The sequence below is a fragment of the Stenotrophomonas maltophilia group sp. RY12688 genome (assembly GCF_052149045.1).
GTDB classification, from domain to species: Bacteria; Pseudomonadota; Gammaproteobacteria; order Xanthomonadales; family Xanthomonadaceae; genus Stenotrophomonas; species Stenotrophomonas sepilia.
The window spans coordinates 3,950,665-4,005,287 of sequence record NZ_CP197389.1; the positions used below are offsets into that span (position 1 = coordinate 3,950,665).

The 54,623-nt window shown below is 66.1% G+C and carries 54 protein-coding genes and 1 pseudogene (2 of these 55 only partly in view); 30 read left to right on the forward strand and 25 right to left on the reverse strand.

The genetic code is table 11. From position 1 onward, the window contains the following. The 8 genes from ACS0OT_RS18315 to ACS0OT_RS18350 form a co-directional block, all read left to right on the forward strand. Positions 1 to 218, forward strand: partial view of a phosphoribosylaminoimidazolesuccinocarboxamide synthase gene (locus tag ACS0OT_RS18315; RefSeq protein WP_032954595.1) — the final stretch only. 709 nt of this gene lie to the left of the window's left edge; the window shows 218 of its 927 coding nt (coding positions 710-927); its start codon lies off the left edge, out of view; the stop codon is at positions 216 to 218. A gap of 135 nt (positions 219 to 353) precedes the next feature. Then, on the forward strand, positions 354 to 839 hold the full coding sequence (locus tag ACS0OT_RS18320) for an Mpo1 family 2-hydroxy fatty acid dioxygenase (RefSeq protein WP_329953635.1): 486 nt from the start codon (positions 354 to 356) through the stop codon (positions 837 to 839). 332 nt (positions 840 to 1,171) lie between these two features. Further along, a complete protein-coding gene (locus tag ACS0OT_RS18325; RefSeq protein WP_005419861.1) occupies positions 1,172 to 4,000 on the forward strand; it encodes a monovalent cation/H+ antiporter subunit A in 2,829 nt (942 codons plus the stop codon). Then, entirely contained in the window at positions 4,000 to 4,392 is a 393-nt protein-coding gene (locus ACS0OT_RS18330; RefSeq protein ID WP_111188333.1) for a Na+/H+ antiporter subunit C, read from the forward strand. The genes ACS0OT_RS18325 and ACS0OT_RS18330 overlap by 1 nt, the downstream gene beginning before the upstream one ends. Beyond that, on the forward strand, positions 4,389 to 5,924 hold the full coding sequence (locus ACS0OT_RS18335; protein ID WP_065178873.1) for a monovalent cation/H+ antiporter subunit D: 1,536 nt from the start codon (positions 4,389 to 4,391) through the stop codon (positions 5,922 to 5,924). The genes ACS0OT_RS18330 and ACS0OT_RS18335 overlap by 4 nt, the downstream gene beginning before the upstream one ends. Next, on the forward strand, positions 5,921 to 6,427 hold the full coding sequence (locus tag ACS0OT_RS18340; protein WP_005419867.1) for a Na+/H+ antiporter subunit E: 507 nt from the start codon (positions 5,921 to 5,923) through the stop codon (positions 6,425 to 6,427). Before ACS0OT_RS18335 ends, ACS0OT_RS18340 begins: the two co-directional genes overlap by 4 nt. Then, positions 6,424 to 6,708: a K+/H+ antiporter subunit F gene (locus ACS0OT_RS18345; RefSeq protein ID WP_005411334.1), complete on the forward strand. Its 285-nt coding sequence runs from the start codon at positions 6,424 to 6,426 to the stop codon at positions 6,706 to 6,708. The genes ACS0OT_RS18340 and ACS0OT_RS18345 overlap by 4 nt, the downstream gene beginning before the upstream one ends. Next, positions 6,705 to 7,094, forward strand: coding sequence for a Na+/H+ antiporter subunit G (locus tag ACS0OT_RS18350; protein WP_005419868.1), 390 nt, complete (start codon positions 6,705 to 6,707; stop codon positions 7,092 to 7,094). Before ACS0OT_RS18345 ends, ACS0OT_RS18350 begins: the two co-directional genes overlap by 4 nt. Positions 7,095 to 7,181: 87 nt before the next feature. On the opposite strand, the gene ACS0OT_RS18355 is transcribed toward ACS0OT_RS18350, so the two are convergent. Together ACS0OT_RS18355 and ACS0OT_RS18360 are read right to left on the reverse strand one after the other, a co-directional pair. Next, on the reverse strand, positions 7,182 to 8,147 hold the full coding sequence (locus ACS0OT_RS18355) for a sodium:calcium antiporter (RefSeq protein ID WP_442255926.1): 966 nt from the start codon (positions 8,145 to 8,147) through the stop codon (positions 7,182 to 7,184). A 72-nt stretch (positions 8,148 to 8,219) separates the two neighbouring features. Continuing rightward, a complete protein-coding gene (locus tag ACS0OT_RS18360) occupies positions 8,220 to 8,876 on the reverse strand; it encodes a hypothetical protein (protein WP_005419872.1) in 657 nt (218 codons plus the stop codon). A gap of 125 nt (positions 8,877 to 9,001) precedes the next feature. Here ACS0OT_RS18360 and ACS0OT_RS18365 point away from each other — a divergent pair, with 125 nt between their 5' ends. Then, the gene (locus tag ACS0OT_RS18365; RefSeq protein WP_069138716.1) at positions 9,002 to 9,535 is read left to right on the forward strand and encodes a hypothetical protein; all 534 of its coding nucleotides are present in this window, start codon (positions 9,002 to 9,004) and stop codon (positions 9,533 to 9,535) included. 84 nt (positions 9,536 to 9,619) lie between these two features. Here the strand turns inward: ACS0OT_RS18365 and hmgA are convergent, their stop codons facing one another. Together hmgA and hppD are read right to left on the reverse strand one after the other, a co-directional pair. After that, a complete protein-coding gene (hmgA, locus tag ACS0OT_RS18370; protein WP_065186524.1) occupies positions 9,620 to 10,918 on the reverse strand; it encodes a homogentisate 1,2-dioxygenase in 1,299 nt (432 codons plus the stop codon). An 85-nt stretch (positions 10,919 to 11,003) separates the two neighbouring features. After that, positions 11,004 to 12,116, reverse strand: a complete 1,113-nt coding sequence (hppD, locus tag ACS0OT_RS18375) for a 4-hydroxyphenylpyruvate dioxygenase (protein ID WP_175421884.1) — start codon at positions 12,114 to 12,116, stop codon at positions 11,004 to 11,006. A 129-nt stretch (positions 12,117 to 12,245) separates the two neighbouring features. Between hppD and ACS0OT_RS18380 the strand changes: the two genes are divergently transcribed. After that, positions 12,246 to 12,737: a MarR family winged helix-turn-helix transcriptional regulator gene (locus tag ACS0OT_RS18380; RefSeq protein ID WP_005419884.1), complete on the forward strand. Its 492-nt coding sequence runs from the start codon at positions 12,246 to 12,248 to the stop codon at positions 12,735 to 12,737. 81 nt (positions 12,738 to 12,818) lie between these two features. Here ACS0OT_RS18380 and ACS0OT_RS18385 read toward each other — a convergent pair whose 3' ends face one another. The 4 genes from ACS0OT_RS18385 to ACS0OT_RS18400 all read right to left on the reverse strand — a co-directional run bounded on the left by ACS0OT_RS18385 (position 12,819) and on the right by ACS0OT_RS18400 (position 17,372). Continuing rightward, positions 12,819 to 13,958 carry a hypothetical protein gene (locus ACS0OT_RS18385; protein ID WP_065197055.1) on the reverse strand — a complete coding sequence of 380 codons (1,140 nt, stop codon included), beginning with the start codon at positions 13,956 to 13,958 and terminating at the stop codon, positions 12,819 to 12,821. Positions 13,959 to 14,190: 232 nt separating this feature from the next. Beyond that, positions 14,191 to 14,796 (reverse strand): thioredoxin family protein, encoded by a 606-nt coding sequence (locus ACS0OT_RS18390; RefSeq protein WP_069138720.1) that lies wholly within the window; start codon positions 14,794 to 14,796, stop codon positions 14,191 to 14,193. A 19-nt stretch (positions 14,797 to 14,815) separates the two neighbouring features. After that, a complete protein-coding gene (locus ACS0OT_RS18395) occupies positions 14,816 to 16,315 on the reverse strand; it encodes a peptide MFS transporter (protein ID WP_139727869.1) in 1,500 nt (499 codons plus the stop codon). 181 nt (positions 16,316 to 16,496) lie between these two features. Continuing rightward, positions 16,497 to 17,372, reverse strand: coding sequence for a tryptophan 2,3-dioxygenase (locus ACS0OT_RS18400; protein WP_005419892.1), 876 nt, complete (start codon positions 17,370 to 17,372; stop codon positions 16,497 to 16,499). Positions 17,373 to 17,707: 335 nt separating this feature from the next. On the opposite strand from ACS0OT_RS18400, the gene pdhA reads away from it, so the two are divergent. From pdhA to ACS0OT_RS18420, 4 genes are read left to right on the forward strand one after another with little or no spacing between them, the layout of a single operon-like run. Then, complete coding sequence (gene pdhA, locus ACS0OT_RS18405; protein ID WP_065186527.1) at positions 17,708 to 18,790, forward strand: pyruvate dehydrogenase (acetyl-transferring) E1 component subunit alpha; 1,083 nt, start codon at positions 17,708 to 17,710, stop codon at positions 18,788 to 18,790. After that, entirely contained in the window at positions 18,783 to 19,850 is a 1,068-nt protein-coding gene (locus ACS0OT_RS18410) for an alpha-ketoacid dehydrogenase subunit beta (RefSeq protein WP_005419896.1), read from the forward strand. Before pdhA ends, ACS0OT_RS18410 begins: the two co-directional genes overlap by 8 nt. Before the next feature lies 1 nt (position 19,851). After that, on the forward strand, positions 19,852 to 20,205 hold the full coding sequence (locus tag ACS0OT_RS18415; protein ID WP_005411349.1) for an SH3 domain-containing protein: 354 nt from the start codon (positions 19,852 to 19,854) through the stop codon (positions 20,203 to 20,205). Continuing rightward, positions 20,202 to 21,596, forward strand: a complete 1,395-nt coding sequence (locus ACS0OT_RS18420; protein WP_164093398.1) for a dihydrolipoamide acetyltransferase family protein — start codon at positions 20,202 to 20,204, stop codon at positions 21,594 to 21,596. Before ACS0OT_RS18415 ends, ACS0OT_RS18420 begins: the two co-directional genes overlap by 4 nt. A gap of 169 nt (positions 21,597 to 21,765) precedes the next feature. Here ACS0OT_RS18420 and ACS0OT_RS18425 read toward each other — a convergent pair whose 3' ends face one another. The 3 genes from ACS0OT_RS18425 to ACS0OT_RS18435 form a co-directional block, all read right to left on the reverse strand. Further along, positions 21,766 to 22,152: a VOC family protein gene (locus ACS0OT_RS18425; protein WP_065197052.1), complete on the reverse strand. Its 387-nt coding sequence runs from the start codon at positions 22,150 to 22,152 to the stop codon at positions 21,766 to 21,768. A gap of 188 nt (positions 22,153 to 22,340) precedes the next feature. Continuing rightward, positions 22,341 to 23,048, reverse strand: a complete 708-nt coding sequence (locus ACS0OT_RS18430) for a helix-turn-helix transcriptional regulator (RefSeq protein WP_065186530.1) — start codon at positions 23,046 to 23,048, stop codon at positions 22,341 to 22,343. Next, positions 23,048 to 23,683: an NAD-dependent dehydratase gene (locus ACS0OT_RS18435; RefSeq protein WP_139727873.1), complete on the reverse strand. Its 636-nt coding sequence runs from the start codon at positions 23,681 to 23,683 to the stop codon at positions 23,048 to 23,050. The genes ACS0OT_RS18430 and ACS0OT_RS18435 overlap by 1 nt, the downstream gene beginning before the upstream one ends. A 105-nt stretch (positions 23,684 to 23,788) precedes the next feature. On the opposite strand from ACS0OT_RS18435, the gene ACS0OT_RS18440 reads away from it, so the two are divergent. Then, positions 23,789 to 25,327, forward strand: coding sequence for a GGDEF domain-containing protein (locus ACS0OT_RS18440; RefSeq protein WP_005419936.1), 1,539 nt, complete (start codon positions 23,789 to 23,791; stop codon positions 25,325 to 25,327). A 65-nt stretch (positions 25,328 to 25,392) separates the two neighbouring features. Here the strand turns inward: ACS0OT_RS18440 and ACS0OT_RS18445 are convergent, their stop codons facing one another. After that, positions 25,393 to 26,319, reverse strand: coding sequence for a DUF808 domain-containing protein (locus tag ACS0OT_RS18445; protein WP_065186531.1), 927 nt, complete (start codon positions 26,317 to 26,319; stop codon positions 25,393 to 25,395). 207 nt (positions 26,320 to 26,526) lie between these two features. On the opposite strand from ACS0OT_RS18445, the pseudogene ACS0OT_RS18450 reads away from it, so the two are divergent. Together ACS0OT_RS18450 and ACS0OT_RS18455 are read left to right on the forward strand one after the other, a co-directional pair. Next, positions 26,527 to 28,173: pseudogene (locus tag ACS0OT_RS18450) on the forward strand (ABC1 kinase family protein); the annotation flags it as partial. A gap of 245 nt (positions 28,174 to 28,418) precedes the next feature. Then, positions 28,419 to 30,524 (forward strand): phosphoglycerol transferase I, encoded by a 2,106-nt coding sequence (locus tag ACS0OT_RS18455; RefSeq protein ID WP_111129211.1) that lies wholly within the window; start codon positions 28,419 to 28,421, stop codon positions 30,522 to 30,524. Positions 30,525 to 31,122: 598 nt separating this feature from the next. Here the strand turns inward: ACS0OT_RS18455 and ACS0OT_RS18460 are convergent. Next, entirely contained in the window at positions 31,123 to 33,543 is a 2,421-nt protein-coding gene (locus ACS0OT_RS18460) for a DUF3772 domain-containing protein (protein ID WP_065186534.1), read from the reverse strand. Positions 33,544 to 33,631: 88 nt separating this feature from the next. Next, positions 33,632 to 33,880: a hypothetical protein gene (locus ACS0OT_RS18465; RefSeq protein WP_005419952.1), complete on the reverse strand. Its 249-nt coding sequence runs from the start codon at positions 33,878 to 33,880 to the stop codon at positions 33,632 to 33,634. A 182-nt stretch (positions 33,881 to 34,062) separates the two neighbouring features. Here ACS0OT_RS18465 and ACS0OT_RS18470 point away from each other — a divergent pair, with 182 nt between their 5' ends. The 3 genes from ACS0OT_RS18470 (at position 34,063) to ACS0OT_RS18480 (ending at position 36,386) form a co-directional block, all read left to right on the forward strand. After that, on the forward strand, positions 34,063 to 34,557 hold the full coding sequence (locus ACS0OT_RS18470; protein ID WP_005419954.1) for a lipocalin family protein: 495 nt from the start codon (positions 34,063 to 34,065) through the stop codon (positions 34,555 to 34,557). A gap of 12 nt (positions 34,558 to 34,569) precedes the next feature. Next, complete coding sequence (locus ACS0OT_RS18475) at positions 34,570 to 35,778, forward strand: NAD(P)/FAD-dependent oxidoreductase (RefSeq protein WP_139727875.1); 1,209 nt, start codon at positions 34,570 to 34,572, stop codon at positions 35,776 to 35,778. A 125-nt stretch (positions 35,779 to 35,903) separates the two neighbouring features. After that, complete coding sequence (locus tag ACS0OT_RS18480; RefSeq protein WP_019661543.1) at positions 35,904 to 36,386, forward strand: hypothetical protein; 483 nt, start codon at positions 35,904 to 35,906, stop codon at positions 36,384 to 36,386. A gap of 204 nt (positions 36,387 to 36,590) precedes the next feature. On the opposite strand, the gene ACS0OT_RS18485 is transcribed toward ACS0OT_RS18480, so the two are convergent. Beyond that, on the reverse strand, positions 36,591 to 37,025 hold the full coding sequence (locus ACS0OT_RS18485) for a PepSY domain-containing protein (protein WP_072167930.1): 435 nt from the start codon (positions 37,023 to 37,025) through the stop codon (positions 36,591 to 36,593). A 151-nt stretch (positions 37,026 to 37,176) separates the two neighbouring features. On the opposite strand from ACS0OT_RS18485, the gene ACS0OT_RS18490 reads away from it, so the two are divergent. Genes ACS0OT_RS18490 through ACS0OT_RS18500 form a run of 3 tightly spaced genes read left to right on the forward strand, consistent with a single transcriptional unit; the run spans position 37,177 to position 39,442 of the window. Beyond that, positions 37,177 to 37,467: a PepSY domain-containing protein gene (locus tag ACS0OT_RS18490; protein ID WP_049403791.1), complete on the forward strand. Its 291-nt coding sequence runs from the start codon at positions 37,177 to 37,179 to the stop codon at positions 37,465 to 37,467. Next, the gene (locus tag ACS0OT_RS18495; RefSeq protein WP_005419968.1) at positions 37,467 to 38,126 is read left to right on the forward strand and encodes a response regulator transcription factor; all 660 of its coding nucleotides are present in this window, start codon (positions 37,467 to 37,469) and stop codon (positions 38,124 to 38,126) included. The genes ACS0OT_RS18490 and ACS0OT_RS18495 overlap by 1 nt, the downstream gene beginning before the upstream one ends. Then, positions 38,123 to 39,442, forward strand: a complete 1,320-nt coding sequence (locus ACS0OT_RS18500) for a sensor histidine kinase (protein WP_262220329.1) — start codon at positions 38,123 to 38,125, stop codon at positions 39,440 to 39,442. Before ACS0OT_RS18495 ends, ACS0OT_RS18500 begins: the two co-directional genes overlap by 4 nt. A gap of 132 nt (positions 39,443 to 39,574) precedes the next feature. Here ACS0OT_RS18500 and ACS0OT_RS18505 read toward each other — a convergent pair whose 3' ends face one another. Further along, positions 39,575 to 39,895 (reverse strand): DUF6122 family protein, encoded by a 321-nt coding sequence (locus ACS0OT_RS18505; RefSeq protein ID WP_005411369.1) that lies wholly within the window; start codon positions 39,893 to 39,895, stop codon positions 39,575 to 39,577. A gap of 44 nt (positions 39,896 to 39,939) precedes the next feature. Beyond that, positions 39,940 to 41,829 (reverse strand): arginine decarboxylase, encoded by a 1,890-nt coding sequence (speA, locus tag ACS0OT_RS18510; protein ID WP_061480252.1) that lies wholly within the window; start codon positions 41,827 to 41,829, stop codon positions 39,940 to 39,942. A gap of 191 nt (positions 41,830 to 42,020) precedes the next feature. Between speA and speE the strand changes: the two genes are divergently transcribed. Further along, positions 42,021 to 42,872 carry a polyamine aminopropyltransferase gene (gene speE, locus ACS0OT_RS18515; protein WP_005419974.1) on the forward strand — a complete coding sequence of 284 codons (852 nt, stop codon included), beginning with the start codon at positions 42,021 to 42,023 and terminating at the stop codon, positions 42,870 to 42,872. A 118-nt stretch (positions 42,873 to 42,990) separates the two neighbouring features. Here the strand turns inward: speE and ACS0OT_RS18520 are convergent, their stop codons facing one another. Beyond that, positions 42,991 to 43,896 (reverse strand): aspartyl/asparaginyl beta-hydroxylase domain-containing protein, encoded by a 906-nt coding sequence (locus tag ACS0OT_RS18520; protein ID WP_032954620.1) that lies wholly within the window; start codon positions 43,894 to 43,896, stop codon positions 42,991 to 42,993. A 436-nt stretch (positions 43,897 to 44,332) separates the two neighbouring features. Between ACS0OT_RS18520 and ACS0OT_RS18525 the strand changes: the two genes are divergently transcribed. Continuing rightward, the gene (locus ACS0OT_RS18525; protein WP_164093447.1) at positions 44,333 to 44,992 is read left to right on the forward strand and encodes an RIO1 family regulatory kinase/ATPase domain-containing protein; all 660 of its coding nucleotides are present in this window, start codon (positions 44,333 to 44,335) and stop codon (positions 44,990 to 44,992) included. Between the two features lie 117 nt (positions 44,993 to 45,109). Continuing rightward, on the forward strand, positions 45,110 to 45,757 hold the full coding sequence (locus tag ACS0OT_RS18530) for a hypothetical protein (RefSeq protein WP_242441370.1): 648 nt from the start codon (positions 45,110 to 45,112) through the stop codon (positions 45,755 to 45,757). A 170-nt stretch (positions 45,758 to 45,927) separates the two neighbouring features. Here the strand turns inward: ACS0OT_RS18530 and ACS0OT_RS18535 are convergent, their stop codons facing one another. Beyond that, positions 45,928 to 46,266 carry a P-II family nitrogen regulator gene (locus ACS0OT_RS18535; protein ID WP_005411374.1) on the reverse strand — a complete coding sequence of 113 codons (339 nt, stop codon included), beginning with the start codon at positions 46,264 to 46,266 and terminating at the stop codon, positions 45,928 to 45,930. A gap of 154 nt (positions 46,267 to 46,420) precedes the next feature. Here ACS0OT_RS18535 and ubiK point away from each other — a divergent pair, with 154 nt between their 5' ends. Both ubiK and arr read left to right on the forward strand, forming a co-directional pair. Continuing rightward, positions 46,421 to 46,672 carry a ubiquinone biosynthesis accessory factor UbiK gene (gene ubiK / locus ACS0OT_RS18540; protein WP_005419983.1) on the forward strand — a complete coding sequence of 84 codons (252 nt, stop codon included), beginning with the start codon at positions 46,421 to 46,423 and terminating at the stop codon, positions 46,670 to 46,672. Positions 46,673 to 46,797: 125 nt separating this feature from the next. Beyond that, positions 46,798 to 47,232: an NAD(+)--rifampin ADP-ribosyltransferase gene (gene arr / locus ACS0OT_RS18545; RefSeq protein WP_171956176.1), complete on the forward strand. Its 435-nt coding sequence runs from the start codon at positions 46,798 to 46,800 to the stop codon at positions 47,230 to 47,232. A 7-nt stretch (positions 47,233 to 47,239) separates the two neighbouring features. Here the strand turns inward: arr and ACS0OT_RS18550 are convergent, their stop codons facing one another. The 5 genes from ACS0OT_RS18550 to ACS0OT_RS18570 form a co-directional block, all read right to left on the reverse strand. After that, complete coding sequence (locus tag ACS0OT_RS18550; RefSeq protein ID WP_171956177.1) at positions 47,240 to 47,671, reverse strand: DUF4279 domain-containing protein; 432 nt, start codon at positions 47,669 to 47,671, stop codon at positions 47,240 to 47,242. 268 nt (positions 47,672 to 47,939) lie between these two features. Continuing rightward, positions 47,940 to 48,404: a hypothetical protein gene (locus tag ACS0OT_RS18555; RefSeq protein WP_171956178.1), complete on the reverse strand. Its 465-nt coding sequence runs from the start codon at positions 48,402 to 48,404 to the stop codon at positions 47,940 to 47,942. Positions 48,405 to 49,681: 1,277 nt separating this feature from the next. Further along, the gene (locus ACS0OT_RS18560) at positions 49,682 to 50,968 is read right to left on the reverse strand and encodes a hypothetical protein (RefSeq protein ID WP_171956179.1); all 1,287 of its coding nucleotides are present in this window, start codon (positions 50,966 to 50,968) and stop codon (positions 49,682 to 49,684) included. Positions 50,969 to 51,545: 577 nt separating this feature from the next. After that, complete coding sequence (locus ACS0OT_RS18565; protein WP_171956180.1) at positions 51,546 to 51,911, reverse strand: hypothetical protein; 366 nt, start codon at positions 51,909 to 51,911, stop codon at positions 51,546 to 51,548. 54 nt (positions 51,912 to 51,965) lie between these two features. Further along, the gene (locus tag ACS0OT_RS18570; RefSeq protein ID WP_171956181.1) at positions 51,966 to 52,568 is read right to left on the reverse strand and encodes a DUF998 domain-containing protein; all 603 of its coding nucleotides are present in this window, start codon (positions 52,566 to 52,568) and stop codon (positions 51,966 to 51,968) included. 630 nt (positions 52,569 to 53,198) lie between these two features. On the opposite strand from ACS0OT_RS18570, the gene ACS0OT_RS18575 reads away from it, so the two are divergent. Together ACS0OT_RS18575 and ACS0OT_RS18580 are read left to right on the forward strand one after the other, a co-directional pair. Next, positions 53,199 to 53,555, forward strand: a complete 357-nt coding sequence (locus ACS0OT_RS18575; protein WP_021201939.1) for a hypothetical protein — start codon at positions 53,199 to 53,201, stop codon at positions 53,553 to 53,555. 45 nt (positions 53,556 to 53,600) lie between these two features. Continuing rightward, positions 53,601 to 54,131: a cold-shock protein gene (locus ACS0OT_RS18580; protein ID WP_329953580.1), complete on the forward strand. Its 531-nt coding sequence runs from the start codon at positions 53,601 to 53,603 to the stop codon at positions 54,129 to 54,131. Between the two features lie 76 nt (positions 54,132 to 54,207). Here the strand turns inward: ACS0OT_RS18580 and ACS0OT_RS18585 are convergent, their stop codons facing one another. Further along, positions 54,208 to 54,623 carry the 3' portion of a hypothetical protein gene (locus tag ACS0OT_RS18585; protein ID WP_329953579.1) on the reverse strand. Its footprint extends 103 nt past the window's final position, so only the last 416 of its 519 coding nucleotides appear in the window; its start codon lies off the right edge, out of view — the gene reads right to left on this strand; it ends in the stop codon at positions 54,208 to 54,210.

Below are 54,623 nucleotides of genomic sequence, written 5' to 3' on the forward strand. Positions count from 1 at the left end.
TGCTGACGCCGGATTCCTCGCGTTACTGGCCGGCCGACGAGTACGAAGTGGGCACCAGCCCGCCGAGCTACGACAAGCAGTTCGTGCGCGATTACCTGGAGACGCTGGACTGGGGCAAGACCGCCCCGGGTCCGAACATCCCGGCCGACATCATCGAGCGCACCCGCGCCAAGTACGCTGAGGCGCTGCAGCGCCTGGCCGGGATCAGCGTCGACTGACCCGCCTGCGCCCCCGGCCGGAAAGGCGGGGGGCGCGTTCGGTAGTGCCGGCCGCTGGCCGGCAACGTCGACGAACACCTGCAGCCAGGCATGGCCTGGCTCTACTGACGGGCCCGGCGGGAGTATGCTGGCCGCATGCAGACATCCACCGAGCTTGCGCGGCCGATCGACCGCTATTTCGCCAGCTACTCCGACGACCACCGCAACGTGATCAACCAGCGCATCCACGTGGTGGCGGTGCCGGCGATCCTGTGGTCGGTGGTGGCCCTGCTGTGGTGCCTGCCGCCGCTGATCCCCTGGTTCCAGTACGGCATCTGGTCGGCGTTCGCGATGTTCAGCGCCTGGTGCTTCTACAACAAGCTGTCGCGCCCCCTGGGCATCGGCATGCTCGTCCAGTTCTTCGTATTTGGCTGCCTGTGCCGCCTGCTGGAGGCCGAGATCGGCCTGCATGCGCTGCGCTGGCTGGCGGTGGGCGTGTTCGTGGCGGCCTGGATCGCGCAGTTCATCGGCCACACGTTCGAGGGTCGCAAGCCCAGCTTCCTGACCGACCTGACCTACCTGCTGATCGGCCCGGCCTGGGTGATGGCCAAGTTCTATCGCAAGCTCGACTGGCGCTACTGATCGCGGGCGGTCGACAGCGGCCGTCGTTTCCTGAACGGGCGAATTCCATCACCCACACTCCACGGCGGCCCTGCCAGCCTGCGCCGGTGACTCGCTCCCCGCTTCCCGTCCGTTGACGGCAGCCCCTGTGCGACAGGGCCTGCGGTCTCCCTGCGTGGGCGTAGGGTGTCCCCCAAGAGCAACCCGGGAGGGACCGCAGGAACGTGATGTTGCGCCGCAGAAAAAATGAATCAGCGAACGTTACATGCAATTGATCGCTGTTCGATGGGTTTCGGCGACATTTCGCAGCCTGTTATTCTCCCTGACCTGCTCGTGAATCATGGATTCCCTGCATGCTCCCCAGCCTGCCCCTGCTGCTGGCCCTGCCGTTCCTGATGGCAGCGGCTGTTGCGGCCTTCCCCCGTAGTTCGCGCTCGACTGCTGCCTGGCTGGCGGCACTGGCGCCGTTGGGCGGGCTGGCCATCCTCGGCTGGCTGACCCCGGCAGTACTCGATGGCCAGGTGGTCCGCACCCTGGTCCCCTGGCTTCCACAGATCGGGCTGGACTTCACCCTGCGCCTGGACGGGCTGGCCTGGATGTTCGCCGGGCTGGTGCTCGGCATCGGCGCCCTGGTGGTGCTGTATGCGCGCTACTACCTGAACCAGCAGGACAACGCGCACCGCTTCTACTGCTACCTGCTGCTGTTCATGGGCGCCATGCTGGGGATGGTGCTGTCGGGCAACCTGCTGTTGCTGATGATCTTCTGGGAGATGACCAGCATCAGCTCGTTCCTGCTGATCGGCTTCTGGTCGCACCGCCAGGACGCACGCGAAGGCGCGCGCATGGCGTTGGTGATCACCGGCGGCGGCGGCCTGGCCCTGCTCGGTGGCGTGCTGCTGATCGGCCGCATCGTCGGCAGCTTCGACCTGGATGTGGTGCTGGCCGCCGGCGAGCAGATCCGCGCCAGCACGCTGTACCCGTACGCCCTGTTCCTGGTGCTGGCCGGCATCTTCACCAAGAGCGCGCAGTTCCCGTTCCACTTCTGGCTGCCGCACGCGATGGCAGCGCCGACCCCGGTCTCGGCCTACCTGCACTCGGCCACCATGGTGAAGGCCGGCGTGTTCCTGCTGGCGCGGCTGCATCCGGCGCTGGCCGGCAGCGACCTGTTCTTCTATACGGTCAGCGGCATCGGCGCGCTGACCCTGCTGATCGGTGCCTGGAACGCGATCTTCCAGCACGACCTGAAAGGCCTGCTGGCGTACTCGACCATTTCCCACCTGGGCCTGATCACCCTGCTGTTCGGCCTGTCCACGCCGATGGCGGTGGTCGCCGGCGTGTTCCACATCCTCAACCACGCCACCTTCAAGGCCTCGCTGTTCATGGCCGCCGGCATCATCGATCACGAAACCGGCACCCGCGACATGCGCAAGCTGGGGGGGCTGCGCAGGCTGATGCCGTTCACCAGCGCGCTGGCGATCATCGCCTCGCTGGCGATGGCCGGGATCCCGCTGCTCAACGGCTTCCTGTCCAAGGAAATGCTGTTCGCCGAAGCGATTACGGCCGGCGGCCCGGGCATCATGCGCACGGCGGTGTCGATCGCGGCGTTGCTGGCAGGCGTGTTCGGCGTGGCGTACAGCCTGCGCTTCGTGCACGACACCTTCTTTGGCGCTGGCCCGCACGACCTGGACCGCGTGCCCCACGAGCCGCCGCGCTGGATGAAGGTGCCGGTGGAGCTGCTGGTGGTGATCTGTGTGGCGGTGGGCGTGGCACCGGCACTGACCGTCGCGCCGGTGCTGCACGCCGCTGCGGCCTCGATCCTCGGCACCGCCATGCCCGAATACAGCCTGGCGGTGTGGCACGGCTTCAACCTGCCGCTGGCGATGAGCGCGATCGGCGTGGTCGGTGGCGTGGCGCTGTACTTCGGCCTGCGCAGGCTGATCAACCTGCATGCCGTGACCAATGTCAGCACGGGCCGCAATGTGTTCCACGCCCAGCTGGACGCCGTGTCCGCGCTGGCGATGCGCCTGACCAATGGCATCGCCAATGGCAGCCTGCAGCGCATGCTGCTGGGCCTGGTGCTGGTGGCGATCGTGGTTGCCGCTGCGCCGTTCGTGGCCAACCCAGCCTCGCCGAACTGGACCGCGCCGCAGCCGATTCCGCTGCTGGGCTGGGCCCTGTGGCTGGTGATGATGGCCTGCGCGGTCGCCACCCTGCGCATCTACAAGCAGCGCCTGCTGGCGGTGCTGCTGGTCGGCGGCGTCGGCCTGATGGTGGCGCTGACCTTCGTGTTCCTGTCCGCACCCGACCTGGCCCTCACCCAGCTGCTGGTGGAGATGGTGACGCTGGTGCTGATGCTGCTGGGCATGAATTACCTGCCCGCGCAGTCCGGGCCTGAGCGGCCGCGCTGGCGCAAGCGCCGCGACGCGGTGATCGCGATCATCGCCGGTGCCGGGCTTGGCGCGCTGGCCTATTCGGCGATGACCCTGCCGCCGAACACCATGGCCGGCGAGCTGCTCGCCCGCGCGTTGCCCGAGGCCTACGGCCAGAACGTGGTCAACGTGATCCTGGTCGACTTCCGCGGCTTCGATACCTTCGGCGAGATCACCGTGTTCGGCATCGCCGCGCTGGTGGTGCATGCGCTGCTGCGGCGTACGCGGATGGCACCGGAGCAGATCATGCCCGGCCCGCCGATCAAGCTGCCGGTGCCGGCCGACCTGGCCCAGATCATGTTCCCGCTGACCCTGACCGTGTCGATTTTCCTGTTCCTGCGCGGGCACAACGCACCGGGTGGCGGCTTCATCGCCGGCCTGGTGTTGGCAGTGCCGCTGCTGATCCAGTATGTGATCCAGGGCACTGCATCGGTGGAGTCGCGCTTCGGCTTCGACTACATCCGCTGCATCGGCATGGGCCTGCTGATCGCCCTGCTCAGCGGCAGCGCCTCGATGCTGTTCGGCGTGCCGTTCCTGACCAGCGGCCATCTCGACCTGCACCTGCCGCTGATCGGCGACGTACCGCTGGCCAGCGCAATCGGCTTCGACATCGGCGTCTATCTGGTGGTGTTCGGCGGCGCCATGCTGATGCTGTCGATGATGGGCACGATCAAGCCGTCGCGAACCCGCACCGCCCGCAAGGGTGAGATCGACCTGCAACGCCGCTCGGCACGCACCGGGGAGATGCACTGATGGAACTGGCCCTGGCTACCGCGATCGGCATGCTGACCGCCATCGGCATCTACCTGCTGCTGCGTGCGCGCAGCTTCGATGTGATCCTCGGTATGACCTTCCTGTCCTACGCCACCAACCTGCTGATCTTCGCCGGCGGCCGCGTGGTGCTGGGCAAGGCGCCGGTGCTGCAGGAAGGCGTGGACAGCCACCTGGGCAACTACACCGACCCGCTGCCACAGGCGCTGGTGCTGACCGCGATCGTGATCGCCTTTGCGATGACCGCGGTGAGCATTGTGCTGGCCATGCGCAGCCGCAGCGACAACCACAGCGACCACGTGGATGCCCACGAGCCGGATGACGACCTGCAGGACGAGCGCGTGCCACCGCGCCAGGGCGAGGACCGCGCATGAACCACCTGGTGATCCTGCCGATCCTGATTCCGCTGCTGGGTGCGGCGCTGTCGCTGTTCGTCGAACACCGCCGCTATGGCCCCAGGGTGCAGCGGGCGGTGGCCTGGACCGCGCAGTCGGCGCTGGCACTGGCGGTCGGGTTGCTGTTTGCCACCACGGCCAGTGGTGAAATCAACGTCTACCTGCTTGGCGACTGGCCGTCGCGGCTGGGCATCGCGCTGGTGGCCGACCGGCTGTCGGCGTGGATGCTGCTGACCACCCTGCTGCTGGCCATTCCCTGCCTGCTGCACGCCTGCTCGGGCTGGGACCGCCGCGCGCCGCACTTCCATGCGCTGTTCCAGTTCCAGCTGGTCGGCCTCAACGGTGCGTTCCTGACTGGCGACATCTTCAACCTGTTCGTGTTCTTCGAAGTGATGCTGATCGCCTCCTACGGCCTGCTGCTCAGTGGTGGCCGCGGCCTCCGCATGCGCATCGGCCTGCATTACGTGGTGTTCAACGTCACCGCCTCGACCCTGTTCCTGGTCGCGCTGGGCCTGCTGTATGCCTCGCTGGGCTCATTGAACATGGCCGAGCTGTCGCAGCGCATCGCCGAGGTACCGCCGGCACAGCTGACCCTGGTGAAGGCGACGATGGGCCTGTTGCTGCTGGTGTTCTGCGCCAAGGCCGCGTTGATGCCGCTGTACCTGTGGCTGCCGGAAGCCTATTCGCGCGCGCCGGCCGCCGTGGCCGCACTGTTCGCGATCATGACCAAGGTCGGCCTGTACTCGGTGCTGCGCATCCAGATGCTGTGGTTCGGCGACGATGCCGGCGCGATGGCCGGCTACGGCCGCGACTGGTTGCTGTGGGCCGGCGTCGCGACGCTGGTGCTGGGCGGCCTCGGCGCGCTGGCCGCGACCCGCCTGCGCGTGCTGATCTCGTACCTGGTGATCGTGTCGGCGGCTACGCTGTTCATCGCCTTCTCGGTGGGCACGCCACAGGTGCTCTCGGCTGGCCTGTACTACCTGCCACACAGCAGCTTCGTCGCTGCCGCGCTGTTCCTGGTTGCCGACCTGATCCGCCGCCGTCGCGGTGGCGCCAGCGACCGCAAGGAAGTGGTCGCGCCGATGCCAGGCAAGGAGACGCCCGCCGTGCTGTTCCTGATCGGCGCGGTGTCGGTGGCCGGCCTGCCGCCGCTGTCCGGCTTCCTGGCCAAGGCTGCGCTGCTGGCCGGCATGCCGGCGCAGTACACCGGCCCGGTCTGGACCGCCGTTCTGGTCAGCAGCCTGCTGGTGATCATGGGCCTGACCCGGGGGGGCATCCGCCTGTTCTGGCGCGTGCCACCGGTCGATCCGGAAGCGCCGGTACCGCGCAAGGCGCGGCTGCGCCGGGTCGAGCTGTACGCGGCCTGCATCCTGCTGGCCTACGGCATCGGCATGACCCTGGCCGCAGCACCGCTGATGCGCTACACCGACGCCACCGCCGCGCAGCTGCTGCACCCCAGCGAGTACGTGCAGCAGCTGCGTGCGACTGCACCGGAGATCCGCCAGCCATGACCGCCCAGCGCTCCCTGTTCCGTCGCCTGATTCCGTCGCCGATGCTGAGCATCATGGTGGTGGCGTTCTGGCTGCTGATGTCCGACAGCTTCACCCTTGGCCAGATCGTGCTGGGCCTGCTGCTGGGCGTGGTGGTGCCGCTGTTCGCCGCGCGCCTGGACCGCGAGTTCGCCCGCATCGGCACCCTGCGCCCGTTGCCGAAACTGCTGTGCGTGACCCTGTGGGACATCCTGATGTCCAACATCCGTGTCGCCCTGCAGGTACTGGGGCCGGAGAAGAACATCCACCCCGGTTTCATCTGGCTGCCGCTGGACATTGCCAACATCCATGGCATCGCTGCGCTGACCAGCATGATCACGCTGACCCCGGGCACGGTCTCGGCCGCGCTCAGCGACGACCGCAAGTACCTGCTGGTGCACGTGCTGCACCTGGAGGACCCGCAGGACCTGATCGATACGATCAAGCGCCGTTACGAGGCGCCGTTGATGGAGATCTTCCCATGACCGGTTTTGAAGTCATCCAGACCACCCTGGTGGTGTGCATGCACGTGGTCGGCCTGGCGATGCTGCTGGCCACCTGGCGGCTGTTGCGCGGGCCGACCGTGCCCGACCGCATCCTCGCGCTGGACACGCTGTCGGTGACCGCGATCGCTGAGCTGATGCTGTTCGGCATGTACCTCAACTCGCCGATCTACTTCGAGGCGGCGCTGATCATCGCCATGCTCGGCTTCGGCAGCACCGTGGTGCTGAGCAAGTTCGTGCTGCGCCGGGACATCGTCGAATGATCACCGCGATCCAGATCGTCCTGTCGATCCTGCTGCTGTTCGGCTGCTTCTTCATCCTGGTCGGCGCACTGGGCCTGGTGAAGCTGTCCACCTTCTTCAAGCGCCTGCACGCACCGACCAAGGCCAGCACGCTGGGCGTGGGCTGCGTGCTGGTGTGCTCGGTGTGCTACCACATCTTCCTCGGCCAGGACCCGCAGCCACGCGAGCTGCTGATCACCGTGTTCCTGTTCATCACCGCACCGATCAGCGCGCACATGATGGCCAAGGCGGCGTTGTCGCTGCTGATGGAAACCCGCCCCAGCCTGCCGGGCAACGAGCCGGCCGCCGAGGAGCAGCTGCCGCCGCCGGAACCGGTGCGGGAAGAAGAAACCACGCAGAACCGGTAGTGCCGGCCGCTGGCCGGCAGGGTGACGCCCCGTGGGTGCCGACCGTTGGTCGGCACGAAATCGACTGCATCCACGCATGGCGTGGATCTACAACGCCGGTGCGCCGACCAGCAGCAGCTCCAGCACGAACCAGCCTACGAACGCGACCAGCAGGATCCCGCCTTCGCCACGACTGATCTTCAGGTCGCCGCGCAGCATCGGGTACAGCACCAGCGCGAACGCCAACAGCGCAGGCAGTTCCAGGCGCACGAACGAGGCCGGCAAGGCCAACGGCTGCAACATCGCCATCGCGCCGATCACCAGCAGCAGGTTGACCACGCTGGAACCCAGCACGTGGCCGAGCACCATGTCGCCATGCCCGCGACGCGAGGCGGCAATGGCGGTGGCCGCCTCGGGCAGTGCGGTGCCGATCGCCACCGGCAGCAGGCCGACCAGCAACGGCGTCCAGCCCAGTGCGGCACCGAAGTCGGCGGCAGCCCCCACCACCAGGCGCGCGCCCCAGTACAGAGTCAGTGCGGCGATCAACACGCGCAGCACGTTCAACGGCAGGCTGGTGCGGCTCAGCGCGGATTCGGCGATGGCTACCTGCACCTCGGCGCTCTCGACGCGGCCGCGGCGCAGCAGCAGCACCTGCACGACGATGAAGCCCGCCACCAGCACGCCGCCTTCCCAGCGCACCAGGTGACCATCCAGGCCGAACAGGATCAGCAGCACGGCGGCCGCCAGCAGCGACCACCACAGCACCGCCTGCAGGCGCGCGCGCAGCAGCAGGGGGGCGGCGACGGGGGCCACCGCCAGGGTCAAGCCCAGATTGACGATGCTGCTGCCCACTGCATTGCCCAGTGCCAGCTCCGGTTGGCCGACCGCCAGCGCACGTGCGTTGACCGCCAGTTCCGGCAACGAGGTGGTCACGCCGAGCAGCAGCAGCCCGGCAGTGAACGGGCTGGCCCCGAAGCGCTGGGCCAGGCCAGAGACGGCCTTCACGATGGAGTCCCCGCCCAGTGCCAGCAGCAGCAGGCCGAGCAGGAACCAGGCAATGGCAATGGCGATCATCGAGCACTCCCCAGCAGTGGTGGCGCGATTCTACGCTTGGCCCGAGCGCATGGCTGGGCGATGGATCAAGGATCAGCCACAGCCTTCCGCATAGTCGACCTGCGGGGTCTGCCCGACCCGCCAGGCCCCCACCCGGCCATCGGCACCGAGCGCGAAGTCGATCACTGCCCCGCCCTCCTGCGCCGGCCGCACGCGCAGGTGCTGGGCCTTCTCGTCGTACTTGTCGGGACCGACGTCTGCGCGCTCGGGATACAGCACCTGCAGCTCGCCCAGGGTCATGCCGACCTTGCCGCCGCCCGGTGCGGTGATGGCGGCGCTGCGCACGTCGTAGCGCACCAGCTTGCGGCCTTCGATCATCAGCCGCGGGTCCTCGGCATCCTGCGGGCGAAGGAAGTAGCAGCCGTCGTTGCCGTCGTCGGCGGACAGCGGCTTGCCGGCGGCATCGGTGCCCAGCCCCTGCAGTGGCGTGCCAAAACCACTGCGGACTTCGGCGATGCCGGTGCCCAGCTTCGCACCCGCGAAGCCGTCCAGGCGGGCCGGACTGTCCTTGCGGAGGTCGTTCGCCGGGCGGGCCGCCAGATCAGGATCCGTCGACTGGGCCGGACCGGTCGCCGAGGCGGTTTCCGCCGGGGTATCGCTGCCGCTGCCGGCGGCGCCCTGCTTGTCGGGGCCGCCACTGCATGCGGCGAGCGAAAGGAGCAACAGACCAGCAATCGGGAGGTGCTTCATCGGTGCGGTTCCCTGGCACGAAGGTAGCTGCACGCTAGCGCAGCGCGCGTGCAGAGGCTGCATTGTCATCGCGGTTTCATCGCCCTCGTTCAGGCTCGGCATGCACCGACCTGGCTGTCCCTTCCATGCAACCGCGCAAGACCGAACTCGCCCGAACCGCGCTGCAGGCCCATCGCGCGCCGCTGGACATGCGCCAGCGCCGGTTGCTGATCCTGTGCGACGGCCAACGCAGCATCACCGACCTGACCGGTCTGCTCGGCCAGGATGCGCCCGCGATGGTCATCCAGCTGGTGCAGGCCGGCTACCTGAGCACCGGCACCGGTGCCGCAGCCCCGCCACCGCCGCCGGCAGCCACGGTAGAGCCGCAGCCCGCGACACCTGCCGCAGCTGCTGCCACAGCGGTCGAACGCCGCCGCTCGCTGGTGTCCGCGCGCATCTATGTGCTGGGCATCCTGGAAATGCAGCGCCACCCGCAGGCGGCGGCGCTGTTCCGCGACCTGCAGCAGGCACGCGCCGAAAGTGAAGTACTGCAGGTGCTGCACTCGGCGATGCGGATGCTGCCCGGGCTGACTTCGGAAGGCTATTGCCAGCGTGTACGCCAACGCCTGCTGGAAGCGCTGCCGTTGGAGCACTGCGACGCGTTCGCCGAGGTGGCCTGAAGAAAAAGGGGACGGAGGGGATTAAGTCGTTTCAAGCACACGTGTGCTGATTGCGGCTTAATCCCCTCCGTCCCCTTTTTCGGGTCAGCGGAAGTTGTTGCGCAGGCCGTTCCAGCACTGCTGGTAGTCGCCCTGACGGTGGCCGGCGGCCAGGGCCTGTGCGGTCGGGCGGATCACCGCGCGGGTCTCGAACATGAAGGCCATCGTGTCCTTGATCACGTCCGCCTTGGACAGATCGGCATTGGATGCCTTGTCGAAGGTCGGCGCGTCCGGGCCGTGGCCGCTCATGCAGTTGTGCAGCGATGCGCCGCCCGGCACGAAGCCTTCGGCCTTGGCATCGTAGGCACCGTGCACCAGGCCCATGAATTCGCTGGCGATGTTGCGGTGGAACCACGGCGGGCGGAACGTGTTCTGCGCCACCAGCCAGCGCGGCGGGAAGATCGCAAAATCCATGTTGCTGGTTCCCGGCGTGTCGCTGGGCGAATGCAGCACCAGGAAGATCGACGGATCCGGGTGGTCGTAGCTGATCGAGCCAATGGTGTTGAAGCGGCGCAGGTCGTAGCGGTACGGCGCGTAGTTGCCGTGCCAGGCCACCACGTCCAGCGGCGAATGGTCGATCGGCGCACGCCACAGGCGGCCCTCGAATTTGGCGATCAGCTCGAAATCGCCATCGACATCCTCGAACGCCGCGTGCGGGGTTTCGAAGTCGCGCGGATTGGCCAGGCCGTTGGAACCGATCGGGCCAAGGTCAGGCAGCTTCAGCAGCGCACCGTAGTTCTCGCAGATGTAGCCGCGGCTCGGGCCATCGGGCAGTTCAACGCGGAACCGCACGCCGCGCGGGATCACCGCGATCTGCTGCGGCTCGATCTCGATCACGCCCAGCTCGGTCAGCAGGCGCAGCGCGCCCAGCTGCGGCACGATCAGCAGCTCACCGTCGGCATCGTAGAAGTAGCGGCCGACCATGTCGCGGTTGGCAGCGTAGAGGTGGATGCCCACGCCAGCATGCGCATCGGGCGAACCGTTGCCCCCCATCGTGTACAGGCCTTCGACGAAGTCGGTCGGCAGCTCCGGCAGCGGCAGCGGACTCCAGCGCAGCTGGTTCGGCGAGGCCGGCTGTGCGCCGAAATCACATTGCAGCTGCGACTGCGCGAACGGGGTGAACTCGCCATGGGTCACCGCCGGACGGATCCGGTACAGCCAGCTGCGGCGATTGCTGCCGCGCGGCGCGGTGAAGGCGGTGCCGGTCAACTGTTCGGCGTACAGGCCGTGGGCCACCTTCTGCGGCGAGTTCTGCCCGACCGGCAGCGCGCCGGCGACGGCCTCGGTGGCGAACTCGTTGCCAAAGCCGGACTGGTAGCCGCGGGCGATGATGGCGGGGGACATGGGAACTCCAGAGATGGCCGGCCAGCGGCCGGCACTACCATTCGGACAGGCAATGTCGACCGGAAGCCGACATTGCCTGCAGACCTTACAGCACGCCGCGGCGGATCTGGTCGCGCTCGATGCTCTCGAACAGCGCGGTGAAGTTGCCTTCGCCGAAGCCTTCGTTGCCCTTGCGCTGGATGATCTCGAAGAAGATCGGGCCGATGCAGTTCTGGGTGAAGATCTGCAGCAGCTTGCGCTGGTGGGTTTCCGGGTCGGCGTCGATCAGGATCTTGTTCCTGGCCAGGCGCGGCACGTCTTCACCGTGGTTGGGCACGCGCTGGTCGATCACGTCGAAGTAGGTTTCCGGCGTATCGAGGAAATCCACGCCCTGCGCGCGCATCGCTTCAACGGTCTCATAGATGTTCTCGGTGAAGCAGGCGATATGCTGGATGCCCTCGCCCTTGTACGCGTCCAGGTACTCGTTGATCTGGCTCTTCGGGTCGGACGATTCGTTCAGCGGGATGCGCACGATGCCGTCCGGCGCGGTCATCGCCTTGGACACCAGGCCGGTCTTCAGGCCCTTGATGTCGAAGTAGCGGATCTCGCGGAAGTTGAACAGGCGCTCGTAGTAGTCCGACCACTGCTGCATGTTGCCGAAGTACAGGTTGTGGGTCAGGTGGTCGATGAAGGTCAGGCCGAAGCCCACCGGGTGCAGGTCGGCACCGGCGATCGGCTCGTAGTCGCCGTCGTAGACGCTGCCGGCCGCGCCGTAGCGGTCGACCAGGTACAGCATGCAGTCGCCGATGCCCTTGATGACCGGTGCGCTGACCGCCTTGCTGTCCGGCTTGAAGGCGATGGCTTCGGCGCCGTTGCCCAGCGCGGCCTGGTAGACCTCCTGGCCCGGCTTCTTGAAGCGGATGGCGAAGCCGCAGGCGCACGGACCGTGCTTTTCGGCGAAGTCGGCGGCGAACGAATCGGGGTCTTCATTGACCAGGAAGTTGACGTCGCCCTGGCGATAGACGGTAATCGGACGCTGCTTGTGCTTGAGCACCGCGCTGAAGCCCATCTTCCGGAAGTACTCGTGCAGCTCCTGGCCGCGGCCGGCCGGGGCGGCGAATTCGACGAACTCGAAACCGTCGATGCCCATCGGGTTCTCGAAGGTGGTGACCTGCATGCCGGGGTTGGGGTGCGAGGCGGTCGGGACTGCGGTATTCATGGCGTGGCTCCGAATCGGTACCGCATCGGTACAAACCAGGTGCGGGCAGGTAGGGACCCGGCGAGAATGCAGGGTCTGGACCTACCCCTTATAGTTACACTTGAAACCACCAGCAAGGTGCACCGCAACATGAGCCCCGATCCCGCCTCGACCCGCCTGCGTGCCTCGCACGTCCTGCTCGACCTGGAACAGTTCCTGCCGTATCGGCTGAGCGTGCTGTCAAACCGGGTCAGCGGCAACATCGCCAAGCTGTACGGCGATCGTTACGGTCTGGCGATCCCCGAGTGGCGGGTGATCACCATCCTGGCGCTGTACCCGGGCTCCTCGGCCAGCGAGGTCTCCGACCGCACGGCGATGGACAAGGTGGCGGTCAGCCGCGCCGTGGCCCGCCTGCTGGAGCGCGGCTTCATCAAGCGCGAGACGCATGGCGACGACCGCCGCCGCTCGGTACTGGCGCTGTCGGCCGCCGGTTTCGAGGTGTACGAGACCATCGCGCCGATGGTGATCGAGATCACCCGCAAGCTGATGTCGGTGCTGAGCGAGGAGGAAGAGCAGGTGCTGGAAAAGCTGATCCTGCGCCTGGCCGGCGAAGGCCTGGAGCGGATGGGCGAAGGGGTCTGAAAGAAAAAGGGGACGGAGGGGATTAAGTCGTAACGAGCACAGGTGTGCCTGAAACGACTTAATCCCCTCCGTCCCCTTTTTTCAGCTCAGGTGCTTGCGCCGTGCGTGGATCCACGGCACGGCCAGTGCTGCGATGGCGCCGCCGGCGAAGCCCAGCGAGGCGGCAACCGTGGCGGCTTCGACGGCCCCGGGCAGCGCCAGCGCCGCAGCCACCAGCAGCAGCGACGGCAGGCCGACGAAGGTGCCCAGGAAGAAATGCCAGCGCGGTGACCATGTATTGAGCTGCAGCAGGCTGACCGGTTGCCAGGCGTCGGACGCGGCATCCTCGGCGATCTTCGCCACTACCTTGCCCAGATCCACTTCCGGCAGCGCGCGCCCCGGGCGGACGGTCGCCAGCAGTTCGGCCACGGCCTCCACCGGTGGGAAGCTGGACGGCCACGCCACCGGGGCCGGCACGCCGTAAGCGGTCAGCAGCGGCACGCTCAGCCACGGCGCCACCAGCGGGCGCATGCGGCGGCGGCCATGCACGCACCAGATCTGCGGCTGTCCATGCGCGGTGACGTTGTACAGCGCCAGTTCGTTGGCGGGCGGATAACCCAGCATGGTCACCCGCGCCGCCAGACTGTCCTGGCCCATCGCACGCAGGAAGCCCGGGCGGCTGCGCCCTTCCTGCATCCACGCCAGGCCCAGCGCACCCACCAGGTACGCCTCCGCCGCGTCCTTGCTGCCCGCAGTGGCGCGCTCATCACTGGCCAGGTACCACGCCAACGACTTCGGCTCGGCGACATCCTCCAGGCCCCATCGGCTGTCATCCCCCAGCACGTGCCGCACCGGCAGGCGGGCAGGCGCAGTTTCGCCACGCTCCCCGGTCTGCAGGAACGGCAGCACGCCCTGGATGAAGGTGGACAGCTCGATCGCGCGCGCGCCATGGCCCTGCCATTCCGGCGGCAGCAGCCCGGCCAGCTGGCCCTCGGCCGCCAGCGCATCAAGCCGCGCCTTCTGCTCGACCAGATTCTGCACCGCGCCCTTCAGCACCACGTTGTCGGGCAGCGCGATCTGCGGCAGGCGGTGGCGTGGTGGTGCCAGTTCGACGGTTTCCTCGCCGGTGCCGGCGTCGTCCAACAGGGTTTCCTGCGCCGGCAGGGTCACGCCTTCGCCTGCCCCACCCTCGGCCAGGTGGCTGGCAGGTTCGGGCAATCGTTCGGCGTGGTCGCTGTGCATGGGCGTTCCGGTAGGTTGCGTCGACGGGGCGTCGACTGAAGTCCTTGCCGGTAACGGCGAGCGCGTTGCGAAGTTGAGATGCCGATTCAGGGAGTGTGACGGCGCGCGCAGTAGAGCCACGCCATGCGTGGATGCGACCCGGCATCAGTGCCGGCCAGCGGTCGGCACCCACCGGGGTAGGCGGCCAGCGGTCGGCCCCCACCACAGCTGCCGGCCAGCGGCCGGCACTACCCTACTCCGGTTTATCAGGTGCCCACTGCTTGAGGAACGCGCTCACCCGCGCAGGCTGGAAGGCTTCGCCCCTGCGCAGTTCGCCGGTGGCCTGCGAGACCAGCAGGCTGCCATCGGCGTCCAGTACCAGCAGGTGCGGGTAGTCGCGCTCCATCACCGGGAACTGGGCGAAGAAGGCGGTGTTGGGCTGTTCGTCGCTGGCGTTGACCTTCACCCACACGTAGTGGGCGTCGCGGAAGCGGCGCAGGTCGCCGTTGCCCTCGACCATTTCGTCCAGCGCCCGGCAGCGATCGCAGGCGGCGTTGCCGATCTCGAGCAGGATGCGCTTCTTGCCGCGCTGGGCTTCCACCTTGGCGGTGGCCAGGTCATCGGCGGGGTCGCGGGCCGGGTCGAACTGCGCGCCGAGCCCGGCGATGGCGGCAATGTCCGCCGCCACCGGGGTGTTGCCCGAGGCCACCGGTTCGCTGGGGTCAGCGACCGGCGGCTCGGTGGGCCGGGTATCCAGGGGCTGCGTGGGCTCGGCGGTGGCAGGCGGTTGCGGTTGGGAACAGGCGCCGATCAGCGCCGCACAGACCACCACCATTGCACCACCGAGCTTGCTGCGCATGCCTTCTACCCTCGCTTCATTACTTGACGCCGTGCATCAGCTTGTTGATCAGCGGGGCGATCAGGAACAGCACCACGCCGGAGCCGATCAGGGCCCAGAACCCGAAGGTATACCCCTTCAGGGCCGACTCGACCGTCATGCCGCCTTCACCACTGACCACACCAGCGAAGATGCCCGACAGGTTGTTGCCGATGCCGGTGGACAGGAACCAGCCGCCCATGCCGAAGCCGACCAAGCGCACCGGGGCCAGCTTGGTCACCATCGACAGGCCGATAGGCGACAGGCACAGCTCACCCACCGACTGGATGACGTAGACCATGAACAGGGTCCAGAACGGGATCTTGCCGTCCACCACCATCTGCGACAGGGCGAACATCAGCAGCGCGAAGGCGGCGCCGTTGAACAGCAGGCCCAGGCCGAACTTGCGCGGGATGGACGGATTGGCGCGGCCCATCGCCACCCAGATCCAGGCGATGACCGGGGCCAGGGTGATGATCGCCACCGAGTTGACCGACTGGAACCACGCGGTCGGGAAGGTCCAGCTGCTGAACTGGCGGTTGACGATGTTCTCGGCCAGGAAGGTGAACGAGCTGCCGGCCTGCTCGAAGAACATCCAGAACATCACGTTGAAGGCGAAGATGATCAGCATGGCGATCACGCGGTCGCGCTGCACCTTGCCTTCGCGGATGCCCTCGACCAGCAGCAGGATGGCCAGCGCGGTGAACATCGCGCCGAGGATCCAGGCCAGCGCGGTGGCGCCGGTGGCCAGCAGGAAGTACGCGACCGGGATGGCGACCACGGCACCGGCCAGCACCATGATGATGCGGCCGAAACCTTCCGCGCCGGCCGGCGGTGCGCCGATGCCCTTCAGGCCGGCACGACCGATGTAGAACCACACCAGCGAGATCAGCATGCCCACGCCCGAGGCGATGAACACGACCTTGTAGGACGGCATCGCATCGGTACCGAACACCTTGCGGGCCAGGTACTCGGTCAGCACCGGGGCGATCATCGCGCCGATGTTGATGCCCATGTAGAAGATGGTGAAGCCCGAATCGCGGCGCTCGTCCTTCAGGCCGTACAGCTTGCCGACCATGGTCGAGATGTTGGGCTTGAACAGACCGTTGCCGACGATGATCGTGGCCAGGCCGAGCTTGAAGATGTGCTCCTGCGGAAGCGAGATCATGAACAGGCCGGCGGCCATGATGATCGCGCCGGTCAGGATCGAGCGCTGGTAGCCCAGTACCCGGTCGGCCACGTAGCCGCCGAAGATGGCCGCGGCGTACACCAGGGCCAGGTAGGCGCCATAGATGCGGCTGGCGTCGCCTTCACCGGCAGCGCTGCCGTTGTAGAACTGGGCAACGATGTAGAGCACCAACGCCCAGCGGATGCCGTAGAACGCAAAGCGTTCCCAGAACTCGGTCATGAACAGCATCCACAACGGGCGCGGGTGGCCCAGCGTGGTCTTGAAGTCCGGCAGTGCCGGCTCTGGGGTGTTCGCAGTGGCGTTTACGCTCATGCGGATTTCCTGGTTCGGTGGATGACGAGCACGTCCGCTGTGCAGTTGGAGCAACGCGCGAGGATCACCGACTTCTGGCGTTCACGTCAAATACACGCCGTTTGAGGCAGGTGGCAGCCTGCTCCCTGAACTTGCATCTGAAACGATCCAGCCGCGGGCCGGGAACCAAGCTGAATGGGGATCAGCCCAGCGCTGCCGGGGGCGCGGCCTGCAGGCTGGTGCGCACCTGGAACAGCTCGGGGAAGAAGGTCAGTTCCAGCGCCTTGGCCAGGAAGCCCACGCCGGACGAACCGCCGGTGCCACGCTTGAAGCCGATCACCCGCATCACGGTGCGCATGTGTCGGAATCGCCACAGCTGGAAAGCCGTCTCCAGGTCCACCAGGTCCTCGCACAGCGCATACTCGCGCCAGTAGCGGTCGGTGTCCTGGTAGATGCGCTCGAAGACCGGCTGCAATGCGTCGTCGGCCACGTGTGGCTGGGTCCAGTCGTGGGCCTCGTAGACCGCCGGCACGGCATGGCCGAAGCGGGCCAGGTACTTCAGGAATTCCTCGTACAGGCTGGGCGCCTCCAGCACGGTGCGCAGCTGCGCCTGCCCGGCCGGGTCATGCTCGAACACCTGCAGCATCTGCGCGTTCTTGTTGCCCAGCAGGAATTCGATGTAGCGGTACTGCAGCGACTGGAAGCCCGACGACGGGCCCAGCACGTCGCGGAAGCCCATGTACTCGGACGGGGTCAGCGTTTCCAGCACCGACCATTGCTCGGTCAGCTGGCGCAGCACCTGCTTGCTGCGCGCCAGCACCTTGCGGCACTGCCAGACTTCATCGCGCTGCAGGAAGCCGATTGCGGCACGCAGCTCATGGCCCAGCAGCTTCAGCCACAGCTCCGAGGTCTGGTGCTGGATGATGAAGAGCATCTCGTCATGGTGCGGCGGGCTGGACAGCGGCTGCTGCGCGCTGAGCAGCTGGTCCAGCCGCAGGTAGCCGCCGTAGGTCAGGCGTCCCTGCAGGTCGGTGTGGATGCCGGCTTCGAGATCGCGTTGGTTGTTGTCGACGGACATGGGCGGGACCAGATCGGGGGCGGCAAGGGTAGCGCGTTGCCGCCGCGCTGGCAGCCGCCCGGTCCATACCGGGGCGTGCGGCTGGCCGTGGAGCATCGGCCGACCACCGGCCTGCGCGTGGAACCGTCCGCGCCGTTGTACCGGCAGTCAGCCAGAGGCGTATTCTGATGCTTTGCAGCAACGACTGAATACGTTGTTGTTATTGGCCCCCCACCCGCCGGCAGGGGTAAAACGGGGAATCTCCGTGTTGCGGCGCAGGAAGGCTATTCCGTACGCGTTCCTTAACATGGCGATTCATATCATTTGTAACTTCTCTGTCGAAGGTGCAGTACGCAATGACGGTTGCCGCTGAATTCAAGATCGAATACCTGCAGTACCTGGACACGGACGGCACGCTCGTCCGTGACGACCTGCCCGTGTCGCTGCGCGACCCCAAGGTCCTGGTACCGCTGTTCAAGCAGATGCTGTTCGTACGCACGTTCGACAGCAAATCCATCGCGCTGCAGCGCACCGGCAAGCTCGGCACCTATGCCGCCTGCCTGGGCCATGAAGCCGCGCACGTGGGTATCGGCGCGGCGATGCAGAAGGACGACGTGTTCGCGCCTTCGTACCGCGAGTATGGCGCGATGTTCATGCGTGGCGTGCGCCCGCACGACGTGCTGATGTACTGGGGCGGCGACGAACGCGGCAACGATTACGGCGGCAACGCGGCCAGGGACTTCCCGTTCTGCGTGCCGATTTCCACCCAGTGCCTGCATGCGGCAGGTGCCGCGCTGAAGTTCAAGCTCAACAAGGAACCGCAGATCGCCGTGGCCGTGTGCGGCGACGGTGGCAGCTCCAAGACCGACTTCTACGCGGCACTGAACTCGGCCGGCGCCTACAAGCTGCCGCTGATCCTGTGCATCGTCAACAACGGCTGGGCCATCTCGGTGCCGCGTTCGGCCCAGACCGGTGCCGAAACGCTGGCGCAGAAGGGCCTGGCGGGCGGCCTGCACTGCCTGCAGGTGGACGGCAACGACCTGATCGCGGTGCTGGCGGCAATGGAACAGGCGCGCGAACGTGCGCTGGCCGGCGACGGTGGCACCGTGCTGGAACTGATGACCTACCGCCTGTCCGACCACACCACCGCTGATGACGCGCGCCGCTACCGCGACGATGCCGAAGTGAAGGATGCCTGGCAGCGCGAGCCGATGCTGCGCCTGCGCAAGTACCTGATCAACGCCGGGGTGTGGAGCGAGGAAGAAGAAGCCGCCTGGACCGCCGAGTGCGGCGCGCGCGTGGACGAGGAAGTGAACCTGTACCTCAACACGCCGGTGCAGCCGGTCGAGGCGATGTTCGACTTCCTGTATGCCGATCCGCCGCCGGACCTGCTGGCCCAGCGTGCCCAGGCGATCGCCCTGGAGAAGCGCCATGGATGAGATCAAGAACGGCGCGCCCGGCGCGCACACCAACGCCGCCGACAGCGCTGCAGTCGCGCGCGGAGATGACAGCATGACCACCACCCCGATCACCCTCATCGAAGCCATCACCCAGGCGCTGGCCTGGGAGCTGGAACACGATCCGTCGGTGCTGGTGCTGGGCGAGGACGTGGGCGTCAACGGCGGCGTGTTCCGCGCCACTGCCGGCCTGCAGCAGCGCTTCGGCTCGGACCGCATCCTCGACACCCCGCTGGACGAAACCACCATCGCCGGCCTGACCATCGGCCTGGCCGCACAAGGCATGAAGCCGGTGGCCGAAGCCCAGTTCGATGGCTTCATGTACCCGATGGTCGACCATATCGTCTGCCACGCCGCACGCCTGCGTTACCGCACGCGTGGCCGCCTGCACTGCCCGATGGTGCTGCGCGTGCCGTGGGGCGGTGGCATCCGCGCGCCGGAACACCACAGCGAAGCCAACGAGGCGATCTTCACCAACGTGCCGGGCCTGCGCGTGGTGCTGCCGTCGTCGCCGCAGCGTGCCTACGGCCTGCTGCTGGCCGCGATCCGCGAGCCGGATCCGGTGATCTACATGGAGCCCAAGCGCATCTACCGCCAGTACAAGGAAGTGGTCGTCAACGACGGCGAAGCCTTGCCGCTGGACGTCTGCTTCGTGCTGCGCGACGGCACCGACGTGACCCTGGTGACTTGGGGCGCGCAGGTGAAGGAAGCCCTGGAAGCGGCCGACAAGCTGGCCGGGGAAGGCATCAGTGCCGAAGTCATCGACGTGGCCACGCTGCGCCCGCTGGACTTCGCCACCATCGCCGAATCGGTGGCCAAGACCGGCCGCTGCGTGATCGTGCAGGAGGCCCCGAAGACCGCGGGCTTCGGCGCCGAGATCGCCGCGCGCCTGGCCGAGGAATCGATCTACGACCTGCTGGCCCCGGTCGAGCGCGTCACTGGCTACGACACCCACATTCCGCTGTTCCGCCTGGAAATGAAGTACCTGCCGAGCGTTGAGCGGATCGTGGCGGCGGCCAAGCGCGCGGTGGCGGCCGGCTGACATGCGGGCCCGCCTTCTGGGGGCTTACCGCAGCCAGTATCCCAACCCGCTCCGGTTCCACACCGGCCAGATCGTCGAAGTAGGTGTACGTGACGAGGAATGGCCGGCGTTTGCCTGGGTACGCACCAACGATGGGCGCGCTGGATGGGCGCCCATCGCCTGGTTGCAGCTGCTGGACGAGGGTCGCGCCGAAGCCCTGTGCGACTACGACGCCCGCGAGCTGGATGTGGAAAGCGGCGAGATGGTGAAGCTTCATCACGAACACGGCGGGTGGTGGTGGTCCGAGCGCGCCAATGGCGCGACGGGTTGGCTGCCGGCCCGCGAACTGGAACTGCTGGAAGAGAACTGCAAATGAGCCAGACCAAGAACTTCAACCTGCCCGACCTGGGCGAAGGCCTGCCGGACGCGACCATCGTCGAGTGGTTCGTCAAGGAAGGCGATGTGATCAAGCTGGACGAGCCGCTGGTGTCGATGGAGACCGCCAAGGCCGTGGTGGAAGTGCCCTCGCCGTTCTCCGGCAAGGTGCTGAAGCTGTCCGGCGCTGCCGGCGACATCATCCCGACCGGTTCGGTGCTGGCCAGCTTCGAACTGGACCCGAACCTGCCGCAGCGCGCCGATGGCCAGGACACCGGCCACAGCCATGGTCACGCCGCACCGGCGGCGCCGGCTGCCGCACCGACCCCGCCGCCGCTGCCGGCTGCGGCCGCTCCGGTTGCCGCCGAGGACGCCAAGCCCGCCGCGGCCGAGCGTGACGACGCCGGTACCGTGGTCGGCGCGATGCAGAGCTCCAATGCCGTGCACGCCGAGCAGGCACTGGCCGTCGGTGGCGTCAAGGCCGTGCCGGCCGTGCGTGCGATGGCGCGCAAGCTGGGCGTGGACCTGAGCCGCGTGGCCGCTACCGGCACCGATGGTGCGGTGACCATGGCCGACGTCAAGCAGGCCGCCGCCAACGGCACCGCCAAACTCGGCGCCGCCCCGGCACCGGTTGCCGCCGCGTATGCCGCGCCCACCCCGGCGCAGGTGTCTGCCCCGGTGCAGAGCGAAGCCCGCACCCCGCTGTCTGCGGCCGGCAAGCCGATGCGCACCCAGCCGCCGGGCGTGGTCGCCAAGGGCCAGCCGGAACCGCTGAAGGGCGTGCGCCGCAACATGGCCCGCGTCATGGCCGATGCGCACAGCAAGGTCGTGCCGACCACGCTGAACGACGACGCCGACATCCACGCCTGGCTGCCGGGCAACGACGTCACCGCCCGCCTGGTTCGCGCCATCGTCATTGCCGCACAGAAGGTGCCGGCCATGAACGCCTGGTTCGACGGTGAAGCGCTGACCCGCACCCTGCACGCCCAGGTGGACATCGGCATCGCCGTGGACACCGACGACGGCCTGTTCGTGCCGGCCCTGCGCAATGCCGACATGCTCGATGCACGCGGCATCCGCGAAGGCGTCAACCGCCTGCGTGAGCAGGTGGAATCGCGTTCGATCGCCGCCTCGGAACTGAGCGGCTACACCATCTCGCTGTCCAACTTCGGCATGTTCGCCGGCCGCTACGCGACCCCGGTCGTGGTGCCGCCGTGCGTGGCCATCGTCGGTGCCGGCCGTGCCCGCCACCAGATGACCCCGGTGATGGGCGGCGTGGAAGCGCACAAGGTAATCCCGCTGTCGGTCACCTTCGACCACCGCGCGGCTACGGGTGGTGAAGCCGCCCGCTTCCTGCGCGCGATGATGGACGACCTGGCGCTGGCCAGCTGATCGGCCCCCTCTGAAACACAGGAAACGCCGGGCAATGCCCGGCGTTTTTTTGTGCCGCTCTATTGTAGAGCCGAGCCCTGCTCGGCTGCCTTGCAATATATCCACGTCATGCGTGGATGAAGGCAAGAAGCAAGCCGAGCATGGGCTCGGCTCCACAGATCGCCTGCGATCAATCGCGCGCGACCATTCCCTCGGCACGGCTGTACACACGCAGGCGATGGCCATCCGGGTCGGCGCCGACGAAGGTGTGGCCGAATTCCAGCGTCACCGGCGCCTGCAGGATCTGCACGCCGAGGGCGCGCCACGCATCGTGCATCTGCTGCACGGCGTCGGGGTTGGCGACCACCATCGCCAGTTCGGCGGCACCGGCCTGCGCGGACACCGGAGGCTGCACGTCATCGCGCTGCCACAGGCCGAGTGCGGCACCATCACCGAGCAGGAACAGCGCAAAGCCGGGCGACTGTTCAACCGGTGGTTTGCCGAGGATGCCACTGTAGAAGGTTGCGCTGGTGGCGACGTCGTGCACGTACTGCAGCAGGGTGCTGGGTGTGAACATGGGGAAGCTCCGTTGTTGGGAGCGTTCATGGTGGTACGGGCCTGCTGACAGATTCTGTCAGCAGATTTGTCTGTCGGTAGAGTCGACTGTTAGTCGACTGCTCTTCCTTCAGCCTGCTTGAAACCCCGCGCTGCGCGCGATAGTCGACTAACAGTCGACTCTCCCCCCGCTCCCCGCTGTTGCTGTGGCTATGAGCGATCCAGCCAGTCGGGTGCAATGCCCTGGGCCTTCTGCCAGCGCCGCAGCAGGGTGGCGCGCGGCACGCGGTAGCAGTCCTCCAGCACACGCACCTGGCGGATGCGATCCAGCCGGAAATGGCGGAAATCCTCGCGGTGCTCGCACCACGCCGCCAGCATCGGCACCTCATCGAAGTAGCCCAGCGCGAACGGCCAGACGACGCGCGCGCTGCGCTGGCCGTGCGCATCCTCGTAAGCGAACTTCAGGCGCTGCTGCGATCCCACGGCTTCGCGCACGGCCTGCAGACGCGCGGGGGGAACCTTGCTCCCCGCGCGCGAAGGGCCAACGCGCAGGCCACTGTCACGCAATGCCTCGCGGCGTGCCGCGGGCAACACATGGGCGATACGCGCCAGGGCATCACGTGCGGCCTCGGCCAGCGCCGGCTCGGTGCGCGCGGCGACCCAGCGCAGGCCCAGCACCAGCGCGTCGATCTCGGCCGGTGGCAGGGTCATGGGAGGCAAGGTATCGCTGGGTGCCAGCTGGTAGCCGACGCCGGCCTCGCCACGCAGGTCGGCGCCCTGCTCGCGCAGGGTCTCGATATCGCGGTACAGCGTGCGCAGGCTGATGCCCAGCGCTTCGGCCAGCGCCTGCCCGGCCACCGGCCGTCGATGACGGCGCAGCAGCTGCAGCAGCTGGGTCAGGCGCAGCGCTCGCGACATCAGCCGACCAGCGTGCTCGACGCCACCACGTGCTCGCCCGGCTGCGGGGCCAACGCAGCCTCGACCAGCGCCCTGGCAATCTCGGTGGCCGGATTGATCCGCCACGCACGCGGCAACACCGGCCCCAAAGCACCCAGCACCGTCAGTGCCAGGCGTTCGCCGCGACGCACCTCGTTGCGCTCGCCCCCGATCAGCCCTGGGCGGACCAGGGTCAACGAGTTGAATCCCAGCGCGCGCAGGTCACGCTCCAGCTCGCCCTTCACCCGGCTGTAGAAGATCGACGACTGTGGATTGGCGCCGGCTGCGGAGTTCAGCACAAAGGCCTGCGCACCCTGCGCCTGCGCCAGGCGGGCGAACGCCAGCGGATAGTCGTGGTCGATACGGTGGAAGGCATCGCGGCTGCCGGCCTGGGCGATGGTGCTGCCCAGCGCGCAGATGACCGCGTCAACGCGCGCCCATTCTGGCGAAGTGGGCAACGCGTCGAATGCCAGCACCGGGTTCTCCAGCTTCCCGTGAGTCAACGCCAGGGGGCGGCGGGTCGGGGCAACCACGGCGCTGCAGCGCGGGTCGTCCAGCAGCCTGCGCAGGGTCAGCCCGCCGACCAGGCCGGTCGCCCCCAGCAACATCACGCGCATCACCACCTCCACTGCGGCATCCTGTCGCCCATCCTAGCCGTTCAAGCCCTCGGCGGCCGCGCCGATATGCTGGAACCAGTCCCTGCCAGCCCCAGGATTCGCTCCATGACGGACCAGCCCGACCACCGCCCTGCCCCCGGTACCGCCCTTGGGCCGCCGGCACGCGTGCGCGCGGTGGTGGACGATGGGCGGGGTGACCGCGTAGTGCTGCAGGGCGGCGGTGGCGTGGCGCTGCAGCAGCTGTTCGCAGGCGCCGATGCGCCGGAACCGCTGCTGGCGGCGTTCGCCAACGGCATGGCCACCCTGCCCGGCGAACTGGGCGACATGGGCGACCGCCTGCAGTCCGCACAGGCCAGCGCCGATTGGCCGCGCTATGGGCGCGCGATGCGGCAGCTGATCGACAAGTACATCCGCACCATCGAGCAGCATTCGCCGGACGGGCAGCCGGAAAGCCTGCGCCTGTCCGAGCAGCTGCGGCTGCTGCTGGGCGGTGCGGTGGTGGCCCTGCTGCAGCACGACCCGGACCTGCGCGAGCAAGCGCAGGCGCTGGCCCTGCGCCTGCGCCAATGGCAGCCGGGCACGGCCCTGGAACCCATCGAACAGGGCGTGCGCGAACTTGGCCACCAGGTCGGCGTGCGTGCCGAAAGCTGGCAGGAGCAGCAGGCGCTGCTGCTGGAGCTGTTCGCGCTGCTGCTGGAGAACGTCAGCGAACTGCTGGATGACCGCAGCTGGCTGCAGGGCCAGATCGCGGCGGTACGCCAGTTGCTGGACGGTCCGTTGGAAGCGGAAGCGGTCGAGCGCACCCGGGCCGAACTGCGCGAAGTGATCTACAAGCAGGGGCTGCTGCGCCAGGGCATCGACGATTCGAAGGCGGCGATGCGCGGGTTGATGGGCGAGTTCATCGAGCGCATGGATGGCATGGCCACCAGCACCGGCGAATACCACGACCGCATCGGCAGCTACGCGTTGCAGCTGCGCGAGGCGCGCAGCATCGCCGATCTCAACCAGCTGCTGCAGGAGGTGATGCGCGATACAGGCAAAGTGCAGCAGCAGGCCGCACAGGCCCGCGATCACCTGGCCAATGCGCGGCAGGAAGTGGAGCGCGCAGAGCAGCGCATTGCCGAGCTGGAGCAGGAACTGCGCGCCGCTGGTGACCTGGCACGCATCGATCCACTGACCCAGGCGCTGAACCGCCGTGGCCTGGACGAACTGCTGGAGCGCGAGCTGGCCCGCGCCGCACGCAACAACTCACCGCTGGGCGTAGCGGTGATCGACCTGGATGATTTCCACCAGACCAATGACGCGCATGGGCATGCCGGTGGCGATGCGCTGCTGCAGCACCTGGTGGCCGTGTGCAAGCTGCTGCTGCGCGCCACCGACGGCATCGCACGGCTGGGCGGCGACGAGTTCGTGCTGGTGCTGCCGGAAACCCAGGGCGCCGACAGCATGGCCACCGTGCAGCGCCTGCAGCGCTCGCTGGCCCATCGCGTGCTGACCGTGCAGGACCAGCGCGTGCCGGTGCATTTCAGCGCCGGGCTGGCGCAGTGGCAGCCCGGTGACGATACCGAAACCCTGCTGCGGCGTGCCGATGACGCGCTGTATGCGGCCAAGCGGCAGGGCAAGAACCGGGTGCAGGCGGGGTGATCGTGGAATGGGGTCAGATCCCTTTTCCAACGGGAAAAGGGATCTGACCCCGAGGGTCTACGGGCTTATTTACCGCGCAGCTTCTGGAACCCGGTCACCGCTGCCAGCACGATGGCGCCGGCGATGATGCCGACCACCATGTTGCCCACCGCGCTCACCAGCCAGCCCCACTGCCCTTCGCCGCCCAGCGCCTGCACCGCGTGGTGCAGGGCCGGCACGTTGTGCACGAGGATGCCGCCGCCGACCAGGAACATGGCGATGGTGCCGGCCACCGACAGGAACTTCATCAGCCACGGCGCCGACGCCACCAGCCCGCGACCGAAGGCGGCAATGGCACCGCCCTTGCGCGACAGGTACAGCCCAGCGTCATCGAGCTTGACGATGCCCGCCACCAGTCCGTAGACGAACACGGTCATCGCCAGTGCGACCACGCTCAGCGTGAGGATCTGGTTGGTGAACGACGCAGTGGCGACCACGCCCAGGGTGAGCACGATGATCTCGGCCGAAAGGATGAAGTCGGTGCGGATCGCGCCCTTCACCTTGTCCTTCTCCCACGCGACCATGTCCACCTGCGCGTCAGCCAGCGCCTTGCGGCGTTCGGCCTGGCGTTCGGCATCGTCGTCGGAGGAATGCAGGAAGCGGTGCGCCAGCTTCTCCACGCCTTCGAAGCACAGGAAGGCACCGCCGATCATCATCAGCGGCACGATCAGCGGCACGTTCCAGCCGCGGCTGCGCAGCCAGGCTTCCAACGCACTGATCGCCAGGGCCGCCGGCACCAGGATCACCTTGTTGACCAGCGAGCCCTTGGCCACCGCCCACACCACTGGCAGCTCGCGGTTGGCGTTGACCCCGGTCACCTGCTGCGCGTTCAGCGCCAGGTCGTCGCCCAGCACACCGGCGGTCTTCTTCGCGGCGACCTTGGTGAGCACCGAGACATCGTCGAGCAGGGAGGCGATATCGTCGAGCAGGGCGAACAGGCTGGCACCGGCCATGGGGCGTCCAAGAGAGGGAATGCGCCGATTCTGACCGATCCGCCGGTCTCTGCGATAGCCGCGGGGTTCACCGCATGCCCACCTTCCCCCGGCGACACTGCCGAATCCGGACATTGCCGGCCAGCGGCCGGCACTACCGTCCTTGCCGCATGGGAGTTCCGCTTGAGCAATCCGCCCACCGCCAATGGCAATCCCCCGCTGGTCAAAGGCATGAACCGGCGCAGCCAGATCCTGCGCCTGCTGATGCGCTACCGCCATTCGGGCGTTTTCTCGGGCATGAACCTGGACGTCGCCAGCAACCAGGCCGACGTGCCCGCCGATGGCAACCCGGAGCAGTTCGTCAGTGACCTGGAGGCCTTGGGGCCGACCTTCGTCAAGCTGGGCCAGATGCTGTCCACCCGCCCGGACATGGTACCGGTGGAGTTCGCCACCGCCCTGGAACGCATGCAGGAAAAGGTGGCGCCGATCCCGGTCGAGCGCATCCACGCCATCATCGAGCAGGAGCTGGGCGTGGGGGTTAGCAAGCTGTTTGCCTCGTTCGATCCCGAGCCGTTGGGCTGTGCGTCGATCGCGCAGGTGCATCGCGCGGTGCTGCATGATGGCCGCCAGGTGGCGGTGAAAGTGCAGAAGCCTGAGGTGGCCGCGCAGCTGCGCTCGGACCTGGAAGCGCTGCGCAGCTTTGCGCTGGCCGCCGATCACCTGACCCAGGTGGGCCGCCGCGTGCGCCTGCGCGATTGGCTCAACGAGTTCGCCAAGACCCTGATGCAGGAGCTGGACTACCACGCCGAGGCCGAGAATCTGGCCCGCTTCGGACGGCATCTGCGGCCCTTCCGCCGCCTGTGGGTGCCGCAGCCGATCTGGGACTACAGCAGCCAGCGCGTGCTGACCATGGAGCTCGCCACCGGCGTGCGCGTGGATGCGATCTCTGGCGTGCGCCGCACCGAGCAGGACATGGATCCGCTGGCAGCGGCGCTCATCCGCGGCTATCTGGACCAGATCTTCGTGCATGGCGAGATCCATGCCGACCCGCACCCGGGCAACCTGCGGGTGATGCCCGATGGCCGGCTGGCGATCTTCGACCTGGGCATGGTCGCGCACATGCCGCCGCGCCTGCGCGAGCGGCTGCTGAAGATCCTGTTCGCCGCCGTCGATGGCCGCGGCGAAGAGGTGGCCGACGATCTGATCAGCATCAGCACGCGGCTGGAGGCCTTCGACGAAGAGCGCTACCTGCGTGAGACCGGCCAGCTGATCGCGCGCTACGCCGCCAGTGGCAGCTTCTCGGAAGGCCGCGTGGTGCTGGACATGGTGCGCATCGCCACCGCCTGCGGCCTGCGCACGCCGCCGGAACTGAGCCTGCTGGGCAAGGCCCTGCTCAACCTGGAAACCGTGTGCCGGCTGCTGGCACCGGAGCTGGACACGCGCCGCATCGTCGAGCGCCAGCTGCAGCACGTGATGCGCGCGCGCCTGAAGAAATCCCTGTCGGCGGCCAACATCGCCAGCGAGGCGATGGAGCTGCAGCAGCTGCTGCGCGATGGGCCGCGCAAGCTGTCGGACATCATGGCGCTGCTGGCCGAGAACCGCCTGCAGATGAAGGTGACCGGGCTGGAAGAATCGCGGTTGATGGAGAACCTGCAGAAGATCGCCAACCGCGTGGCGGCCGGCATCATCAGCGCCGCGTTGATCATGGCTGCGGCAATGATGATGAAGATCGACACCGGCTGGCACCTGTTCGGCTATCCCCTGATCGCACTGATACTGCTGCTGATCGGCGTGGTGCTGGGACTGGGCATCGTCACCAGTGCATTGCTGTTCGATCGCCGCGCGCGGGCACGCGAGGAACGCGGGCACCGCTGATGCATTGGCGAAAAAGCCGCGTATTCATGCGGTTTTTAATGCAATCCAACGAAGCCTTTCACGCTCGTTTTACCTTCGCGGCGTGATCGCGCGCGCGTCATTCCAACAAACATTTCAGTCAGGTTCGTGCATGCACTATCGGGTCATCGGCCTGTCATGTGGATGTGCTTGCAGCAGCGCCGGTCGGATGGACACGCGTCGGTACGACGTCCATCACCACCACCCCGTCACTGCCGAAGCTGCCTATGCTCTGGATACTGCTGCTGTCGTTGTTGCTGCTGTGCTGGCTGTTCCTCGCGTCCGACAAGTGGGTGTGGTGGAAGGCCGGTGCATTCTCGCTGCTACTGCTGATGCTCAGCGCGTGGTGGCTGATCGACAAGCTGTCCGGGGATGGGCTCAACGCCGCCACGCTTTATCACCTCGGCGCCGACATGGAAGGCGCTGGTGTCTCCGACTTCAAGGGCTACATCGCCGGCTTCATCGTGCTGGCGCTGGTCTCGCTGCTGCCGCTGTTTGCCACGCGGGTGAAGCGCTGGCGCCGGCCCGGCCACGGTGGTGCGCTGTTCGCCGGTTTCGCGACCGTGTGGGTGGCCACGATCCTGATCAGTCCGCTGGCCCGTGACGGCCAACGCCTCTACCAGCAGCTGCGCCCGGTCGATTTCGCCCGCATCGCCCCCGAGTACCAAGTGCCGACGCAGCCGTTGCAGCGCCCGCGCAACATCGTATGGATCTACGGCGAGAGCCTGGAACGCACCTATCTGGACGAGGCCGTGTTTCCCGGCCTGATGCCCAACCTCAACCGCCTGGCATCCGAGTCGCTGGACGTACGTGGCCTGGCCTCGGCCGAAGGCAGCGGTTGGACCATCGCCGGCCTGGTGTCGTCAATGTGTGGCGTGCCGCTGACCACCTCGCAGGGCGACGAGAACAGCATGGACCGCATGGGCAGTTTCCTGCCCAAGGCGGTGTGCCTGGGCGACTACCTGAAGCAGCAGGGCTACACCAACCATTACCTGGGCGGCGCCAACGGCCAGTTCGCCGGCAAGGGCCAGTTCCTGGCCAGCCATGGCTTTGACGAAGTGCATGACCTGGCATGGTTCAAGCAGCAGAAGAAGATCGGCCGCATCCACTACTCGGCCTGGGGCGTGCACGACGACGTGCTGCTGGACACCGCCTACCAGCGCTTCGAGCAGCTCTCACGCGCCGGTTCACCGTTCATGCTGACCACGCTGACCATGGACACCCACCACCCGGCGGGCCACCTGCCGGTGTCGTGCAAGGGCGAGCGCTACCGGAGCGGGTACGGCAACATCGGCCTGCTCAATGCACTCAAGTGCACCGACCGCCTGATCTCACAGCTGGTCGAGCGTATCCAGGCCAGCCCGTATGGGAAGGACACGCTGATCGTGATCGCCTCCGACCACCTGGCGATGCCCAACGACCTCAGCCACGTGCTGGCCAAGCAGAAGCGCGAGAACCTGCTGCTGTTCCTCGGCGACGGCATTGCCCCGCAGCAGCTCAGTGCCGACGCTGGCACCACCCTGGATTCCGGTGCGACCCTGCTCAGCCTGCTGGACCCGAACCTGAAGACGATGGGCTTTGGCCGCTCGCTGATCGACCCGCAGCGCGCGCCCAGTGCCAGCGTGGCCGCGCGGCGCGATGATGGCCGCGACTACCCGCAGTACCTGGCCTTCGCCCGTTCGCTGTGGCTGGGCCAGCCGACCCGCGAACTGAAGATCGATGGCGATGACCAGGTGGTCGTTGGCCTGCAGCACGTGCAGCCGCCGGTGCTGCTGGAGTACGACAAGGAGTGGGGCTTGAAGTCGGTGTACCTGGAAAACACCTCGCGCCAGTTCGATGATGCCAACCCGGACAACACCCTGGCCTACGTCGACCGTTGCACCGCGTTCGAGGACGGCTCGGCCGATGGTGACTGGTGCGCCCTGCTCGTCAACCGCGACAACGGCTTCAAGCTGTACCGCGACAACGACCTGCGCGGTGGCATCGCGGTGGATGCACCGCTGGATACGCTCCAGGGCCCGCGCCCGAGCGTGCGCCAGGCACACATGATCACCCAGAAGGGACGCCGTACGCGTGCCGGCCAGTACATGCTGCAACTGGTGGCGAGCACGCGCCCGGACCGCGGTTTCTGGATCGAAGCGGTGTCCTCGCAGCGCAAGGTGGTACTGGCCCAGCAGTGGGTACAGCCCGATGCCAACGGCAAGATCAACGTGTCGTTCGGGTTGGATCACGAAGTGGACGATCTGGAGATCCGCGCGTGGTTGAACCACGCCGAGAAGCTGGCGGTGGATACGTTCGCACTGGTGCCCTCGCGCAGCCGACCGCGGGGGTAGGCCTATTTGCAGGGCTGCGCCCTGCACCCGCTACAAACCGGAGCAACGGCAACAGCAACAGCGTGCATTCCGTGGTTGGGCGGGGCGGTGTCGGAGTGCGGGGACGCCGTAAATCCGTCCCTGGAGGCTTGGCAGCCGCATCCATGCGGCTGACACCCCGCACTCCGACACCGCCCCACCTCTGACAGAGTCCTGCGGCTGTCGGTAGGTGCAGACCTTGGTCGACACTTTTGTGAGATATCGAAATCAATCTGGGGTCAGATCCGTTTTCCGGAGGAAAACGGATCTGACCCCAAAAGCAATTCCAAAAGATCGCGGAAAACTGTCGAAGGCGGGGTGGGTCCGGTTGCGGGGGCGTGAGCCGCATGGATGCGGCGACCGAGCTTACATGGGTGAGGGCGCTTCGCTTGCGAAGCACTGCTTCGCAACCGCCCGAACGCGCAGCCGCCAGCGGCTGGGCCGGGCCCCGGAGGGGTACCTGCAGCGGCCCCCGCAACCGGACCCACCCCGCCATCCCACAGGAAACCAGCTTTTGTCGTTGCCGTTGCCGTAGCTCCGGCTTGTAGCGGGTGCAGGGCGCAGCCCTGCAAAGAAACCCCTACTCCTGCGGATCGCGGATGATGTGGATGTCGGTCGGGGTCGACAGCGGAATGTTCCGCTCGGCCAGGATCTGCAACAGGCTGAAGTACAGGTCGCTGCGGGTGGCGTACACCTGCCGCGGGCTGGCCACGTAAGCGAAGCTGTTGATGGTGATCTGGCCACCGGCAATGCTGTCGATGTAGACCGTCGGTGCCGGCTGTTTCAGCACGTTGGTGTGCGCGGTGTACGCATCCAGCAGCGCCTGCCGCAGATTGCCGACATCCGTGCTGGGCGGCACCGCGAACTGGATCTGGATGCGGCCCTGGTTGTTGCCCATCGTCATGTTGCGCACGGTCTTGGTGACCAGCTCGGAGTTGGGCACGATCAACGTCGACTTGTCGCCCACCTGGATCTCGGTCGATCGCAGGCTGATGCGGCGGATGTCGCCCTCCTGGTCGCCCAGCTTCACCCAGTCGCCGATCTTCACCGGCCGCTCGGCCAGCAGGATCAGGCCGGAAACAAAGTTCTGGGTGATCACCTGCAGGCCGAAACCGATACCCACCGACAGCGCGCTGACCAGCAATGCCAGCTTGCTCAGCTGCAGGCCCATCGCCGACAGCGCCCAGATCACCGCGATGATGATGCCCACATAGCGGGCAACGGTACTCACCGAATTGCGCGCGCCCAGATCCAGCTCGGTCTTGGGCAGGTAGGTGTCGGTCAGCCAGCGCTGTACCAGCTGGGTAACGGCCAGGCCAGCCAGCAGCACCAGCACCGCCAGCACGATGCGCACCGGCTCCAGCTTGGTTCCGCCAATGTCGAATCCAGAGGTGAACAGCGAAGAGAAGCGCTCCACCACCGCGCCGATGTTGCCGAACGGTGCCACCAGCGCCAGCAGCGCGATCAGTACGACGATGGTGCGCAACGCCGCCGACAGCAGCACGCCCGCCTGTTCCAGCCGCGATACGCTCAGGCCGGTGCTGAGCAGGATGGTCTGGCCGACCTTGCTGTCGGCGTTGAGCATCCAGGTGCTCAGGTCATCGACGAACTTGAACAGCAGGGTTGCGGCCAGCACGACGATGCTGCCGCCGATCAGCTGCTGGTTCACGAACTTGGCGAAATTCAGGTAGCCCAGCAACGTGGCAACGATGGCCGCCACCACCGCGATATTGCCCGCTACCCGGGCCAGCACCAGCCAGCTGCTGCGGCGCACGGGCGTGGTTGCCCCCACGCCATCGGCCTGTGCTTCCAGCTTGGCCTCGGCCTCGGCGGTCTGCCGGCGATGCAGGCGCGCCAGGGTCACCAGCATGGCCATGATCAGGCCGAGGTAGGTCAGGGCAATCAGGCCGTCCAACGCCACCGTGGTGACGTCGCTGGTGCGCGTAGCCTGGTCGAGGGCCACCAGCACCGTGCTCAGCCAGGCCAGCGCCGCCGCACCCCAGGCATATTTGCGCAGCTTCAGCGCGGCGGTGTCGTCCAGGTTCAACAGCCGCCATGACGGGCGCTTGGGCACCAGCAGGCAGGCGCTGAGCGCGGCAATGAACGCCGCACGGAAGGTGGCGGTCTCCAGGCCGTCGGCCACGACCTGCAAGCGCGGCGCGATGGCATCGATCGCATCCAGCGCCGCCATCAGTACCACCACGGCATAACCGGGCAGCAGCGTGCCCACCAGCAGCAGCCACATCGCCAGGCCAGACCGGCGCAGTCGTCCATCAGGCGCGCGCTCGGACGCGGCGAACTGCCGCCCCAGCCTGCGCAGCCACAACCGCAGCGGGAACATCATCACCAGCGCGGCCAGCAGGCCCAGCAACGGCGTGCCCCAGCCATGGGTGCGGATGCCGGCCACCAGCGCGTCACGCCCCTGCTCGGCCAACGGCGCAACGCGCGCGATATCGATCGGCAGGCGCTCGGCCACCTTGCTCCACAACGCAGGCGACAGCGGCGAGGCGACCTTCTGGCCCAGTTCTTCCGTACGTTGTGCGGTGCGCTGCTGCTCGATGTCCGCCGCCAGCTGCTGTGCACGCACGGCACTGGCCTTGGCCTGGGCCACCGACGCGGCCAGGGCGTCGCGCTGCCTGGTTATGGCCCGTCGCTGCGCTGCCAGCTCCGGCGGCTCCGTGGTGCCCTCGGCAGGCGTCCCCAGCTGCGCCAGCTGCTCGTTGATGCGATCCAGCTGGGGCTGCAGTGCCTTTTCCAGTGCCTCGGCGTCACGCCGTGCCTGCGAGGCATTCTCGGACAGCATCGCCAGCGTCTCGGTGGCTTCCGCATCGCCACGTTTGCGCTCGACATCCTTCAACCGCGAATCGATGTCCGCCAGCTGTTGCTTGGGCGTGGGGTCCTCCTCCTGCGCCAGCACCGGCGCGGACAGCAGGAAGGCAGTGCACAGCAGCAGGGCCCACCAGGGCCCTCGTGCACGGATCGATCGCAGGAAAGAAGACACGCGCCACACCGGTTCGCGCGGACCACCGCGCCTGCGCGCGACTATACGTCAGAGGCGGTAAAGGACGGATGTGGGACGCGCAGCAGTATCAGTACTTGAGGCGCAGCTCTTCCACGGTCGGCTGCTGCAGCGCGTACCAGTCCTGGAACTCTTCCTCGGTGATCTCATCGGGCGCATATACCGCCACCGGGTGCCACTCGTGGTCGGTCGGCAGTGGCTGGCGCGGGCCGGCTCGCAGGCTGTAGCTGACGCCCTCGTAGTCGACCAGATCATCGACCTGCGGCCACTGTTCGCGTGCGAACGCGGATTCACTCTTCAACAGGATCACCTGGTACATCGGCACCTCCACCTTGGTTGGATCAGGAAAACACGGCGCTGGCGGCAGGATACCGCCATGCCGGTGACAACAGGCACGTCGCAGCGGCGACGGATCGTTCTGGACACGGCCATCGCCCCGGCTTCACCCGCCCATGGCGAGCCCATCGGCATCGTGGAGGCCCGCCCCTGCCACGATGACCGATGACCGAGCACCCGCCGCTGAAGACCGTCGCCGACCTCAAGCTGCCGCGCTACCTGGGCACCTGGTACGAGATCGCGCGCCTACCGATGCGCCACGAGCCGGAAGGCTGCACCGATGTGTCGGCGCACTACACCCTGCTCGACAACGGCAATGTCGGCGTCACCAACCGCTGCCGCATGGACGGCGAGATCGAAGAGGCCACCGGCGAGGCCTGCGCCGTCGACAACGACAGCGCGCGCCTGGAGGTCAGTTTCCTGCCCAAGGGCCTGCGCTGGCTGCCGTTCGCCAAGGGCGACTATTGGGTGATCCAGGTCGCCCCGGACTACAGCGTCTCGCTGGTCGGCAGCCCGGATCGCAAGTACCTGTGGCTGCTGGCGCGCGAGCCACGCCTGGACGCGACCGTGCAGGACCATTATCTGGCCGCGGCCCGCCTGCAGGGCTTCGATCTGTCCGAACTGATCCAGACCCCGCATACCGGCCACCCCACCGCCTGAGCACGACCACGCATGGACCTGAAAAGTGGCTACCCCTGGTGGGCAGTGCGCAACGGACTGCTGCAGGCCTTTCCCCCGCTGGAGCAGGATCTGCGCTGCGACGTGCTGGTGGTCGGTGGCGGCATCACCGGTGCGCTGATCGCCGACGAACTGTCCGCCCACGGCCACGAGGTGGCGGTGATCGAGCAGCGCGACATCGGCTGGGGCAGCACGGCGGCCAGCACCGCGCTGTTGCAGTATGAGATCGATACCCATCTGCTGGAACTGGCCGAGCGCTATGGCAAGGATGCCGCCGCCCTGGCCTACCTTGCCTGTGCCGACGCGATCCCGGCGCTGGCTGAAGTGGCACGCGGGCTGAAGGAGGTGGACTTCCGGCAGATGGACAGCCTGTACCTGGCCAGCCGGCGGCGCGACGTGCCGCGCCTGATGGCCGAAGGAGCTGCACGCCGTGATATTGGACTGGACGCGCGTTGGCTGGACCGCGAAGCCCTGCGCGAACGCTTCGACGTGGATGCCGGCGGCGCCCTGCTGACCCGCCAGGCGGCGCGGGTCGATCCCTACTGCCTCACCTACGGCCTGCTTAAACGCGTGCGCCGTCGCGGCGGCCATGTGCACGACCGCACCGTGCTGCACACGCTCAAGCCTGGCGCGCAGGGCGCAACGGCGATGACCGAGGCCGGCGCCACGGTCCGTGCCCGCCACGTGGTCCTGGCCATGGGCTACGCCAACCAGCGTTGGCTTGAACAGCGGGTCGCGCGCAACCGCAGCAGCTACGCCTTCATCACCGACCCGATCGATGCAGGCACGCTGGGCCGGCTGCAGCGCACGATGGTGTGGGAGAGCGCACGCCCGTACCTGTACCTGCGCGCCACCGGCGACCGCCGCCTGCTGGTGGGTGGGCTGGATGACGCCATCGATATCCCGGCGCGGCGCGACCGGCGCGTGCAGCGCAAGGCCGAAAAGCTGATGGATCAGCTGCTGCACTGGTTCCCGCGGCTGGACCCGGTGCCCGCCTTTTCCTGGGCCGGCACCTTCGCCGAAACCGCCGACGGCCTGCCCTTCTTCGGCCCGCACGCGCAGTGGGGGCCGCGGGTCCATTTCGCCATGGCCTACGGCGGCAACGGCATCACCTATTCGATGATCGGCGCCCAACTGCTGCGCGCCCGGATCGAGCGGCGCAGGCATGCGCTGGAAGGGCTGTTCGGGTTCGGGCGGTTGTGACCTGCAGCCGGCCGTGGCCAGCTCTACCCCAATCCGGGGCCGACAGGCATCATTCAAGCAACCCCTGCTAGCATCGGCCTGTACCGCCGCGTGTTGCGTGGCCACCTGTTCGCTGGAGCGCCGTCATGATCCGCCCCCTGACCCTGCTGCTGTGCCTGGCCCTGCCGGGAACCGTGCTGGCCCAGTCCGCCGCCGGCGCCACCGCGCCGCAGGCTGCCGGCCTGGACCTGACGCTGCCGCAGGCGCCGATGCGCTATCTCAACGACCCGGCCCTGCAGCAGGACCCGCCCGGCACCTATTACGGTGACAAGAGCGGCCCGCGCGTGCACGACGACGCGAAGATCGCCGACGTCACCGACGACAAGGTCAAGGTGTCCGGCAGTTTCACCACCGGCATCGGCTATTCCAAGAACGGTGGCAACAGCCACTACAACGCGGCCACGCTGAACCTGAGCAAGAACTACACCACCGATGAGGGCAAGACCCACGGGGTCAACGTCAACATCCACGTGAGCGAAGGCAAGGGACCGGGCTTCTTCGGTCCGTATGGCGGCTATTACGGCCGCGGCCCGGGCTATTGGGACTACCCGCCGCCGTACGGCTGGTAAGCTCCGCGCCGGGCCCGGGCCGACCCAGGTGGCCGCTATCGCTGCGTACGCTTGGTAGATGTCGACCTTGGTCGGCACGCTTTCTCCCCGTGTGCCGGCCAGCGGCCGGCATCTACCGGTACCTATGCCCGGTAGGTGTCGACCTTGGTCGACACGCTTTCTCCCCGTGAGCCGGCCAGCGGCCGGCACCTACCGGCACGCGAATCAATCCAGCCAGCCATCGCGCTCGCTGTGCAGGATGCGGCCGTCATAGCCGCTCAGGCGCACCTCTACCTTCTGGTTGCGGGCATTGCGGGCTTCCAGCGACCAGGTCGCACCATCGCGTTCCAGCGAATGGATCTCGCGCAGGCCATGCGACTGCGCCCGTGCCAGCACCTGCTCGGTGGTCAGCAGCGCGCGGCCGCTGTGCTCATCGAAGATCTCGCCGGTCTTCGGGTCCACGTAGACTTCGCTGAAGCGGCCATCGGCGCGGCTCACGTCGGCTTCCCACAGGCCGTCATCGCGTTCGATCTCGTGGATCTGGGTGTAGCCGGCCTTGCGCAGGGTCTGTTCGACCTGGGCCATGCCCAGCGGTGCGGCCTGTGCGGCCGGTGCAATGGCCAGCAGGGCAACGGTGGCGAGGGTGAGCGACTTCAACATGGGGGTTCTCCTGTTCGTGTTCGTGGCCGGACCATCCCGGCAACGCCACGATGCATGCCTCGGTTAACAGCGCCTTAGCCGTGGCTGTTAGCCGGCTGTTAGTCATCCCCGGCACACTCGCGCCTGTACCCCTCTCTCTTTCCTTACCCGCATGCTCGCCACCCTGCCCCTGCTGCTGGCCCTGGCCAACGCCCCGACCGCCGCCGCGCCCCTGCAGGACCCGGCGCAGCAGGTCGCGCGTCGCGCCGTGCAGCAGGGCCGCTACGTGCCGCTGGAGAGCGTGGTGCGCGATGCGCTCAAGCGCTACCCGGGCCAACTGCTGGAAGTCGAGCTGGACGACGGCGTCTACGAAGTGGAGATCCTGCGCGGCGACGGCGTGGTGGTGGAGCTGGACTATGATGCGCGCAGCGGAAAGCTGCTGAAGACGGAGCTCGACGACTGATGCGCATCCTGTTGGCCGAAGACGATGCCGCACTGGCACAGCGCCTGGTGCCCCTGCTGGAACAGGCCGGCTATGTGGTGGCGGTGGTCGCCGACGGTCGCCAGGCCGAGGAGATCGGCCAGATCGAGGACCTGCAGGCCGCCATCGTCGACCTCGGCCTGCCCGGACTGGATGGACTGAGCGTGATCGAGCGCTGGCGCGGCAATGGCCGCAGCTTTCCGGTGCTGGTGCTGACCGCGCGCGGGCGCTGGCACGACAAGCTGGCTGGCTTCGATGCCGGTGCCGACGACTACCTGACCAAACCGTTCCAGGCCGACGAACTGGTGCTGCGGCTGCGCGCCCTGATCCGCCGCAGCCATGGCCACGCCAGCCCGCGCCTGCACTGCGGCCCGCTGCAGCTGGACGTCAATGCCGGCCGCTTTGAACTGGATGGGCAGGCGCTGCCGCTCAGTCCGCAGGAGTTCCGCCTGCTCAGCTACTTCATCCATCACAGCGGCCAGGTGATCGGCCGCGACCGGCTGGGCGAGCAGGTGTTCGACGGTGGCCACGACCCGGACTCCAACGCACTGGACGTGCTGCTCGGTCGCGTGCGCCGCAAGCTCGGCATCGACCTGATCCAGACCGTGCGCGGCCAGGGCTGGCGGCTGGCCGCGCCGTGAGCCGGCAACCATCGCTGCGACGGCGCCTGCTGCTGGCCGGCGGCGTCGGCCTGCTGCTGGTCTCGCTGCTGGCCAGCGCGCTGCTGGGCGAGCTGTTCAAGCGCAGTGCGCGTGACCGCCTCGACCACGAACTGCAGCAGGACATGCTGACCCTGCTGGCGCAGGCCGAAATGGATGCGGACGGACAGCTGCGCCTGCGCCAGGAACCCAATGACGCACGCTTCCAGCGCGTGTTCTCCGGTGCCTACTGGCAGATCGCCGGTGCCGATGGCCGCGTGCTGCTGCAGTCACGCTCGCTGTGGGATGAAACCCTGCCGGCGCCGGTTGCCGGGCCGGCCACCCGCAACCTGGCCGGGCCGCTGCAGCAATCCCTGCGCGCACGCGTGCAGCAGGTGCGCCTGCCACGCGCCAGCGAACCGTTCGTGGCCGTGGTTGCCACTGATCGCAGTGCGTTGGATGCGGATGTCGCTGCATTCCGCAAGCGCACCGCCATCGCGCTGGGCGTGCTGGTCGCCGCTTGGCTGGCAGTGCTGGCCAGCCAGGTGCACTTCGGCCTGCGTCCACTGCATCGCCTCGGTGCGCAGCTGGAACAGGTACGGCGCGGCGACGCGCAACGCATCGACACGCAGGGACTGGGGGCAGAGGTTGCGCCGCTGGGCGAAGAACTCAACGCACTGCTTGACCACCAGCAACGCATGGTCGCGCGCGCGCGCACCAGTGCACAGGATCTGGCGCATGCGCTGAAAACCCCGCTGAGCGTACTGGCCGCCGAAGCCGACGGCGATGGCGCGCACTGGCGGGCCACCGTGCGCGAGCAGAGTGCGCGCATGCAGGCCAGTGTCGACCGTTACCTGGCTGCAGGACTGGCCGCCGACCATCGCCAGCGCACCAACGTGGCGGCCGTCGCACAGGCGATGTGCCGGCTGATGGCACGCGTGCATGGCGAACGTGGCATCGCGTTCACGGCGGCGGGCATCGATCCGACGCTGCAGTTCGCCGGTGCCAGTGCGGATCTGGAGGAGATGCTGGGCAACCTGCTGGACAATGCCGGGCGCTGGGCGCAACAGCAGGTCACTGTCGAAGCGGAAACCAGCGAAGGGCAGCTACGCATCGAAGTGCGCGACGATGGCCCCGGCCTGGCCGCAGACGCGCTGGAACGGGTCACCCAGCGTGGCGTGCGGCTGGATGAGCGCGTGGGCAGCAGTGGATTGGGGTTGGCGATCGTGGGCGATATCGCCGCCAGCTATGGCGGGCGCCTGGCGCTGGAGAATGTGCAGCCGGGCCTGCGCGCGACGGTGTGGTTGCCGGTGGCGTGAAGCGACCAACCTGACGGTGGGTAGTGCCGGCCGCTGGCCGGCAACCACGTGGTCACAGGGAACGCCCAGCGGAAGCCGGCCAGCGGCCGGCTCTACCAAGCGCCAATCCGACCGGTCGCCGTGCATCAAGCATCAACGGTGATGCATCCACCAGCAATCAATTGCGTCCAGCACGATGTGGATGATCAGACCGATGCCGAACAACCGCGTTTTCTTCGGCACGCACAGCCCGGCATAGACCGCAATGGCCGGTGCGGTGTGCAGCGGATGGAAACCAATGCTGCAGCGGTTCGGTGCATAGATCGGGTCGGCCAGCAGATGGTCCAGGTCGATGATCCAGCCCAGCAGCATCAACAACCACGCCGAGGCGAAGCGCTTGCGCCAGAACAACCATGCCAGCAACGCTGGCACGGCGGCATGCAGGAACAGGTGGAAGATCGCGCGCGCGCTCATCGGGGCCGGTAGCGCCGGGCCTGTGCCCGGCATTCCCGTTTACCTCAGACCAACGGCTCGTCGGAGAGGTAGGTATAACCGGTCAGGCCGGCTTCCAGCGCGTCCGACAGTTCCTGCGCGCGTTCTGGCGACAGCTGCGCTGCAGCCACGCGCTGCGCATAGGTCGCCCGCAGTTCGTCCAGGCGGTAACCCACGTAATCCAGCATCACGTCGGTGGTGTCGCCGCGGCGCTGCTGGGTAATGGCATAGCCATCGGCATCGGCCAGCACTTCCACCGCGTCGGTATCGCCGAACAGGTTATGGATGTCGCCCAGGATTTCCTGGTACGCGCCGACCATGAAGAAGCCGATGCGGTAGCTCTCGCCCGGCTTCATCTTGTGCAGCGGCAGCGAGCTGTCCAGGCTCTCGTTCTCGACATAGGTTTCCACCATGCCGTCCGAGTCGCAGGTCATGTCGGCGATGATGCCGCGGCGGTCCGGGGTTTCATCCAGGCGCTCGATCGGCACGATCGGGAACACCTGGTCGATCGCCCACACGTCCGGGATCGATTCGAACACGCTGAAGTTGACGAAGTACTTGTCGACCAGGCGCTCGTTCAGTTCGTCCAGTACCGGGCGGTGGCTCTTCTCGTCATAGCTCAGGCGCGCACGCACGCCGTGGGCGATGGCGTAGAACAGATCGTCGATGCGCGCACGCTGTGGCAGGTCGATCTGGCCCAGCGCGTAGCTGGCCAGGCCTTCGGCATGGAAATGCTGGGCTTCCTGGAACAGTTCCACCGCCGGGCGCACGTCCAGCTCGTCATGGATCTCGCGCAGGTGGCGAATCGCCGCCGGCTCGTCGTCGTGCTGGTCCGGCACGCGGCCTTCCTGCGCTTCTTCTACTTCCGACACATTGGCGATCAGTACCGCGTGGTGCGCGGTCATCGCGCGGCCGCACTCGGTGACGATGCGCGGCGGGGTCAGGCCGAACTCTTCGCAGGCATTGGCCAGCGGCTGCACGATGTTGCTGGCGTAGGAATGCAGGCCGTAGTTGATCGAGCAGAAGCTGCGCGAACGGGTGCCTTCATAGTCCACGCCCAGGCCACCGCCCACATCGACGTGGGTGATCTTCGCGCCCAGGCGCGACAGCTCCACGAAGTAGCGGGTGGCTTCGCGCATGCCGTTGGCGATGTCGCGCACGTTGGAGATCTGCGAGCCCATGTGGAAGTGCAGCAGGTTCAGGCAGTCGGCGTACTCGGTGTCACGCAGCGACTTCCACAGGTCCAGCAGCTGGCGCGGCGACAGGCCGAACTTGGCCTTGTCGCCACCGCTGTTCTGCCACTTGCCGGCGCCCAGCGAGGCCAGGCGCATGCGCACGCCCAGGCCCGGCTTCACGTCCAGCGCCTTGGACTCTTCCAGCACCAGCTTCAGCTCGGACGGCTTCTCGATGACGATGAAGGTCTGCAGGCCCAGCTTGCGGCCGATCAGGGCCAAGCGGATGTACTCGCGGTCCTTGTAGCCGTTGCAGACGATCAGGCCACCCGGGCGCGACAGCGCCAGCACGGCCATCAGCTCGGGCTTGCTGCCCGCTTCCAGGCCGAAGCCCTCGCCGTGGTGGCTGGCCAGGGTGCCGGCCACACCGCGGGTCTGGTTGACCTTGATCGGGTACACGGCGGTGTAGCCGCCGCTGTACTCCCAGTCCTGCTGGGCCTGGGCGAAGGCCGCCTGCAGCTTGCCCAGCCGCTGGCCGAGGATGTCCGGGAAGCGCACCAGCAGCGGCAGCTTGGCGCCCGCCGCGCGCGCCGCATCGACCACCTTGGGCAGCGACACCACCGGGCCGTCCGCCCCGGTCGGTCTCACCACCATGTGCCCGGCCTGATCCACGTCGAAGTAACCGTCCGCCCAATGCGGGATCGAGTAGGTCTTGCGGGCTTGGTCGAGGGACCAATCGGTCATTTCAGTCGGCCTTGTTGGCAATAAAAGGGGGGGCATGATAACGCCTATGTGCCCACAGGTTCGTTATCATGCGCGCCCGCGCCCGTGACAGGTTCCAACCTGAACGGGCCGATCCGTCCGGATGTGGCATCTGTGCCACGCGGCCCCGCCCGCCAGCCCGGCTCCACCCCTCCGAACAGGACTGTTTTCCAATGACTGACAGCAACAACTGGTACATCGAACACTTCGAGCGCACCGGCTCGGCCATCGGCTACCGCATCACCGGCAAGCTGGACGAGGTGCAGTCGCCGTTCCAGAAGATCGAGATCTTCCAGACCACCGACTGGGGCAACCTGATGACCATCGACGGGGCCATCATGCTGACCAGCAAGGACAACTTCTTCTACCACGAGATGATCAGCCACCCGGTGCTGTTCACCCACGCCGCGCCCAAGCGCGTGGTGATCATCGGTGGCGGCGACTGCGGCACCCTGCGCGAAGTGCTCAAGCACACCAGCGTTGAGAGCGTGACCCAGTGCGATATCGACGAGCAGGTCACCGTGATGGCGCGCAAGCACTTCCCGGAACTGTGCGACTCCAACGACGACGCCCGCGCCGAGCTGCTGTTCGACGACGGCGTGGCCTACATGGCCAACTGCCCGGCCGGCAGCGTGGACGTGGTGATCGTCGATTCGACCGACCCGGTCGGCCCGGGCGAAGGCCTGTTCAACAAGGCCTTCTACGAGAGCTGCTTCAAGGCCCTGAAGGACGACGGCATCCTGGTGCAGCAGTCCGAGTCGCCGCTGATGCAGCTGGAGCTGATCAACGAAATGCGCACCGAGATGGGCAAGGCCGGCTTCGGTTCGTTCAAGACCCTGCCGTTCCCGCAGCCGTGCTACCCCACCGGCTGGTGGAGCGTGACCATGGCGCGCAAGGGCGACAGCAGCTTCGACTTCCGCCAGGCCGACTCGGCCGCCAAGACCTTCAACACCCTGTACTACACCGCCGCGCTGCACACCGGCGTGCTGGTGACCCCGCCGTTCGTGCAGGCTGCACTGAAGTAATGCGTGCCGACCAACGGTCGGCACCCACCAAGGCAAAAGAAAAACCCGCGCTGGCGACAGCGCGGGTTTTTTCATGTTCCGGTAGTGCCGGCCGCTGGCCGGCAACCTCATGCAACGATCAAAGCGCCCAGATACCGGCGATCACCGCCACCACCAGGCCCCACTTGATCAGCTGGTAGGCCACCACGCTGCGCTCGCGCAGTGCCTTGGCCTTCAGGCGCACCTTGTAGACGCTGCCGAATGCCTTGTTGACGCCACCGGTCGGGTCGCCCGGCAGGTTCGGCGAGGCGCCGCCGGCCAGCAGCGTGGCCGCCACCGCGCGGTTGAACAGCCCCGGCAAGCCGAAGCGCAGCGGGCGGGCGATGTCGCAGAACAGGATCACGCGGTCCTGCTGCGTCTCGTTGTGTGCATGGTGGATGTAGGTCTCGTCGAACATCATCCACTCGCCGTCGCGCCAGCTCTTCTTGATGCCGTCCACTTCGATGTAGCAGGCATCGTCGTTGGGCGTGCTCAGGCCCAGGTGCAGGCGCAGCGAGCCGGCGAACGGGTCGCGGTGCGGGCGCAGCTCACTGCCCGGCGGCAGCTGCGCGAACATCGCCGCACGCACATCCGGGATCGACTCGATCAGCGCCGTGGTCTTCGGGCACAGCGTCTTCGCCGACGGGTGCGACGGGCCGTACCACTTCAGGTAGAAGCGCTTCCAGCCACGACGGAAGAACGAATTGAAGCCGGCATCGTTGAACGTGCTGGAGGCGGCGATCTTCTGCGCGTCGCGCAGCGCCAGCGCCTCGTCGCGGATCATCTGCCAGTTCTGGCGCAGCGGCTCCAGCTGCGGGAACTCCTTGCCCGGGTCCAGGAACGGCGTGGTCGGCACCTTCGAGAACATGTACATGACCACGTTGATCGGGGCCATGAAACTGGAGTGGTCCAGCAGCTGGCGCGACCAGCGCGCGCGGACCTTGCCACGGAAGTGGATGTACAGCACGCAGGCTACGAACAGCGCTGCAATGACGATTTTGATGATCAAAGCACTTTCCTCCAGCCGCGGCCGGAACGGGAAACGGGGCGATGCACGGCCAGGCGGCCAGCACCGGTGGGGAACGCGGCAGGGGACGGGGACGTGCCGGAGGGGGGCGGCCGCCGATGTCGCGGGTTAACAGCTTATGGTCGGCAGGCCGTGCGCCGGGGTCAAGTTGCCCGTGCGCCGCGTTCAGCCGGTTGTGGACGAGGCGCAGGGCTGAGCGCGCAAGCGGTTGATACTAAAGGCCAACCGGAATAAGTGAGACAGAATTGTCCGATTCTGCGCGACGAACTGTTCCAGCCACGGCCCCGACATTTCTCCGACAAATCGTGGAATAGCGAACTGACGAGTACTAAAATTAACGAAAACTTAGTAACTCCCTGTAACACCGGTTCGCTTGACGCATTGCGCCACCCACCGGGTCGTCCGAGACCCCGACATGTATCTTCCTGCCCTGCCCCCCTCCTCCTGCGGCGATGACGCCGCCTCCCCGCTGCTGCTCAAGCGCGGCGAACGTTTCCTGGCCCCCGACGTCTACCGCACCTGCCTGGACGGGCGCGAGGCGGTCATCAAGGACTACTCCCGCTACCGCGGCACTCCCGTTTCGCTGATCGCGCGACTGATGGTGCGCCGGGAAGCCCGCATGCTGCAGCGCCTCGGCGGCTGGAAGCATGCCCCCGCGCTGCTCGGCACCCTCGGTGGCCTGGCACTGGGCATGGAGTTCATCCCGGGCCAGACCCTGAGCACCGCGCAGGCCGTGGGCAATGAAGTGTTCGAGCAGCTGCAGCACGCGCTCACCCGCCTGCACGCCGCCGGCATCACCCACAACGACCTGCATGGCACCAACGTGGTGGTCAGCGGCGGCGTGCCGGTGCTGCTGGACTTCACCTCCGCCTGGCGCGCCCCGCGCTGGCTGCGCCGCAATCCACTGAGCCGGCAGATGCGCCGCAGCGACATGAAGAACCTGCTGAAGATCCGCCAGCGCGTGACCGGCCAGGCCCCGAGTGCCGCGCAGGCCGCGCTGGTGGCCGACCCGGGCTGGGTGGCCGCGGTGCGGCAGGGCTGGAAGCGGTTCTACAAGTGGGCGAAGCGCCGGTAAGCGCTGTTCGCCCTGCATTGCTTGCGCGACTGCTGTTTGCCCCTGCATTTGCCCCGGACCACACGCCCGATGTGCTCTGCGATACTCGTCGGCACGCCACTCGCAAGGACGCTGGGGATGCCGACACCTGAACACACCCGCCTGCTGACTGCAGCCGCAAGATCCATACTGCGCCCCTTGGGCTGCGTGCAGAAAGGCCGTTCACGCACCTGGCTTGACGACCAGGGCTGGTGGGTCGGCGTGGTCGAATTCCAGCCTTCAGCATGGGACAGAGGCAGCTATCTCAATGTCGGCGCCTGCTGGCTCTGGGACGAGCAGGATTACCTGTCCTTCGATGAGGGCGGCCGCGTCGCCGGATTCGAGCGCTTCACCGATGCCGTGAGCTTTGCCTCGGTCGCGCAGGCACTGGCCAAGCAGGCCGCAGCCGAGGTGCTGGCCCTGCGTGACCGCTTTCCCACCCCGGGGCACGTGCGTACATTGATGAGCCGTCACCCCAATCCGGGCATCCGCGAACACATCTATGCGGGCATCACTGCCGGGCTCGCGGGCGCTTACGACGAGGGTCGCAGGCACTTGGCACTAGCCGCTACGGAAACCCACCCAGCGCCATGGGTCGATGTGCTGAAGCAACGCTGTGCCGAACTCATGCCGCTGCTGCAACCTGATGGCGGCTTCGAGGCAGAGATCGCCGCCACCGTGACGCGCACCCGCCGTGCGCTCGGTCTGCCGGAGTGGCGGTCGTCACCCCTCATTCCGCCGGGCTGATCACACCGGGAGGGCTCTTCATCGCATACGGGTGTTCGCGCCGCCCGATCCCGGCTGTAGACTCGAGCTTGCTCGACTCAACAACAAAGGGGTCAAGCATCCCGTCGCCCAGACTCCGCAGCGGTCCAGCCCCCCCCCCCCGCGCTGCAGTCGGCCGCCCCCACCCCTACTTACAACGCGTCCGCGTCCAGTTCACCGGTACGAATACGCACCACGCTGCCCAAGTCGTACACGAACACCTTGCCGTCACCAATCTTGCCGGTGCCGGCGGCCTTCACGATGGCCTCAACCACCGCCTCCACCTGGTCATCGGTCACCGCCACTTCCAGCTTCACCTTCGGCAGGAAATCGACCACATACTCCGCGCCACGGTACAGCTCGGTGTGGCCCTTCTGGCGACCAAAGCCCTTCACTTCCGTCACCGTGATCCCGGTAACCCCACGCTCGGCCAGCGCTTCGCGCACGTCGTCGAGCTTGAACGGCTTGATCACCGCCATGACCATCTTCATCGTCTATCTCCTGTCTTCCGGCGTGGAGGATAGCGCCTGAACGCGGCCCGTGCGAAGCCGCTGCGGCCTGTCCGGGCAGTGGGCGCCAGCAGTATCCTTGTGCCGATTGGACTGCCCGCGCCGGATGCACGGGCCCACCCCCACGGAGCACCCCATGATCGACCTGAACCAAATCGATGACCTCGCCCGTCGCCTCAGCGACCTGGTGCCACCGGGCCTGCGCGAATCGCGTGAGGAACTGCAGGCCACCTTCAAGAGCGCGCTGCAGGCCGGCCTGGCCAAGCTGGACCTGGTCACCCGCGAAGAGTTCGAAGTGCAGCGCGCCGTGCTGCTGAAGACCCGCCAGAAGCTGGACGCACTGGAAACCGCCGTGCGCGAGCTGGAAGGGCGCGGCGCCGCAGAATGAAAAAAGGAGGCGCACCACGCCTCCCACTACAGAGTATTTCCCGGATGGGGCCTTGCAGCAAGGCCCACCGGGCGCCCTAGACTCGCCGGCCTGTCGATCCGGCAGGACAAGCAGGGGCAGCAGCGATGGCGCAGGACACCGAAAGGACACCCGTTTCGCATGACACCTGCGACCAGGTCGCCGGGCCGTTCTATCACGGCACCCGCGCTGATCTGGCGGTGGGCGAGTTGCTGAGTGCGGGCTTCCGCTCCAACTATCGCGACAGTGTGGTGATGAACCACATCTACTTCACCACGATTGCCAAGGGCGCCGGGCTGGCTGCGGAGATGGCCCGGGGCGAAGGGCGACCACGCGTGTATGTGGTGGAGCCGACCGGTCCGTTCGAGGACGATCCGAACGTGACCAACAAGAAGTTTCCCGGGAACCCGACGCGATCGTATCGGAGTGCGCAGCCGTTGCGGGTGGTTGGGGAGATTGTGGAGTGGGAGCTCTACGACGCCGAGTTTATTCGGCAGTTGAAGGCGTTTGTTGCTTCGGGGAGTGGGGAGATCATCAATTGATGACCTACTAGCGTTGGGCGTTGCACACCTCTTCATCGGCTTCATAGATGTCCAGCCCGAGCTCAATGCCGCGCTCTCCCAATGCGAGCAGCGCGCGGGGTGAAAGCGAGACACCGTCGTTGCTGCTGCCCATGAAGAGACCACAGAACAAGTCAGGCCGGAACCGTGCCAATGACTGCCATACGGCGAGATCGCCGGTGAGCTGATCGAGGATCTCGAAGATCTGAGCCTCCAGATCTTCAGGCTCACGATGCTCCGCATCAAGTCGCCAGCCCCCGGTCCTGGCGATACGCACGGTGCCTGATTGGTTGCCTCTGAGTTCCTGGCCCTTGTGATGCGCGGCGGTTGGATTCGCGCCCAGCAAAGCAGTGATCTCGGCTGGATTGAGGTCATCCCCGAAGAGCCGGAGGGTTACCAGGGAGTGATGGAATATGGTCATTGGATTTCAGTTGCGTGCGTTCTGCTCTGTCAGCTTTCGGCCAGTAGCGAACGTTCAACGCCTCACTTAAGCCGTTCCGCGAAGCGGCATCGGCTTGAACAAATTGTTAGATCTGCGGCCTCGAATTCTCCGCGAGCAATTCGTCAAGTCGGGTGCAGGAGTCGCCTGCGTACCTCTTACGTCGCGTGGGTTCATGAGGCTCCTATTGTGCGCCCTAACGCTGGAGTTAAGCGGCTGCCCATATGGGTCGTCCGCCTTGAACGAACTGTTAGGTGCGTGTGCGACGTTGCACCGAGATCTGTTGGGTGATGCGGCGATTGATCTTGCGCTTCCATTCAAGCTGTTTTTCCGACAGCTTCCGCTTGAGGCGCGTACTGACCAAGAATTCATATTCAGTGTCATAGATGTACCCCATCTTGCGCCCATGCTCGATGACGTCGAGGTTAGCGTTGGCATACGGGTCTTTTGCGATGCGTTTCAGGCCATCGAACAGGTTGCCCGTATCAATGCCAATAAAGCGATTGATGCAAACGTTGCCAACGTAAGTCGACTTGCCTGTGATGCGATTTGTTATGTAGCAATGCTCTTTTATTTCTTGGCCGCAAGGGCAGTGATCGAACTCTTCCGTGATCTCCACACTCACCAAGTCCCACTCGGTGCGGGCTACCTCGAACAAGTCCGAGCGTGACAGCGGAAGTATGTGGGCTTTCAGCCTTTCGAAGTTATGTTCCACAGTGGTCTCCGGCACGGGCCTAACGCCTGAGTTGAGCCAACCGGCGAAGCCGGTTCGGCTTGAATGAATTGTTAGGCCTCAACGCCGCTCCGGAACACGATTTGCAGCGAACCAGGCGAAATCAGACTTGGTGCCCGATGACTGGCGCTGGTGGGACTGCTCATGCGGACGCTGAAGCCGTGTTGAGCAAGAATGCCAAGCTCCCGAATCGACTCAACACGAACGTAGTCCTGCTCGAACCGACTCATGCTCGCTACGTACTTACCGTCCTCATGCAGGTGCGGAGTGAGAACAGCGCCCGGCTCGTTGCCGCGCGACACGGTGTAAGATATGGCCGTTGCTTCTGACACTTTGCGATCCCCTGTGATTGAGTCCTAACGCCAGAATTAAGCCGAGCCGCGAAGCGGATTCGGCTTGAATGACCTGTTAGGGCACGCACCGAGCAAGCCCAGCGCATGGTAGTAGGACGCACCCTCCCGTTCGGCTTGGACTGCTGTGCAGCCGATACTGGAAAGTGACTGGAGTAATGGGCCACGAAGTGACCCAGCAGGAACTACTTTACGTCTGTCCGGACCCAGAGCAGTACGAAGAACATCTTGCGTTACACGGTGGGTAACATTGGCGATGCGAACCTGGTGAGCCTCCGGCGCTAGAGCAACAAGGGCCAAGAGGACCCTCTCCGTGAATCGTTGTCCTCTGGTGATGCATGCTCTCTCAATATTCTCTAGCTGGATCACGCACTGCGAAGAATTCAGCCAGCCCCTGATGTAGGGAAGGCTACGTTCTTGCGGCTCAGCGAGAGACGCCGAGTAGTCAAGGGTTGAGAGCCTGACAGAAACGTGAAAGTCATCGCGGCCAAGCGAGAATGTCGATGCGCACCTCGACACAATCACTTCAACTTCCCGCTCGTTACCAGCAACTTCAGCTCGAAAGGTTCCGATTGACCGTTCACTTTGCACAGCGGCCCAACCACCTAGTAGACGGACCCTTGGGTCCGATTATACGACTTACGCACAAAGCACCGTATGGGGGACTTCTCCCTTGATACGGCGCGATCTTAGGGTGCCTGAGTCCGATTAACAAGCCAACGTAAACCGGACCCAGCGGTAGGCTCGACGACCGCAGCAAGCAGGGGTGCAAATGCCCGCTTTGGGTCGAAAGCGGAGAATAGCACAGGGCCAAGCGCCGGCGCAGTACTGATGCCTGCTTCCGGCCAGAAGCGGGAATCGTCGAGAATTGCAATCAACCAGTTGCGAATCAGAGTTGAACTCACTGGATCAGGGCGGGATGTCATCAGCGAACCCGCCAAGCCCTGAATCATTGAGTAAAGTGACGAAATCTCCTAGCTCTCGCACGCCTTTTGTCTTCTTGTGGAGCGCGTTGAGAAGACCGGGAAAATCAAAGCTCCCGACGATCTCCTCATTGGCTGCCGACCCTTTGATTATTCGCTGCGCATGCTCAACGGAGAGCTCAGATGCATATACTGTAAGTAATCGACCAGTTTTATTTGCCTCTGAAAAAGACCGGGATCGCAGGTAGATGTCAATGAGGCGATCGGCCACTGAAGCAGGTATGTCAAACCAAAAGACGTTCTCGATCTCGTCGACGGTCGATCTCGCAATTCGCTTCTTTGCCTCTTTGGCAAAGGCATCGAAGGACAGGGCGTTCTCAATGACGTCGAACTTATCAGAGGGAAGTTCTCTGATGAAGCTTAATACCCGCTGTGAGACGTCAGCTTCTACGAGACTCCACGCCTCATTGCAAATCGAGAAAAATTCGACGACAACTCCTAGTTTGGTGTCGTCGAGCTGCCGGATCACGGGCGAGCAGTGTGCTCGGACAGCTTCATTCCATTGTTGATGATGTAAGTTGCGTACCGCCTTTAGCGCGGATGAGTAGCGCGATTTTTCAGGGTAGTCAGCTTCGCCGATCAGATAATCCTTAATAAGCACGGCCACGAAGTTGCGTGTAAGCGAATCACGAGGCCTGCGCATGGCGCCGTTAGCCAGCCACGCTTGTGCTTCGTCTACCTTCCTTGGAAACAGCTGCGACCTAACATCGGTTAGCAGCCGGTCCAGGGCATATTTCCCCTGCGCTGGAGGGTGCATAAGAAGCACCGTTACAGCGTTTCTGATATGTAAGCGTGCGAGTTCTCCAGGAGGAGAGTAGGCTTCCCCGTCCGCGACGAACGAGGGATGAGCGCAACGGTTTCTGTCGTCGTAGAGCCGCGTGAGGTCTATGTATTCTAGGTTGTTCACGAGCTCGAAGGGCGACTTTGCTTTGTTGAGGAGGTCCTTTTCGAACCGCATAGCTGCGGTCACGTCGCCGTTGGCCCTGATTCGCTCAAGGGCTTCCGCTTCTTTTCCCGCAGCAGCATCGCCGGCGATGGCAAGCTCGTGAAACTTTTGCATGATGTCAAAGCAGACTGCGATCCATGTTGAGACGATAGCCGCTCGAAATGCCCCAGCTCTGTAGCTGGACACTGCTTCCCGAATGTAGTTGCGTGCACGCTCATTTCTGCACTGGAGCACTAGCTCGTCCAAGTCATAAAGCGGCGAGGTCATTGGCGCTTCCGTCGTCTGAAAGCCCTAGTATCGGGCGTGTCTGCGAATTCGCCAAAGACTGCGATAGCTTTGGTCGAAATGCTACGTCTAATCAGTGACTTAGAACCGTTGTTCGGGCTTCGGGTTTCGCCTAGGAGAAATGGGGGGCTCAACCTTACGCCGTCAACCCGGACGGACAGCGACAGGAAGTCGGGAGGCCAGAAGCCGCAGAGAGCCGGCCGACGCATCTTCCCAAAGGGTGTTGTATTAGAAGCCCTCCCGACGCAGAGCATCAAGTCGGTTGCACCGTAGGACCTGAGACACAGAAAACCCACCGATTGACGGAGGTGGGTACCGCCCTCTGAGGAGTTTCTAGGCTCCAGGATTAGGATGCCGTTACTGAATTTTGGTGGTATCAATCGTTGGCAGGGCGAAATCCCGATTGGCGAGGGGAGCCATCAATCCCAGATTTCAACCTTCAACGTCTGCGAGAACGATGGCGGAGAATCGGGGCTGCTTTCGGCCAAGAGCGGACTCTCGCAATGCCTCGAACCGGCCCACGAATCTGCGTGGTATAGAACGAATATCGGGCCGAACCCTACTTGAACATGTCCATCAAGTCGTTGTCTTCATGCCGCTGCTCCCACGTGGAGAGAAAACAAAAGCTCACACCACTTCGCATGGCAGCCTTCTGAAACCCGGCCAGTTCTTCCTTGGTGACCGGGTACTCAGCCGGATCAAAGTGCAGAATCCCCCACGGCTTGACGAGAGAGAACCCAGGCATGAGTTCCGAGAAGATCGCCTTGAGCAGGGGCCGGATATTCGAAAAGTCCTTGATCGGACCCGCGCGATTGCCAAGGGCGTGACACTGGCGGCGGATGGTCCTGTCTCCACCGACCAAGCGCGCAATAAAATGGTCCTGGTGCACTTGGACGTAGATCAGCTGGCGGCGAAAAATTCTCATCTTGCTCTCAACTCCGCACGCTCAATCATCGCCCAAGTGCAGCATACCCTTCCATCAATGCGCCGGCTCCGCCTTCAGCGCGCTTGAGTCCCGGCGCAGCAGATACAGCCCAACCAGAAACGGCCACAGCGAGTTGATCGACGAGAACACGCGCTGTGTCAGCCCCCGGTAGCCCTCCGGGTCCACGCCCACCACGTTCAACCAGAGATAGACGATGCTCGCGATGCTCACCACAGCGGTCACGGCGTACGCCCTTCGGTTGGCAGACCATGCACTCAACTCGATGTGTGACATCGCCGGTGCAATGATGTTGGCGATACCGATGGTGTAAAAGCCGTGCATCGGATGGCCCATGGGCCAGAGCCCGTTGGTCAGCATGGAGATGCCAAATACCATCCAGCAGATCGCGCCTACGGCAATCCGGCGACCGGACTCCCGCCATACCCCGATGGAGAAAGCCACGAAGCCTACGCCAGAGCCGATGGCGGCGATCCTGGCGCAGATGCTTGCAAGCGTCGGCGCCTGCAGCAGCTCGCTGGCGTGCTGTGCAAGCGGGTTGTAGCCCGGCGCGAACACGGCGGCAACGCTGGTCCAGAACAGGAACCACGGGAGCGGGAGCAGACCCGCAGACAGAAGAAGTCGATTGCGGCGTAACACGTACAGTGATCCTTGTAGCGGCCTGCGCCAGTGGGTGGAGTCCGTTCAAACGCCGCAGAACCTTCCTGCTGCGGGCAGAACAGTTCCGAGTGACTACAGCGGTAGCCAGATTCTGCGTGGCGCCCCGTGGGGTCAATAGGCAGAAAGTCACTCACGCATGGAGGCGAAATACGCGGCATCCATCAGCGACCGTCGGACCAATGCTGTCGCATTTGCCGCTCCCTGCGTCTCTGGCGGAATGTTCTGACGACTCCGTCCCAGAAGTGCCGCTCCGCCAAGCACGCCAAGGCTCTCGCCCCATCCGACGCTATGCGACAATGCCAAAAGCGTCTCGGGTTTTGGCGGCATTGACCCCTACCCCTTGGCATTCCGAACAACAGCAGGTAATCGTTACTGCGCCACCGTGCATCGGTGGTCGGGACTCGAAAACCCGGATTGCTAGACGTAAGTTTGCGCTTGCCAGCCGGCACCACCGCGCGTGGTGCCGGCTGGCAATCCGTCTGCCGGCTATGGCGGGCGGGGCGTGGGGGCCTCGTGCCCGCCGGCTTTGTCTAGCAACCGGTTTTCGAGCCACGCTCTGCCCGCCACCTTTATCGGTGGCGGCGTCCGCCTGCTTGCACGGAGCCCGCCATGACCACACCGCACTCCCCGCCCCCGCGCCCGATCCAGGAAGCGCCGTCACCCGCGCCCGCGCTGGACCCCAACAGCCTCATCGCCATCCTGCACGCCATCGGTGCGGGCGCTGCGGCCGACGGCCAGCCCTGGCCCGAGCGGCACCATCTACGCAGCCGGCAGATGGCGTTGTCCGACGCCGACTGCGCACTCACCGGCCAGCGCATCGTGCAGGAGATCCTGCTGGCGGCCGAGCGCACGCGCCAGAACGGTGAGCCGGAGCAGTACGTCGGCGACCGGGTGATGGAGGGGCTGGTGATGGCCGATCTGGCGCTGACCGCCTTCATCCACGAGCGGATGCGACCCAAGGACTGAACGCGCTTATGGCGCGCATTTTTCTGCCTGTGTGCGGGGGGATGAATGAAGAAGCACGGCCTTGCCGCTGCGGCGGTGTGCATCGCGGTGATCGGAGCGATGTGGGTGGAGTGGCCCGTGCCCGCGGGCGATCAGGTGTGGGCCTACCAGAAGCTGCAGCCGGCCGATTACCGCCTGCTGCACAGTGATGCACTCGGCTTCGTGACCGCGAAGGCACTCGAGGGCTTTGAACTGCACACGCGCCATGCCGGGGCGACATCCTTCGAGATCCGATGCAAGGGCGTGCTGGTGATGGAGGTGGAGAACGCGCCCTCGCGCGTGCTGATCCGCATGCCCGCCGATGCACGCTGGCGGGCGCCGGACATCGAACGTCTGCGCATCAGCTTCGAGCGGTGGCTGGATCTGCACCAGAGCCGGGGAAGGTTGTTGGTGGAAAGTGCGGGGCCTTCGTGGGTTGAGGCACGGTTTGGGCGCTTCAATGGGCTGGTGCTGGATGAGCAACGGTGTCTGCTTGGGGCGCCCGGCATCCGCCAGCCCGATCCCACCAACGACTTCAGCGCTGAAGTGCCTTCGTAGGCTGACGCTCACAGTTGCGCTGCGCCTGCACCGCAAGGGGCCGCCCGATGCTCGATCATCAAGGACGGCGCCAACGTCAGGGGCGGTCTGTACTGATGGAAACCGAGCCGTCATCCAGCAGGTGGACGTTTACATATGCGTCTGGCGGAGGTATCCGATCGATCGACGCCCCTGCGGGGAGAATGTCCCAACTGGTGATCGAGCCGCAGACTGTCCTGTGCACCAATCGGCGACTATCCAACCCTCGCTTGGCAAGCTCGGCCACAACTACTTCAGGAGGCTGGCGGTCGAAGCCCTTGTAGGCGGTGCACGTCTCTCCCGTCTGGCCAATGGCATACGTTGAACTCTCCACCTCATCCCGGCACCCCGGCAGGCCCATGGCGAGCGAGAGGGCCATCAGTACTCGCAAGCCGCGAGGGACTTCAAGTGAACACAGTTTTTCCAGCAGCCGATGTGGAGATTGGCATGCTTTCACTTGCACGCCGGTAAACC

Excerpts from the sequence above, each read along its gene's own strand:
- speA (WP_061480252.1), bottom strand. The coding sequence starts at position 41,829 with ATGACCGATTGGTCCCTCGACCAAGCCCGCAAGACCTACTCGATCCCG.
- ACS0OT_RS18485 (WP_072167930.1), bottom strand. The coding sequence starts at position 37,025 with ATGTTGAAGTCGCTCACCCTCGCCACCGTTGCCCTGCTGGCCATTGCA.
- ACS0OT_RS18355 (WP_442255926.1), bottom strand. The coding sequence starts at position 8,147 with ATGATCGCCATTGCCATTGCCTGGTTCCTGCTCGGCCTGCTGCTGCTG.
- ACS0OT_RS18360 (WP_005419872.1), bottom strand. The coding sequence starts at position 8,876 with ATGAAGCACCTCCCGATTGCTGGTCTGTTGCTCCTTTCGCTCGCCGCA.
- ACS0OT_RS18320 (WP_329953635.1), top strand. The coding sequence starts at position 354 with ATGCAGACATCCACCGAGCTTGCGCGGCCGATCGACCGCTATTTCGCC.
- ACS0OT_RS18505 (WP_005411369.1), bottom strand. The coding sequence starts at position 39,895 with ATGAGCGCGCGCGCGATCTTCCACCTGTTCCTGCATGCCGCCGTGCCA.
- ACS0OT_RS18440 (WP_005419936.1), top strand. The coding sequence starts at position 23,789 with ATGACGGACCAGCCCGACCACCGCCCTGCCCCCGGTACCGCCCTTGGG.
- speE (WP_005419974.1), top strand. The coding sequence starts at position 42,021 with ATGACTGACAGCAACAACTGGTACATCGAACACTTCGAGCGCACCGGC.
- hmgA (WP_065186524.1), bottom strand. The coding sequence starts at position 10,918 with ATGTCCCCCGCCATCATCGCCCGCGGCTACCAGTCCGGCTTTGGCAAC.
- ACS0OT_RS18340 (WP_005419867.1), top strand. The coding sequence starts at position 5,921 with ATGACCGCCCAGCGCTCCCTGTTCCGTCGCCTGATTCCGTCGCCGATG.
- ACS0OT_RS18410 (WP_005419896.1), top strand. The coding sequence starts at position 18,783 with ATGGATGAGATCAAGAACGGCGCGCCCGGCGCGCACACCAACGCCGCC.
- ACS0OT_RS18535 (WP_005411374.1), bottom strand. The coding sequence starts at position 46,266 with ATGAAGATGGTCATGGCGGTGATCAAGCCGTTCAAGCTCGACGACGTG.
- ACS0OT_RS18400 (WP_005419892.1), bottom strand. The coding sequence starts at position 17,372 with ATGTCCGTCGACAACAACCAACGCGATCTCGAAGCCGGCATCCACACC.
- ACS0OT_RS18480 (WP_019661543.1), top strand. The coding sequence starts at position 35,904 with ATGATCCGCCCCCTGACCCTGCTGCTGTGCCTGGCCCTGCCGGGAACC.
- ACS0OT_RS18445 (WP_065186531.1), bottom strand. The coding sequence starts at position 26,319 with ATGGCCGGTGCCAGCCTGTTCGCCCTGCTCGACGATATCGCCTCCCTG.
- ACS0OT_RS18525 (WP_164093447.1), top strand. The coding sequence starts at position 44,333 with ATGTATCTTCCTGCCCTGCCCCCCTCCTCCTGCGGCGATGACGCCGCC.
- ACS0OT_RS18560 (WP_171956179.1), bottom strand. The coding sequence starts at position 50,968 with ATGACCTCGCCGCTTTATGACTTGGACGAGCTAGTGCTCCAGTGCAGA.
- ACS0OT_RS18430 (WP_065186530.1), bottom strand. The coding sequence starts at position 23,048 with ATGTCGCGAGCGCTGCGCCTGACCCAGCTGCTGCAGCTGCTGCGCCGT.
- ACS0OT_RS18495 (WP_005419968.1), top strand. The coding sequence starts at position 37,467 with ATGCGCATCCTGTTGGCCGAAGACGATGCCGCACTGGCACAGCGCCTG.
- ACS0OT_RS18565 (WP_171956180.1), bottom strand. The coding sequence starts at position 51,911 with ATGAGAATTTTTCGCCGCCAGCTGATCTACGTCCAAGTGCACCAGGAC.
- ACS0OT_RS18330 (WP_111188333.1), top strand. The coding sequence starts at position 4,000 with ATGGAACTGGCCCTGGCTACCGCGATCGGCATGCTGACCGCCATCGGC.
- ACS0OT_RS18335 (WP_065178873.1), top strand. The coding sequence starts at position 4,389 with ATGAACCACCTGGTGATCCTGCCGATCCTGATTCCGCTGCTGGGTGCG.
- ACS0OT_RS18580 (WP_329953580.1), top strand. The coding sequence starts at position 53,601 with ATGAAGAAGCACGGCCTTGCCGCTGCGGCGGTGTGCATCGCGGTGATC.
- ACS0OT_RS18365 (WP_069138716.1), top strand. The coding sequence starts at position 9,002 with ATGCAACCGCGCAAGACCGAACTCGCCCGAACCGCGCTGCAGGCCCAT.
- ACS0OT_RS18350 (WP_005419868.1), top strand. The coding sequence starts at position 6,705 with ATGATCACCGCGATCCAGATCGTCCTGTCGATCCTGCTGCTGTTCGGC.
- ACS0OT_RS18575 (WP_021201939.1), top strand. The coding sequence starts at position 53,199 with ATGACCACACCGCACTCCCCGCCCCCGCGCCCGATCCAGGAAGCGCCG.
- ACS0OT_RS18455 (WP_111129211.1), top strand. The coding sequence starts at position 28,419 with ATGCTCTGGATACTGCTGCTGTCGTTGTTGCTGCTGTGCTGGCTGTTC.
- ACS0OT_RS18395 (WP_139727869.1), bottom strand. The coding sequence starts at position 16,315 with ATGAGCGTAAACGCCACTGCGAACACCCCAGAGCCGGCACTGCCGGAC.
- arr (WP_171956176.1), top strand. The coding sequence starts at position 46,798 with ATGGCGCAGGACACCGAAAGGACACCCGTTTCGCATGACACCTGCGAC.
- ACS0OT_RS18325 (WP_005419861.1), top strand. The coding sequence starts at position 1,172 with ATGCTCCCCAGCCTGCCCCTGCTGCTGGCCCTGCCGTTCCTGATGGCA.
- ACS0OT_RS18465 (WP_005419952.1), bottom strand. The coding sequence starts at position 33,880 with ATGTACCAGGTGATCCTGTTGAAGAGTGAATCCGCGTTCGCACGCGAA.
- ACS0OT_RS18550 (WP_171956177.1), bottom strand. The coding sequence starts at position 47,671 with ATGACCATATTCCATCACTCCCTGGTAACCCTCCGGCTCTTCGGGGAT.
- ACS0OT_RS18475 (WP_139727875.1), top strand. The coding sequence starts at position 34,570 with ATGGACCTGAAAAGTGGCTACCCCTGGTGGGCAGTGCGCAACGGACTG.
- ACS0OT_RS18385 (WP_065197055.1), bottom strand. The coding sequence starts at position 13,958 with ATGCACAGCGACCACGCCGAACGATTGCCCGAACCTGCCAGCCACCTG.
- ACS0OT_RS18470 (WP_005419954.1), top strand. The coding sequence starts at position 34,063 with ATGACCGAGCACCCGCCGCTGAAGACCGTCGCCGACCTCAAGCTGCCG.
- pdhA (WP_065186527.1), top strand. The coding sequence starts at position 17,708 with ATGACGGTTGCCGCTGAATTCAAGATCGAATACCTGCAGTACCTGGAC.
- ACS0OT_RS18490 (WP_049403791.1), top strand. The coding sequence starts at position 37,177 with ATGCTCGCCACCCTGCCCCTGCTGCTGGCCCTGGCCAACGCCCCGACC.
- ACS0OT_RS18380 (WP_005419884.1), top strand. The coding sequence starts at position 12,246 with ATGAGCCCCGATCCCGCCTCGACCCGCCTGCGTGCCTCGCACGTCCTG.
- ACS0OT_RS18390 (WP_069138720.1), bottom strand. The coding sequence starts at position 14,796 with ATGCGCAGCAAGCTCGGTGGTGCAATGGTGGTGGTCTGTGCGGCGCTG.
- ACS0OT_RS18345 (WP_005411334.1), top strand. The coding sequence starts at position 6,424 with ATGACCGGTTTTGAAGTCATCCAGACCACCCTGGTGGTGTGCATGCAC.
- ubiK (WP_005419983.1), top strand. The coding sequence starts at position 46,421 with ATGATCGACCTGAACCAAATCGATGACCTCGCCCGTCGCCTCAGCGAC.
- ACS0OT_RS18530 (WP_242441370.1), top strand. The coding sequence starts at position 45,110 with ATGCCGACACCTGAACACACCCGCCTGCTGACTGCAGCCGCAAGATCC.
- hppD (WP_175421884.1), bottom strand. The coding sequence starts at position 12,116 with ATGAATACCGCAGTCCCGACCGCCTCGCACCCCAACCCCGGCATGCAG.
- ACS0OT_RS18425 (WP_065197052.1), bottom strand. The coding sequence starts at position 22,152 with ATGTTCACACCCAGCACCCTGCTGCAGTACGTGCACGACGTCGCCACC.
- ACS0OT_RS18415 (WP_005411349.1), top strand. The coding sequence starts at position 19,852 with ATGCGGGCCCGCCTTCTGGGGGCTTACCGCAGCCAGTATCCCAACCCG.
- ACS0OT_RS18420 (WP_164093398.1), top strand. The coding sequence starts at position 20,202 with ATGAGCCAGACCAAGAACTTCAACCTGCCCGACCTGGGCGAAGGCCTG.
- ACS0OT_RS18435 (WP_139727873.1), bottom strand. The coding sequence starts at position 23,683 with ATGCGCGTGATGTTGCTGGGGGCGACCGGCCTGGTCGGCGGGCTGACC.